General features: G+C 72.9%; 53 protein-coding genes and 1 pseudogene (2 of these 54 only partly in view). 30 read left to right on the top strand and 24 right to left on the bottom strand.

All coding sequences use genetic code 11. The features are described 5' to 3' along the window. The 7 genes from AB0I67_RS26630 to AB0I67_RS26600 form a co-directional block, all read left to right on the top strand. Window positions 1–169 carry the final stretch of an HIT family protein gene (locus AB0I67_RS26630; RefSeq protein ID WP_357928372.1) on the top strand. The gene continues 242 nt to the left of window position 1, outside the view, so only the last 169 of its 411 coding nucleotides appear in the window; the start codon falls outside the window, past its left edge; the stop codon is at window positions 167–169. Next, window positions 170–1,342, top strand: a complete 1,173-nt coding sequence (locus tag AB0I67_RS26625) for a histidine kinase (protein ID WP_357928324.1) — start codon at window positions 170–172, stop codon at window positions 1,340–1,342. 53 nt (window positions 1,343–1,395) lie between these two features. Then, a complete protein-coding gene (locus AB0I67_RS26620) occupies window positions 1,396–2,142 on the top strand; it encodes a LytTR family DNA-binding domain-containing protein (RefSeq protein ID WP_357928321.1) in 747 nt (248 codons plus the stop codon). Continuing rightward, on the top strand, window positions 2,139–2,513 hold the full coding sequence (locus tag AB0I67_RS26615; protein WP_357928319.1) for a hypothetical protein: 375 nt from the start codon (window positions 2,139–2,141) through the stop codon (window positions 2,511–2,513). Before AB0I67_RS26620 ends, AB0I67_RS26615 begins: the two co-directional genes overlap by 4 nt. Then, window positions 2,510–3,985 (top strand): cation acetate symporter, encoded by a 1,476-nt coding sequence (locus AB0I67_RS26610; protein WP_357928316.1) that lies wholly within the window; start codon window positions 2,510–2,512, stop codon window positions 3,983–3,985. The genes AB0I67_RS26615 and AB0I67_RS26610 overlap by 4 nt, the downstream gene beginning before the upstream one ends. Window positions 3,986–4,166: 181 nt before the next feature. Next, a complete protein-coding gene (locus AB0I67_RS26605) occupies window positions 4,167–4,496 on the top strand; it encodes a DUF485 domain-containing protein (protein WP_357928314.1) in 330 nt (109 codons plus the stop codon). Then, window positions 4,493–6,094: a cation acetate symporter gene (locus AB0I67_RS26600; RefSeq protein ID WP_357928311.1), complete on the top strand. Its 1,602-nt coding sequence runs from the start codon at window positions 4,493–4,495 to the stop codon at window positions 6,092–6,094. Before AB0I67_RS26605 ends, AB0I67_RS26600 begins: the two co-directional genes overlap by 4 nt. Before the next feature lie 56 nt (window positions 6,095–6,150). Here AB0I67_RS26600 and AB0I67_RS26595 read toward each other — a convergent pair whose 3' ends face one another. The 3 genes from AB0I67_RS26595 to AB0I67_RS26585 are packed head-to-tail and all read right to left on the bottom strand — an operon-like array spanning window position 6,151 to window position 9,178. Further along, a complete protein-coding gene (locus AB0I67_RS26595; RefSeq protein WP_357928308.1) occupies window positions 6,151–7,077 on the bottom strand; it encodes an aldo/keto reductase in 927 nt (308 codons plus the stop codon). A 45-nt stretch (window positions 7,078–7,122) separates the two neighbouring features. After that, a complete protein-coding gene (locus AB0I67_RS26590; protein WP_357928305.1) occupies window positions 7,123–8,613 on the bottom strand; it encodes an MFS transporter in 1,491 nt (496 codons plus the stop codon). Continuing rightward, window positions 8,603–9,178, bottom strand: coding sequence for a helix-turn-helix domain-containing protein (locus AB0I67_RS26585; RefSeq protein WP_357928302.1), 576 nt, complete (start codon window positions 9,176–9,178; stop codon window positions 8,603–8,605). Before AB0I67_RS26585 ends, AB0I67_RS26590 begins: the two co-directional genes overlap by 11 nt. A gap of 68 nt (window positions 9,179–9,246) precedes the next feature. On the opposite strand from AB0I67_RS26585, the gene AB0I67_RS26580 reads away from it, so the two are divergent. Next, the gene (locus AB0I67_RS26580; RefSeq protein WP_357928299.1) at window positions 9,247–9,792 is read left to right on the top strand and encodes a helix-turn-helix domain-containing protein; all 546 of its coding nucleotides are present in this window, start codon (window positions 9,247–9,249) and stop codon (window positions 9,790–9,792) included. On the opposite strand, the gene AB0I67_RS26575 is transcribed toward AB0I67_RS26580, so the two are convergent. Beyond that, entirely contained in the window at window positions 9,730–11,208 is a 1,479-nt protein-coding gene (locus tag AB0I67_RS26575; protein ID WP_357928296.1) for a wax ester/triacylglycerol synthase family O-acyltransferase, read from the bottom strand. The genes AB0I67_RS26580 and AB0I67_RS26575 overlap by 63 nt on opposite strands. A 131-nt stretch (window positions 11,209–11,339) precedes the next feature. Continuing rightward, on the bottom strand, window positions 11,340–12,395 hold the full coding sequence (locus AB0I67_RS26570) for a sulfite oxidase (protein ID WP_357928293.1): 1,056 nt from the start codon (window positions 12,393–12,395) through the stop codon (window positions 11,340–11,342). A gap of 150 nt (window positions 12,396–12,545) precedes the next feature. Here AB0I67_RS26570 and AB0I67_RS26565 point away from each other — a divergent pair, with 150 nt between their 5' ends. Beyond that, window positions 12,546–13,553, top strand: a complete 1,008-nt coding sequence (locus AB0I67_RS26565) for a DUF4073 domain-containing protein (protein ID WP_357928290.1) — start codon at window positions 12,546–12,548, stop codon at window positions 13,551–13,553. A gap of 16 nt (window positions 13,554–13,569) precedes the next feature. Here AB0I67_RS26565 and polX read toward each other — a convergent pair whose 3' ends face one another. Next, window positions 13,570–15,255 carry a DNA polymerase/3'-5' exonuclease PolX gene (gene polX, locus AB0I67_RS26560; protein ID WP_357928289.1) on the bottom strand — a complete coding sequence of 562 codons (1,686 nt, stop codon included), beginning with the start codon at window positions 15,253–15,255 and terminating at the stop codon, window positions 13,570–13,572. A 33-nt stretch (window positions 15,256–15,288) separates the two neighbouring features. Between polX and AB0I67_RS26555 the strand changes: the two genes are divergently transcribed. After that, the gene (locus tag AB0I67_RS26555; protein WP_357928286.1) at window positions 15,289–17,772 is read left to right on the top strand and encodes a M14 family zinc carboxypeptidase; all 2,484 of its coding nucleotides are present in this window, start codon (window positions 15,289–15,291) and stop codon (window positions 17,770–17,772) included. Here the strand turns inward: AB0I67_RS26555 and AB0I67_RS26550 are convergent. After that, the gene (locus AB0I67_RS26550) at window positions 17,769–18,389 is read right to left on the bottom strand and encodes a TetR family transcriptional regulator (protein WP_357928284.1); all 621 of its coding nucleotides are present in this window, start codon (window positions 18,387–18,389) and stop codon (window positions 17,769–17,771) included. The two genes, AB0I67_RS26555 and AB0I67_RS26550, sit on opposite strands and share 4 nt — an antisense overlap. Window positions 18,390–18,478: 89 nt before the next feature. On the opposite strand from AB0I67_RS26550, the gene AB0I67_RS26545 reads away from it, so the two are divergent. Then, window positions 18,479–19,321: an SDR family NAD(P)-dependent oxidoreductase gene (locus AB0I67_RS26545; protein WP_357928281.1), complete on the top strand. Its 843-nt coding sequence runs from the start codon at window positions 18,479–18,481 to the stop codon at window positions 19,319–19,321. 7 nt (window positions 19,322–19,328) lie between these two features. On the opposite strand, the gene AB0I67_RS26540 is transcribed toward AB0I67_RS26545, so the two are convergent. Next, on the bottom strand, window positions 19,329–19,760 hold the full coding sequence (locus tag AB0I67_RS26540) for an NUDIX domain-containing protein (protein WP_357928278.1): 432 nt from the start codon (window positions 19,758–19,760) through the stop codon (window positions 19,329–19,331). Further along, the gene (locus AB0I67_RS26535) at window positions 19,757–20,410 is read right to left on the bottom strand and encodes a TetR/AcrR family transcriptional regulator (protein WP_357928275.1); all 654 of its coding nucleotides are present in this window, start codon (window positions 20,408–20,410) and stop codon (window positions 19,757–19,759) included. Before AB0I67_RS26535 ends, AB0I67_RS26540 begins: the two co-directional genes overlap by 4 nt. A 108-nt stretch (window positions 20,411–20,518) precedes the next feature. On the opposite strand from AB0I67_RS26535, the gene AB0I67_RS26530 reads away from it, so the two are divergent. Beyond that, the gene (locus tag AB0I67_RS26530) at window positions 20,519–21,154 is read left to right on the top strand and encodes a CatB-related O-acetyltransferase (RefSeq protein WP_357928273.1); all 636 of its coding nucleotides are present in this window, start codon (window positions 20,519–20,521) and stop codon (window positions 21,152–21,154) included. Between the two features lie 3 nt (window positions 21,155–21,157). On the opposite strand, the gene AB0I67_RS26525 is transcribed toward AB0I67_RS26530, so the two are convergent. Next, complete coding sequence (locus AB0I67_RS26525; RefSeq protein ID WP_357928270.1) at window positions 21,158–21,787, bottom strand: class I SAM-dependent methyltransferase; 630 nt, start codon at window positions 21,785–21,787, stop codon at window positions 21,158–21,160. Window positions 21,788–21,835: 48 nt separating this feature from the next. Then, window positions 21,836–22,816 (bottom strand): aldo/keto reductase, encoded by a 981-nt coding sequence (locus AB0I67_RS26520; protein WP_357928268.1) that lies wholly within the window; start codon window positions 22,814–22,816, stop codon window positions 21,836–21,838. Between the two features lie 265 nt (window positions 22,817–23,081). Here AB0I67_RS26520 and AB0I67_RS26515 point away from each other — a divergent pair, with 265 nt between their 5' ends. From AB0I67_RS26515 to AB0I67_RS26490, 6 genes are all read left to right on the top strand, one after another. Next, window positions 23,082–24,188 (top strand): histidine kinase, encoded by a 1,107-nt coding sequence (locus tag AB0I67_RS26515; protein ID WP_357928265.1) that lies wholly within the window; start codon window positions 23,082–23,084, stop codon window positions 24,186–24,188. A 112-nt stretch (window positions 24,189–24,300) separates the two neighbouring features. Next, window positions 24,301–26,817, top strand: a complete 2,517-nt coding sequence (gene lanKC, locus AB0I67_RS26510; protein WP_357928263.1) for a class III lanthionine synthetase LanKC — start codon at window positions 24,301–24,303, stop codon at window positions 26,815–26,817. A gap of 4 nt (window positions 26,818–26,821) precedes the next feature. Beyond that, window positions 26,822–26,953, top strand: a complete 132-nt coding sequence (locus AB0I67_RS26505) for a SapB/AmfS family lanthipeptide (RefSeq protein WP_357928260.1) — start codon at window positions 26,822–26,824, stop codon at window positions 26,951–26,953. 120 nt (window positions 26,954–27,073) lie between these two features. Continuing rightward, entirely contained in the window at window positions 27,074–28,726 is a 1,653-nt protein-coding gene (locus tag AB0I67_RS26500; protein ID WP_357928257.1) for an ABC transporter ATP-binding protein, read from the top strand. After that, window positions 28,723–30,369: an ABC transporter ATP-binding protein gene (locus AB0I67_RS26495; protein WP_357928254.1), complete on the top strand. Its 1,647-nt coding sequence runs from the start codon at window positions 28,723–28,725 to the stop codon at window positions 30,367–30,369. The genes AB0I67_RS26500 and AB0I67_RS26495 overlap by 4 nt, the downstream gene beginning before the upstream one ends. Beyond that, a complete protein-coding gene (locus tag AB0I67_RS26490; protein WP_357928251.1) occupies window positions 30,366–32,450 on the top strand; it encodes a prolyl oligopeptidase family serine peptidase in 2,085 nt (694 codons plus the stop codon). The genes AB0I67_RS26495 and AB0I67_RS26490 overlap by 4 nt, the downstream gene beginning before the upstream one ends. Here the strand turns inward: AB0I67_RS26490 and AB0I67_RS26485 are convergent. After that, entirely contained in the window at window positions 32,334–32,939 is a 606-nt protein-coding gene (locus AB0I67_RS26485; protein ID WP_357928248.1) for a response regulator transcription factor, read from the bottom strand. The genes AB0I67_RS26490 and AB0I67_RS26485 overlap by 117 nt on opposite strands. A 202-nt stretch (window positions 32,940–33,141) precedes the next feature. On the opposite strand from AB0I67_RS26485, the gene AB0I67_RS26480 reads away from it, so the two are divergent. Then, a complete protein-coding gene (locus AB0I67_RS26480; protein WP_357928246.1) occupies window positions 33,142–34,239 on the top strand; it encodes a class I SAM-dependent methyltransferase in 1,098 nt (365 codons plus the stop codon). Here AB0I67_RS26480 and AB0I67_RS26475 read toward each other — a convergent pair. Continuing rightward, complete coding sequence (locus tag AB0I67_RS26475) at window positions 34,236–35,267, bottom strand: zinc-dependent alcohol dehydrogenase family protein (RefSeq protein ID WP_357928243.1); 1,032 nt, start codon at window positions 35,265–35,267, stop codon at window positions 34,236–34,238. The genes AB0I67_RS26480 and AB0I67_RS26475 overlap by 4 nt on opposite strands. Before the next feature lie 45 nt (window positions 35,268–35,312). After that, window positions 35,313–36,362 carry a DUF4352 domain-containing protein gene (locus AB0I67_RS26470; RefSeq protein WP_357928241.1) on the bottom strand — a complete coding sequence of 350 codons (1,050 nt, stop codon included), beginning with the start codon at window positions 36,360–36,362 and terminating at the stop codon, window positions 35,313–35,315. A gap of 102 nt (window positions 36,363–36,464) precedes the next feature. Here AB0I67_RS26470 and AB0I67_RS26465 point away from each other — a divergent pair, with 102 nt between their 5' ends. Further along, window positions 36,465–37,910 (top strand): glutamate--cysteine ligase, encoded by a 1,446-nt coding sequence (locus tag AB0I67_RS26465; protein ID WP_357928239.1) that lies wholly within the window; start codon window positions 36,465–36,467, stop codon window positions 37,908–37,910. A gap of 97 nt (window positions 37,911–38,007) precedes the next feature. Beyond that, window positions 38,008–39,051: a hypothetical protein gene (locus AB0I67_RS26460; RefSeq protein WP_357928236.1), complete on the top strand. Its 1,044-nt coding sequence runs from the start codon at window positions 38,008–38,010 to the stop codon at window positions 39,049–39,051. Between the two features lie 145 nt (window positions 39,052–39,196). On the opposite strand, the gene AB0I67_RS26455 is transcribed toward AB0I67_RS26460, so the two are convergent. From AB0I67_RS26455 to AB0I67_RS26445, 3 genes are all read right to left on the bottom strand, one after another. Continuing rightward, the gene (locus tag AB0I67_RS26455; RefSeq protein ID WP_357928234.1) at window positions 39,197–39,592 is read right to left on the bottom strand and encodes an ASCH domain-containing protein; all 396 of its coding nucleotides are present in this window, start codon (window positions 39,590–39,592) and stop codon (window positions 39,197–39,199) included. Between the two features lie 78 nt (window positions 39,593–39,670). Continuing rightward, window positions 39,671–40,330 carry an alpha/beta hydrolase gene (locus AB0I67_RS26450; RefSeq protein WP_357928232.1) on the bottom strand — a complete coding sequence of 220 codons (660 nt, stop codon included), beginning with the start codon at window positions 40,328–40,330 and terminating at the stop codon, window positions 39,671–39,673. Window positions 40,331–40,377: 47 nt separating this feature from the next. After that, window positions 40,378–41,100, bottom strand: coding sequence for a PaaX family transcriptional regulator C-terminal domain-containing protein (locus AB0I67_RS26445; RefSeq protein ID WP_357928231.1), 723 nt, complete (start codon window positions 41,098–41,100; stop codon window positions 40,378–40,380). A gap of 30 nt (window positions 41,101–41,130) precedes the next feature. Between AB0I67_RS26445 and AB0I67_RS26440 the strand changes: the two genes are divergently transcribed. From AB0I67_RS26440 to AB0I67_RS26430, 3 genes are all read left to right on the top strand, one after another. Further along, entirely contained in the window at window positions 41,131–42,828 is a 1,698-nt protein-coding gene (locus tag AB0I67_RS26440; protein ID WP_357928230.1) for an acyl-CoA dehydrogenase family protein, read from the top strand. 404 nt (window positions 42,829–43,232) lie between these two features. Then, window positions 43,233–43,793 (top strand): NADAR family protein, encoded by a 561-nt coding sequence (locus tag AB0I67_RS26435; protein ID WP_357928228.1) that lies wholly within the window; start codon window positions 43,233–43,235, stop codon window positions 43,791–43,793. Between the two features lie 92 nt (window positions 43,794–43,885). Continuing rightward, complete coding sequence (locus AB0I67_RS26430; RefSeq protein ID WP_357928226.1) at window positions 43,886–44,650, top strand: hypothetical protein; 765 nt, start codon at window positions 43,886–43,888, stop codon at window positions 44,648–44,650. 3 nt (window positions 44,651–44,653) lie between these two features. Here the strand turns inward: AB0I67_RS26430 and AB0I67_RS26425 are convergent, their stop codons facing one another. Together AB0I67_RS26425 and AB0I67_RS26420 are read right to left on the bottom strand one after the other, a co-directional pair. Further along, window positions 44,654–44,863 carry a hypothetical protein gene (locus tag AB0I67_RS26425; RefSeq protein ID WP_357928377.1) on the bottom strand — a complete coding sequence of 70 codons (210 nt, stop codon included), beginning with the start codon at window positions 44,861–44,863 and terminating at the stop codon, window positions 44,654–44,656. 19 nt (window positions 44,864–44,882) lie between these two features. Beyond that, window positions 44,883–44,981 (bottom strand): annotated as a pseudogene (locus AB0I67_RS26420) (hypothetical protein); the annotation flags it as partial. A gap of 120 nt (window positions 44,982–45,101) precedes the next feature. Between AB0I67_RS26420 and AB0I67_RS26415 the strand changes: the two are divergent. Then, on the top strand, window positions 45,102–45,488 hold the full coding sequence (locus AB0I67_RS26415) for a hypothetical protein (protein WP_357928224.1): 387 nt from the start codon (window positions 45,102–45,104) through the stop codon (window positions 45,486–45,488). Window positions 45,489–45,528: 40 nt separating this feature from the next. Further along, window positions 45,529–46,269: a crotonase/enoyl-CoA hydratase family protein gene (locus tag AB0I67_RS26410; RefSeq protein WP_357928222.1), complete on the top strand. Its 741-nt coding sequence runs from the start codon at window positions 45,529–45,531 to the stop codon at window positions 46,267–46,269. 48 nt (window positions 46,270–46,317) lie between these two features. On the opposite strand, the gene AB0I67_RS26405 is transcribed toward AB0I67_RS26410, so the two are convergent. Further along, the gene (locus AB0I67_RS26405) at window positions 46,318–47,718 is read right to left on the bottom strand and encodes a hypothetical protein (RefSeq protein ID WP_357928220.1); all 1,401 of its coding nucleotides are present in this window, start codon (window positions 47,716–47,718) and stop codon (window positions 46,318–46,320) included. A 1-nt stretch (window position 47,719) separates the two neighbouring features. Next, on the bottom strand, window positions 47,720–48,922 hold the full coding sequence (locus AB0I67_RS26400) for a cytochrome P450 (protein ID WP_357928218.1): 1,203 nt from the start codon (window positions 48,920–48,922) through the stop codon (window positions 47,720–47,722). Between the two features lie 53 nt (window positions 48,923–48,975). Between AB0I67_RS26400 and ligD the strand changes: the two genes are divergently transcribed. Further along, window positions 48,976–50,157 carry a non-homologous end-joining DNA ligase gene (gene ligD, locus AB0I67_RS26395; protein ID WP_357928217.1) on the top strand — a complete coding sequence of 394 codons (1,182 nt, stop codon included), beginning with the start codon at window positions 48,976–48,978 and terminating at the stop codon, window positions 50,155–50,157. Between the two features lie 17 nt (window positions 50,158–50,174). Beyond that, a complete protein-coding gene (locus tag AB0I67_RS26390; protein ID WP_357928215.1) occupies window positions 50,175–50,954 on the top strand; it encodes an SAM-dependent methyltransferase in 780 nt (259 codons plus the stop codon). 6 nt (window positions 50,955–50,960) lie between these two features. Here AB0I67_RS26390 and AB0I67_RS26385 read toward each other — a convergent pair whose 3' ends face one another. Together AB0I67_RS26385 and AB0I67_RS26380 are read right to left on the bottom strand one after the other, a co-directional pair. Then, complete coding sequence (locus AB0I67_RS26385; protein WP_357928214.1) at window positions 50,961–51,827, bottom strand: NAD(P)H-binding protein; 867 nt, start codon at window positions 51,825–51,827, stop codon at window positions 50,961–50,963. Window positions 51,828–51,855: 28 nt separating this feature from the next. Continuing rightward, window positions 51,856–52,347: a helix-turn-helix domain-containing protein gene (locus AB0I67_RS26380; RefSeq protein ID WP_357928212.1), complete on the bottom strand. Its 492-nt coding sequence runs from the start codon at window positions 52,345–52,347 to the stop codon at window positions 51,856–51,858. 92 nt (window positions 52,348–52,439) lie between these two features. Here AB0I67_RS26380 and AB0I67_RS26375 point away from each other — a divergent pair, with 92 nt between their 5' ends. Then, complete coding sequence (locus AB0I67_RS26375) at window positions 52,440–53,324, top strand: ABC transporter ATP-binding protein (RefSeq protein WP_357928210.1); 885 nt, start codon at window positions 52,440–52,442, stop codon at window positions 53,322–53,324. Continuing rightward, complete coding sequence (locus AB0I67_RS26370) at window positions 53,321–54,895, top strand: ABC transporter permease (RefSeq protein ID WP_357928209.1); 1,575 nt, start codon at window positions 53,321–53,323, stop codon at window positions 54,893–54,895. Before AB0I67_RS26375 ends, AB0I67_RS26370 begins: the two co-directional genes overlap by 4 nt. Window positions 54,896–54,899: 4 nt before the next feature. Here AB0I67_RS26370 and AB0I67_RS26365 read toward each other — a convergent pair whose 3' ends face one another. Next, window positions 54,900–55,251, bottom strand: partial view of an ABC transporter substrate-binding protein gene (locus AB0I67_RS26365; protein WP_357928207.1) — the final stretch only. It continues 656 nt past the right edge of the window; 352 of the gene's 1,008 nt are visible here — the last part of the coding sequence; its start codon lies off the right edge, out of view; it ends in the stop codon at window positions 54,900–54,902.

Raw genomic sequence — 55,251 nt, 5'->3', positions numbered from 1 at the left:
CTTCGTCGCCATGAACAACCGGGTCAGCCAGAGCGTGCCGCACCTGCACGTCCACATCGTGCCGCGCAACCGCAAGGACGGCCTGCGCGGCTTCTTCTGGCCGCGCACCAAGTACGACTCCGACGCCGAGGCCGAGTCCTACGCCGAGCGCATCCGCCAGGGCGGCTGAGTGGAGCCCGTCGTCGTCGCCCTGCTGCTCGCCCTGCTCATCGGCGTCCCGGGGCTGGTGCTGTGGCGGGTGCTGCGCGGCCGGCGCGAGCTGGGGGCCGGGCCGGGCGAGCGCGCCACCTTCGAGACGCTGCACACCGCCTCGCTGGCCGCGCCGCCGCTGCGGGCCGGGCTCACCCACGAGGGCGCGCTCAAGGCCTCCCGCCACCTGCGCGAGCTGCTCGGCTCCCCGGCGGTCGCGCTCACCGACCGGGAGCGGCTGCTGGTCTGGGACGGCGAGGGCGAGCACCACGCCGCCGAGGCCTTCGCGCACGCCGAGCAGACCCTGAAGGACGGCCGCATCCAGGTGCTGGCGCTCGACTGCGACCTGCTGGAGTGCCCGGTCCGGCACGTGGTCGTGGTGCCGCTCAGCACCGACGACCGGGTGGTCGGCACGCTGGCCGCCTACGGCCCGCACGCCTCGGCCGGGCTGGTGCGCGCCGCCGAGGAGGTGGCCCGCTGGGTCGACTCCCAGCTGGAGCTGGCCGAGCTCGACCGCTCCCGCACGCTGCTGATGGAGGCCGAGGTCCGGGCGCTGCGCGCGCAGATCTCCCCGCACTTCATCTACAACTCGCTGACCACCATCGCCAGCTTCGTCCGCACCGACCCCGAGCGGGCGCGCGAGCTGCTGCTGGAGTTCGCCGACTTCACCCGCTACAGCTTCCGCCGGCACGGCGACTTCACCACCCTGGCCGAGGAGCTGCGCTCGATCGACCGCTACCTGATCCTGGAACGCGCCCGGTTCGGCGACCAGCTCCAGGTCACGCTGCGCATCGCCCCCGAGGTGCTGCCGGTCGCGGTGCCCTTCCTGTGCCTGCAGCCGCTGGTGGAGAACGCCGTCCGGCACGGCCTGGAGAGCAAGAACGGCGTCGGCCGGATCACGATCATCGCCGAGGACGCCGGCGCCGAGTGCGGCATCAGCGTCGAGGACGACGGCATCGGCATGGATCCCGAGCGCCTGCGCCGCATCCTGGCCGGCGAGCCCGGCGAGGGGGTCGGCCTGGCCAACGTGGACGAGCGGCTGCGGCAGGTCTACGGCGACGAGTACGGCCTGGTCGTGGAGACCAACCGGGGCGCCGGCACCAAGGTCAGCGTGCGCCTGCCGAAGTACCACCCGGGTGTCTCCGCGCGCTGAGCTGTGACTCGGCCGTGACGGCCTTGACGTTTCCCGGCGGTTTCATCACTGTCATGGCAATGGCGAGCGGTCTGCGTGTCCTGGCGGTCGACGACGAGCTTCCCGCGCTGGAAGACCTGTCGTACCTGCTGCGTGCCGATCCGCGCATCGAGGAAGTGGTCACCGCCCGCGACGGCGCCGCCGCGTTGCGGCTGCTCGACCGGGCCATCGCCGAGGGCCGGCCGATCGAGGCGGTCTTCCTCGACATCCGGATGCGCGGGCTCGACGGCGTCGTGCTCGGCCGGCTGCTGGCGCAGTTCGCCAACCCGCCGCGGGTGGTGTTCGTGACCGCCTACGAGGAGCACGCCGTCGACGCCTTCGAGATCAAGGCCGAGGACTACCTGCTCAAGCCGGTGCGGCCGGAGCGGCTGCGCGAGGCGATCCGGCGGGTGTGCGTCTCGGCCGAGGTGCCCGCCGACCCGGCCGACGCCGACACCATCCCGGTCGAGCTCGGCGGGGTGGTGCGCTTCGTCTCCAGCGCCGACGTGCTCTACGTCGAGGCCCAGGGCGACTACGCCCGGCTGCACACCGCCGCCGGCAGCCACCTGGTGCGCATCCCGCTGGCCACGCTGGAGGAGCGCTGGGCCGCCTCCGGCTTCGTCCGCGTGCACCGCAGCCACCTGGTGGCCGTCAAGCACATCGAGGAGCTGCACCTCGACTCCGGCCGCTGCACCATCCGGGTGGGCGACACCGAGCTGCCGGTCAGCCGCCGCCACACCCGCGAGCTGCGCGACCTGCTGGTCAGGAGGGCTCGCCGATGAACCGGCCCGAGCACCGCCGGGTGAGCGTCACCAGCCCGCGCACCGCCGCCGCCCGCCGCCGCCGCTTCCCGGCCACCCGCGAGATCGACGAGCAGACCCGCGTCGGCGAGCTCTACATGCGCTCGCTGCTGCGCACCCAGTTCCGCCTGGCCATGTTCGTCTGCACGCTGCTGGCCTGCGTCGTCGGCGGCCTGCCGCTGCTGTTCCTGCTGCTGCCCGAGCTGCGGGAGCTGCGCCTGCTGGGCATCCCGCTGCCGTGGCTGCTGCTGGCCGGCCTCATCTACCCCGCGCTGGTCGGCGGGGCGTGGCTCTACGTACGGCAGGCCGAACGCAACGAGCGGCACTTCGCCGACCTGGTCGAGCGCCGGTGAACCTGGCCGCGGTCGTCATCGTGGCGCTGGCCGCGGTGCTCATCGGCGCCTTCGGCCTGCGCCTGTCCAGGACGACCTCCGACTTCTACGTCGCCTCCCGCACGGTCACCCCGCTCTGGAACGCCTCGGCGATCGGCGGCGAGTACCTGTCCGGCGCCTCCTTCCTGGGCATCGCCGGCCTGATCCTGACCCACGGCGCGGACATGTTGTGGCTCCCGGTGGGCTGGACCGGCGGCTACCTCGTGCTGCTGGTACTGGTCTCGGCCCCGCTGCGCCGCTCGGGCGCCTACACGCTGCCCGACTTCGCCGAGTCGCGCCTGGAGTCGATGGCCGTCCGGCGCACTGCCAGCGTGCTGGTGGTGCTGATCGGCTGGCTCTACCTGATGCCGCAGTTCCAGAGCGCCGGGCTGGTGCTGCAGACCATCACCGGCGCGCCGGTCTGGGTGGGCGGGCTGGTCGTGGCTCTGGTGGTGGCGGTCAACGTGCTGTCCGGCGGGATGCGCTCGATCACCTTCGTGCAGGCCTTCCAGTACTGGCTCAAGCTGACCGCGCTGGCGGTGCCGGTGCTGTTCCTGCTGCTGGCCTGGCGGCAGGACGGGGCGCCCGAGCTGCACGACCCGGCCTGGACGCAGCCGCTGACCGGGGACGGGGAGTACGGGCTGTACTCGACCTACTCGCTGATCCTGGCCACCTTCCTGGGCACGATGGGGCTGCCGCACGTGCTGGTGCGCTTCTACACCAATCCGGACGGGCGGGCGGCCCGCCGTACCACGCTGGTGGTGCTGAGCCTGCTGGGCGCCTTCTACCTGATGCCGGGGATCTACGGCTGGCTCGGCCGGCTGTACGCGCCGGGGCTGGAGCCGCCGGACACGGTCGTGCTGACGCTGCCCTCGCTGATGGTCGGCGGCACGGCCGGGGACCTGCTGACCGCGCTGGTCACCGGCGGGGCGTTCGCCGCGTTCCTGTCCACCTCCTCGGGGCTGACCGTCTCGGTGGCCGGGGTGATCGCCCAGGACCTGCTCAAGGGCGGCGTGCGGGCCTTCCGGGTGGCCACGTTGCTCGCGGTCGCGGTGCCGCTCGGGCTGGCGCTGCAGGCGCGGGCGCTGTCCATCGCGGACGTGGTCGGCCTGGCCTTCGCGGTGGCCGCCTCCAGCTTCTGCCCGCTGCTCGTGCTGGGCATCTGGTGGCGGCGGCTGACCTCGGCCGGGGCGCTGGCCGGGCTGTTCGTGGGCGGCGGGCTGGCCTGCGCCGCCGTACTGGCGCAGATCACCGGGGGACCGTACGGCGGGCTGGTGGGCGCGCTGGTCAGCCAGCCGGCCGCCTGGACGGTGCCGATCGCCTTCCTGGTCATGGTGGTCGTCTCGCTGCTGACCCCCGGGCGCATCCCGAAGGGCGTGGCGCGGACCATGGTGCGGCTGCACACGCCGGAGAACCTGGCGCTCGACCGGGGCGACTGGCGGCCCCGGGATTGAGCGCTGCTCACACTCTGTGGCCGCCCGCTGGTCGCGCAAATCCGACCATTTATCGCAACCCATGACCAACTAATCGTCTTTTGGGTGCGGCTCGGCGAAGAACGCGACTCCGCCCCTCCACGGAGGGTAGTTTGCGCTCTTACCTTGTGCGTGATCTGCATCACATAAAGCGGGAGGATTCGTGAAAACCCCGGAACACGACACGTCGGTCTATGAACGGGTCCAGGGAAGCGAGGAGTTCCAGGAGCTGAAGCGCCGCTTCCGTAGCTGGACCTTCCCGATGACGGTGGCCTTCCTGGTCTGGTACCTGCTCTACGTGGTGCTCTCCGGCTGGGCGCGCGACTTCATGGCGATCGACCTGCTCGGCGAGATCAACGTGGGCATCGTGCTCGGCCTGCTCCAGTTCGTCTCGACCTTCCTCATCGCCTGGGCCTACTCCCGGCACGCCGAGAAGAAGCTGGACCCGGTTGCCGACAAGATCCGCCACGAGGTCGAGGAGAAGGTCAAGTGAGCTCCCACACCCTGGCGGCGGTGCTGTTCCTGGCCTTCGTCGCCCTGACGCTGGTCATCACCTTCTGGGCCAGCCGCAACACCAAGACCGCCGCCGACTACTACGCCGGCGGGCGCTCCTTCAGCGGCTTCCAGAACGGCCTGGCCATCGGCGGCGACTACATGTCGGCCGCCTCCTTCCTGGGCATCGCCGGCATGATCGCGCTGTCCGGCTACGACGGCTTCCTGTACTCCATCGGCTTCCTGGTCGCCTGGCTGGTCGCGCTGCTGCTCGTCGCCGAGCTGATGCGCAACTCCGGCAAGTTCACCATGGCCGACGTGCTGGCCTTCCGGATGAGCCCCCGGCCGGTCCGCACCGCCGCGGGCGTGTCCACCATCACGGTCAGCATCTTCTACCTGGTCGCCCAGATGGTCGGCGCGGGCGCCCTGGTCGGCCTGCTGCTGGGCATCACCGACGCCACCCAGAAGATCTGGGTCATCATCGGCGTCGGCGTGCTGATGATCGTCTACGTGGTCTTCGGCGGCATGAAGGGCACCACCTGGGTCCAGATCGTCAAGGCCGTGCTGCTCATGGGCGGCGCCGGCCTGATCACCGTGCTGGTGCTGGCCAAGTACAACTTCAACCTGTCCACCCTGATCACCGAGGCCTCGGCGGCCACCGGCAAGGGCGACGCCTTCTCCGTGCCCGGCCTGAAGTACGGCACCGACGCCCAGGGCATCATGGGCAAGATCGACCTGATCAGCCTCGGCCTGGCCCTCGTCCTCGGCACGGCCGGCCTGCCGCACATCCTGATCCGCTTCTACACCGTGCCCACGGCCAAGGACGCCCGCAAGTCGGTGCTGTGGGGCATCGGCATCATCGGCGTCTTCTACCTGTTCACCCTGGTCCTGGGCTTCGGCGCGGCGGCCCTGGTGAAGATCCCGGCCTCCGACACCGGCGGCAACACCGCCGCCCCGTCACTGGCCGAGGCGATCGGCGGCGACTTCTTCGGCGAGGTCGGCGGCACCATCCTGCTCGCGCTGATCGGCGCGGTCGCCTTCGCCACCATCCTGGCGGTGGTCGCGGGGCTCACCCTCGCCTCCTCCTCCAGCTTCGCCCACGACCTGTACGCGCACGTCTTCAAGCGCGGCAACACCACCGAGCGCGAAGAGGTCATGGTCGCCCGGGTGTCGGCCTTCGTGATCGGCGCCGTCGCCATCGCCCTCGGCATCCTGGCGCAGGGCCAGAACGTCGCCTTCCTGGTGGCGCTCGCCTTCGCGGTGGCCGCCTCCGGCAACCTGCCCGCGATCCTGTACAGCCTGTTCTGGAAGCGGTTCAACACCGCGGGCGCGGTCTCGGCCATCTACGGCGGCCTGATCTCCTGCCTGATCATGGTGATCTTCTCGCCGGTCGTCTCCGGCTCCAAGACCGCCCTGTTCCCCGGCGCCGACTGGCACCTGTGGAACCTGTCCAACCCGGGCATCATCTCGATCCCGCTCGGCTTCTTCTTCGGCTGGCTCGGCACCCGGCTCAGCAAGGAGTACAACGCCGCCAAGTGGGCCGAGATGGAGGTGCGCTCGCTCACCGGCGTCGGCATGGAGAAGGCCACACCGCACTGATCAGCGGCTGCTGCGGCCCGGCCGGTTGTCCGGCCGGGCCGTACCCGTGCCGGGGCTCAGCGGGAGGCGCGGTCGAGCAGGTCGAGCTCGTCGTCGGCCAGCTCCAGCGTCGCGGCGGCCAGCAGCGGGCGGAGCTGCTCGACCGTACGGGCGCTGGCGATCGGCGCCACCACGGTGGGCTGGGCGGCCACCCAGGCCACCGCCACGCTCGCCGGCTCGACGCCGCGGCCGGCCGCGACCTTGGTCAGCGCCTCCAGCACCCGAGGCCCGCGCTCGGTCGAGAGGTACTCGGCAGCCTTCCCGGCCCGCGGGCTGTCCACCGCGACCCCGGGCGCGTACTTGCCGGTCAGGAACCCCCGGGCCAGCCCGAAGTACGGCACGCTGGCCAGCCCGGCGTCGGCCACCACGTCACGCAGCGCGCCCTCGTAGCCGCGCTCCACCAGGTTGTACTCCTGCTGCAACGCCACGTACGGCGTCAGCCCCTCGGTCCGTGCCGTCTCCAGCGCCTCGGCCAGCCGCTCCGCGCTGTAGTTGGAGGCCCCCAGGTGCCGGACCTTGCCCTCGCGCACCAGCTCGTCGAAGGCGCCCAGCGTCTCGGCGAGCGGGGTGTCCCGGTCGTCGCGGTGCGCCCAGTACAGGTCGAGGTAGTCGGTGCGCAGCCGGCGCAGCGACGCCTCCACCGCGGTCCTGATCGTGGCCGGGGCCAGGCCCTCGAGCCCGCCGAGCATGCCGACCTTGGTGGCCAGCACGATCGACTCGCGGTTGCCGCGCGAGGCCAGCCACTCGCCGATGATCAGCTCGGACGTGGACTCGCCGGTCGCCCAGGAGGGGTAGACGTCGGCGGTGTCGAGGAAGTTGCCCCCGGCGGCCACGTAGGCGTCGAGGATCTCGAAGGCCGTGTCCCGGTCGGCGGTCCAGCCGAAGACGTTGGTGCCGAGCGAGACGGGGAAGACCGACAGACCGGTGGCGGCGATGAGGTTCATGGCAGCACCCTATGCACCCGCATGGACCTCATCGCCGGGGGGTGGTCAGTGCTGGGAGGCCCCGAGGTCCAGATCGCGGGGCGTGAGGAACCAGATCACCACCGCGGCGACCAGGATGATGGCCCCGCCGTACAGGCTGGTCTGGGTGAGGGAGTCGGTGAAGGCCCGCTTGGCCTGCTCGGCCAGGGCGGCCGAGCCGCTCTCGCGGGCCACCGCCAGCGCTCCGCCGAGCGACTCGCGCACCACGGCCGGGCTGCCCGGGGGCAGTTCGCCGCGGTAGAGGGTGGCGGCGAGGCTGCCCAGGACGGCGACGCCCAGGGTGCCGCCCACCTCGTAGCTGGTCTCCTCGATGGCGGCGGCGCTGCCCGACTTGGCGGCGGGCGTGCCGGACATGATGACCGCCGAGGCGATGGCCAGCGAGCCCATGCCGGCGCCGATGAGCAGCAGCGAGCCGGCCACGGTCAGGTAGGTCAGCGGCGCGGCCCACAGCAGCGCGAAGCCGCCCGCGGCGATCACCAGGCCGCCGGAGAGCACCGTGCGCGCCCCGATGCGCGCGGCGATGGCCGGGGCCAGCGGCGACAGGATGCCCGCGCCGACCGCCATCGGCAGCAGCCGGACGCCGGTCTCCAGCGGCGAGTAGCCCTGGACGAGCTGCATCCACTGCGCCATCAGCAACATCATCGCGGCCATCGCCACCGAGGTGGTCAGCGCGGCGATGACGCCGGAGGAGAAGGCGCCGTTGCGGAAGAGCCGGATCTCCAGCAGCGGGTCGGACCGGTGCAGGCAGCGCCGGACGAACCAGGCCAGCGTCACCACCGCCAGCACGAGCGAGCCCACGGTCAGCGGGTCGACCCCGTCCTTGGCCAGGTGCTTGATCGCGTAGACCAGGGCGACCATGCCCACGATCGACAGCAGCGTGCCGAGGGCGTCCCAGCGGCCGGGGTCCGGGTTGCGCGACTCCGGCAGCAGGATCAGCCCGGCCAGCACCGCGATCGCCATCACGGGCACGTTGACCAGGAAGGCGGCGTGCCAGGTGAAGGCCTCCAGCAGCACGCCGCCGACGATCGGCCCGAGCGCGCCGCCGAGCGCGGCCATGGCCGCCCAGATGCCGAGCGCCGTGGCACGTTCCCGCGCGTCGGTGAACAGGTTACGGATCATCGACAGGGTGGACGGCATGATCATCGCACCGCCGACGCCGAGCAGGGCCCGCACCGCGATCACCTCGGCCGGGCTGTCGGCCCACAGCACCGCGACCGAGGCCAGCCCGAACACCGCGAAGCCGGTGATGAGCATGCGCTTGCGCCCCCACCGGTCGCCCAGCGCGCTCACCGTGACCAGCAGGCCGGCCACGACCAGCGAGTAGATGTCGACCATCCAGAGCAGCTCGATCGCGCCCGGCTTGAGATCGGCCGAGATGTCGGGCAGCGCGACGTTGAGGATGGTCATGTCCATCACGACCAGCAGCAGGCTGGCCGAGAGCACCGCCAGGGCCGCCCAGCGCCGCGCGTGCGGCGGAGCGGTGGTCTCAGTTTTCATGGATCCCCCGGAGAAAGGTTTCGAGCAGGAGGCGGGGCACGTCCCGCCGGGCGACGTCGCCGCGCCGCAGGCTTTCGCGCACGGTGACCAGCAGGCCGAAGAAGACGTTGCTGATCCAGCGCGCGGACATGTCCGGGCGCAGCACGCCGGCCCGCTGGCAGGCCTCGATGAGCAGCACTTCGCGCTCCTCGAGCTCGTGGGCCCGGCGCACCAGGCCCTCGTCGACCTCCATCAGGTGCTCGGTGAGCGCGAAGCCGTGCTCCTCGGCGACCTCGATGTGCTGGGTGATCAGCCGGTGGAGTGCCCGCTCCAGCGTGGCCCGGTCGGTGGCGCCGAGCGCCTCTTCCAGGCCGGCCTCGGCCTGGGCGCGTTCCCAGGCGGCATGCGCCCGCCAGCCGAGCGCGATGATCAGGTCTTCACGGGTGGCGAAGTGCCGGTGCAGGGTGGCGCGGCTGATGCCCGCGGCCTGCGCGATCTGGCCCATGGAGGCGGCCGGCGACCCGTTGAGATGGCGGATCGCCGCAGTGATGATCTGTTCCTTGCTGACGGCCATCTGATGCGACACATCCGTATAATTTGCGACAGTACTGTCTCAGTATATACGGCGGCCTTCCGCGCGGTTATCGTCGGGGGATGGCAATCGGGGACGCCCGCACGCGCATCCTCGACGCGGCCGAGGAGCTCTTCGCGGGCAGCGGGTACGAGGCGACGCCGACCTCGGTGATCGCCGAACAGGCGCGGGTGCCGAAGGGCCTGGTCTTCCACTACTTCCCGAAGAAGATCGACGTCCTGGTGGCCCTGGTCGACGAGCGCACGCTGGTGGAGGAGGGCCGCGACGTGGACGCGGTGCCCGGCGATCCGGCCGGCACGCTGTCCAGGCTGGCCCACCGGCTGCCGCTGCGCGCCTCACCGGCGATGCGGCGCATCCTGTTCCGCGAGGCCGACACGCACGTGTCGGCCAAGGAGCGCATCGGCCGGCTCAACGGCGAGCTGATCCGGCGGGCCCGTTTCGCGCTGGAGCTGGCGCTGCCCACCGCCCGGGGCGGTGCGGCCCGGCTGGAGGCGGCCGCGGCCACCTTCGCCGCGGTGCTGCTCTACCAGGAGACGCTGACCCAGCTAACCGGGCACCCCATCGACCTCGACGCGGTGGCGGAACTCATCGCCGGCGGCCTCCTCTAGCGTCACGAGTTCCTTCATCGCGCTGTGCAGGTGACCCAGCAGCCCCTCCGGCTCGGGCACCCGGGTCGGGCAGGAGACCAGCCCGAAGTCGAGCATGCCGTCGTAGGAGAAGCAGGTGATGTTGACCCCGCCGCCCAGGTCGGTCAGCACCGAGATCGGGAAGTACGACAGCACCCGCGCCCCGCACAGGTAGAGCGGGAACTGCGGCCCCGGCACGTTGCTGATCAGGATGTTGATCGGCGGGCAGGCCGAGGCGGCCAGCCGGGAGAGCGGCGCGGTGGCCACCCGGCCCAGCGCCGTCGGCAGCAGCCCGCACAGCTCGGCCAGCCAGTTGCCCTGCGCCATCGCCAGCCGCCGCTTGGCCGTGCCCGTGGCCTCCCGCACCGCGGCCAGCCGCTCGCGCGGCTCGGCCACGTCGGTGGCCAGCGGTACGGCCAGCATCGCGAGCTGGTTGCCCGCCCGGTCGAGCCCCCCGGCGGTACGGCAGGCGACCGGCACGGCGGCCACCAGCGGCTGCTCCGGCAGCGCCTCGCGCTCCTCCAGCCACGAGCGCAGCGCCCCCGCGCACACCGCCATGACCACGTCGTTGACCGTCACCCCGAAGCCCTTGGCGACCTGCTTGACCTCCTTGAGCGGGATCGAGCCGAAGGCCAGCCGCCGCCCCGCGGTGATCGGCCCGTTGAACGGGGTGCGGGGCGCGGCCAGCGGCGGCAGCTCGGGCCGCGGCCGGTCGTCGCCGAGCAGCCGCCGGGCGGCTCCGGCCAGTCGGGCGGCGCCCGGCAGGGCCGACAGCAGGGGGATGGCGTCCAGCTCGCTCGCGGCCACCGCCAGCGAGCGCGCGGTGTTCGCCGGCTGGGCCAGCGCCCCGGTCAGCGCGGCGGTGATCAGCTCGACCGGGTGCGGGCCCTCGGCCCGCCGTCCGGGTGCGGGACGGTCGACGGTGCGCGGCTCGGGGCCGAGGTCGAGGAGGGCGGCGAGGGTCTCGGCGCCGGAGACGCCGTCGATGGCGGCGTGGTGCACCTTGGTGTAGAGCGCCACCCGCCCGCCGGACAGGCCCTTGACCAGGTGCATCTCCCACAGCGGGCGGTCGCGGTCGAGGTGGCGCTCGTGCAGCCGGGCCAGCAGCTCGGCCAGGCGCAGCTCGTCGCCCGGCGCGGGCAGCGTGTGCTCGGCCAGGTGGTGGGACAGGTCGAAGTCGGGATCGGGGGCCCAGTGGGGCCGGTCGAGACCGTACGGCAGGCCGGTCAACCGCTGACTCAGCGCGGGGGACAGGTGCAGGCGCTCGGTGAGGAGCGCCGCCAGGGAGTCCACGGTGACCGCGCCGCCCTCCAGGATCGCGACCCCGGCCACGTGCGCGGCGGTGGTCGGCGACTCGAAGTGGAGAAACTGGGCGTCGAGCGCGGTCAGCTGAGGCATCGCCTCTTCCTCTCGTCGGTGTCGTTCCATCGTGCCCGCGAAGCGTTTCCGCGGCGTTTCCCGCGAGAGTCTTTCAGACGCGTGCGAGTGCTTTACCGGAAGCCGCAGGTCAGCGAAGTGGTGATAAATGCCTATCTGTGAGTCACCCAAACCGGGTGTTGAACAACGGCGTCGAAGTGATATCCGGACGGCTGCCATTCGGCGGCCAGTGGCTGCCCGGCGCCGCTCTCGTCGCGCGCGCGGGCCAGCAGGACGTGCCGGCCGGGGTGCTCGGGACGCCAGGTCACGTGCCACGGCAGCCAGGCTCCGGCCAGGTGGCGGCCCCGGTGCTCGGCCGGCCGCCAGCTCGCGCCGCCGTCCAGGCTGACCTCCACGGCGACGATGCGGCCCGTGCCCGACCACGACCGGCCGCTCAGCAGATGCGGGCGGCCGGCGGCGAATGTCGCGTCCGGGTCCACGGCGAAGGCGCTTTTCACCGGCATGGTGGTGACGTCGCGATAGAAAAGCGTGTTCCACGGAGTGAACAGCGGCCGGGGGGATACTTCGAGCTCGCCGAGCCATTTGATGGACGCGATTCCCGCCCATCCCGGGACGATCAGCCGCGCCGGGAACCCGTGGTCGGGCGGCAGCGGCCGGCCGTTCATCTCGTAGGCGATCAGCACGTCGTCGAGCGCCTTGGCCAGCGGCAGCGGGCGGCGGACGTGGCCGTGCTCCTCGAAGGGCTCGTCCAGGCCGGTGGCCAGCACCTCGCGCGCGTCGGGACGCAGTCCGGCCCGTTCGAGGACGTGCCTCAGCGGCACGCCCCGCCAGCGGGCGACCCCGATCGCGCCCAGGCCCCACTGGGTGCCGGGGGCGGGGCGGCCCTGCTGCGTGCCGTAGAAGCGGCGGCCGTTGCCCGCGCACTCCACGGCGGCGTCGATCGTGCGCGCGGGCATGGCCAGGAGCTGGCCGTAGGTCAGGTCGAGCGCGCCGGCCAGGCCGTCGCCGTGCACGCGCAGCCGCCAGGTGGAGGGCTCGATGAGCGGGGTGGCGGTGTGGTTGCGGACGAAGAAGCGGTCGACGGGCGTGTGGTAACCCTGTCCCGCCATCGCCGCCCAGCGCATCTCCGCGCCCGTCTCCCGCTCGGTGAAGAGCTCCGGGGGGAGTGGCTTGACGATCTTGGGGATGGTCGACGTCGGAGGCCTCATGCTTCTCCTAATTCCCTACCAGCAAACCATCTAATCAAAGCGTGATAGCGACGATAGGGAAAACCTATTTGTCCGGAAATTACGTTGTTTGTCGCCCTTTTGACATGAACGGATCATGGGGCGGCTATGCCGTACCTCTGGAATCTTCCCGTGAAACTCCTGCTCAAGCCCGCTCTCCTGGCGGCAGTCCTGCTCGCGCCCCTGGCCGCCCCCGCCGCCGCGGCCTCCCCGCACGCGGTCACCTTCAACGTGGTCAGCGACATCCAGGGCGACACGGCCGACTTCGGCCGCGCGCTCGACCAGATGCGCGAGATCAACCCCGGCTCCAGCGCGCTGATCGTCAACGGCGACATCACCTCGCGCGGCTACGACTTCGAGTACGACCAGGTCAAGAAGGTGCTGGCCGAGCACCCGCACCCGGCCGACACCTTCTTCACCATCGGCAACCACGAGTTCTACGTGCCAAAGTACTGCGACCCCACCAAGCTGTGCCAGGCCACCTGGCCGAACGGGACCACCGAGGCCCAGCTCTTCCAGAACTTCTACGACTTCACCGGGCTGGACAAGGTCTACTACGAGCGCGTCGTGAACGGCGTGCCCATGCTCATGCTCGGCACCGAGAAGTACATGAAGTACCACGACGCCACCAAGTGGGACGAGGTCTGGATGAGCGAGGAGCAGCTCACCTGGCTCGACCAGCGCCTGGCGTTCTGGGCCCGCCGCGGCAAGCCGGTCTTCGTCTTCTCCCACCACGTCCTGCCGGACACCGTCTCGGGCACCCGCAACAAGCTGTACTCCGCCGACTACCTCCAGGCCGACCGGCTGCTGGCCACGCTCGGCAAGCACAAGGACGCGTTCCTGTTCACCTCGCACACGCACTGGGACCTGAACCTGTCGGACTGGGCCGTGCGCAAGGTCGTGCCGGCCACCGGCAACCTCGAAGGCTTCACCGTGGTGAACACCGGAGCCATGGAGACCCAGTGGACCGACAACGGCACCGGCGGCGAGCGCGCGCTGAGCCGCGACGAGAACGCCGGGCTGCAGGTCGAGGTCACGAACAAGGAGGTCGTGATCAAGGCACGCGACTTCTACCGCGGGACCTGGCTCAAGGAGCTGCGGGTGCCGCTGCACGGCCGGTGCCGCGGCGCCTGCCACTGATCTCCGCGTAGCGTGATCAGTCCCGGCGCAGGAAGGCCAGCAGCCGCTCCAGGGGCCAGGTGTTGATCACGTCGTCCGCGGTCAGCCAGGCGCGCTGGGCGATGCCGATGCCGTAGCGCTGGTGGGCCAGGTGCGGGACGGCGTGCGAGTCGCTGTCGATGGAGAACTTCACGCCGTGGTGGCGCGCCAGCCGTACCAGCTCGGCGGGCAGGTCGGAGCGGTCGGGATAGGAGTCGATCTCCATGGCCGTGCCGGTGCGGGCGGCGGCGCGGAAGACGGCGTCCCAGTCGCAGTCGACGGCCGGGCGCTTGCCGATCTTGCGGGTGGTCGGATGGCCGATGACGTGCACGTCCGGGTTCTCGCAGGCGGCGATGAAGCGCCTGGTCATCTCCTCGCGCGACTGGCCGAAGTGCGAGTGCACCGAGGCCACGCAGACGTCGAAGCCCTGCAGCACCTCGGCCGGCCAGTCCACCGAGCCGTCCGGCGCGATGTTGAGCTCGGTGCCGTGCAGCAGCCGCATGTCCGGGTAGCTCGCCTGGAGCGCGCGCAGCCGGCCGCGCTGCTCCAGGGCCTTGTCCAGCGTCATGCGCTGCATGGTGAGGTCGGGGGCGTGGTCGGTGACCGCGTAGTAGGCGTAGCCGCGCGCGTGCCCGGCGGCGACCATGTCCTCCAGCGAGGCCACGCCGTCGGTGAGGTCGGTGTGGGTGTGCAGGTCGCCCTTGAGGTCGGCCAGCTCCACCAGCACCGGCAGCTCGCCGCGCTGCGCCGCCCGCACCTCGCCGCCGTCCTCCCGCAGGGGCGGCGGCACGTACTGCAGGCCGAGCGCGGCGTAGATGTCCTCCTCCTCGGCGGCGGCCAGCACGCGCTCGCCCTCGAAGAGCCCGTACTCCGAGAGCTTCCAGCCCTTCTTGACGGCGATCTCCCGGATCGCCACGTTGTGCTCCTTGGAGCCGGTGAAGTACTGCATCGCCGCGCCCCACGACTCGCCCGGCACCACCCGCAGGTCCACCTGGAGGCCCGAGGTGGTGCGGATCGAGGTCTTCTTCTCGCCCGCCGCGATCACCTCCGCGACGTACGGCCGGCTCCGGAAGTCCGCCATGATCTCGGGACCGGCCACGGCGAGGATGTCGATGTCGCCGATGGTGTCCTTCATCCGGCGCAACGAGCCTGCGTAGGCGATGCGCTCGGCGCTCAGCGAAGCCATCACCTGCTCGGCCAGGTTCATGGCCACGCCGATGTGCACCCGGCGGCCGGACTGCTCCAGTTGCTCGATGCCGTGCAGCAGGTTGGCCAGCGTCTTCGGGCCCAGGCCCTTGACCCCGTCGAGCCGCCCGCCGGTGATCGCCTCGGCCAGGGCGGCGGGGGAGTCGATGCCGAAGTCCTCGAACAGCATGATCGCCGTCTTCGGCCCGAGCGAGGGCACCCGCGTCAGGTTCCGCACGCCCGCCGGGACGCGCTCGCGCAGCGCGTCGAGCTGGCGGAAGCTGCCGCGCTCCAGGAACTCCTCCATCTTCAGCGCGATCGCCTCGCCGACGCCCGGCACCGTCCGCACGTTCACCGTGGCGATGTCCTCGGGGAAGCCCGCGATGGCCTTGGCCGCCTTCTGGTAGCTCCGCACCCGGAAGGCGTCGCCCCCGGTCAGCGCGAACAGCTCGGCGTACTCCTGCAGTGCCGCCGACGCCTCGTCATTTGCCCTAGCCATGGACACAGCTTAGGGCGCGTGCAACGCTCGATCATGCGTCGCATCCTCACGGCTCTCTTAGCCACCTTCCTCCTCATCCCCGCGGGAACGGCCGTAGCGGACCCCGGCAAGCCCAAGCGCGAGCACGGCAACGGCCCCGAGCGGAACGAGGAGGCCTCGCTCGTCCAGGAGCAGGTCTCGGCCTTCTCCGCCGACCGGGCCGCCCCCGCGCCGCTCCGGCGCGACCGCGGCTACCCGCGCAAGACGACCCTCCCGATCCCTCCGGAGAACCCCGGTGACGCGGCGATCAAGCTCGGCCTGACGCCCTACCACGCGGTCGCCGGCAAGCTCAACGCCATCCAGGCCCTCGGCGACCGGGTCAGCGCCGAGATCGTCGGCCGCAGCGCCGGCGGGCGCGACCTCTACCTCGTCACCGTGACCGCGCCGGAGAGCGCCGCCGAGGACTGGAAGCAGGAGCTCGGCCGCCGCCTCATCGAGGAGGGCCACAAGCCGCCGCGCGGCTACAAGGCCCCGGTCTACGTCAACTCCAGCATCCACGGCAACGAGTTCGAAGGCGTCGACGCCGCCCTGCGGGTGATCGAGGAGCTGGCCACCAGCACCGCGCCCGACGTGGTGCAGATGCTCAAGACCACCCGCCTGCACTTCAACGTCGTGGCCAACCCCGACGGGCGCATCGTCAACACCCGCGCCAACGGCAACGGCTTCGACCTCAACCGCGACATGATCACCGTCTCGCAGCCCGAGGCCCGGGTCATGCGGCAGATCATGATCGACACCCAGCCGGTGGCCATGATCGACCTGCACGGCTACGTCAACGGCACGCTGGTCGAGCCGACCACCCCGCCGCACGGGGCCAACTACGAGTACGACCTGTTCATCACCAACACCTGGGCCAACGGTCTCAACCTGGAGAGCTCCATCAACGGCCTCGGCTACAAGCCCGAGCCCGACGGCGTGCTGCCGGTCGAGATCCCCTTCCGCGACTACGTCGACGGCTGGGACGACTGGCCGCCCATCTTCACCCCGCAGTACGCCCCCTTCCACGGCGCGGTGATCGCCCAGACCATCGAGGTGCCGCTCCAGGTCAACAACGCCGCCTACACCTCGCTCCCGGTCGAGGAACTGCGCCGGCGCTCGCGCATCAACACCGACATCCACGCCGCCGCCATCCGCGGCACCTACCAGCACGTGGGCAAGAACGGCGCCAAGCTGGTCGCCGACCAGGTCGAGTGGTTCCGCCGCGGCGCGGCCGGCGAGCCGTCCAAGGTCGTGCCGCTGGGCATCGTGCCCGGCTTCGGGCCCGAGGACGTCTACAACACCACCTACCCCCGCGCCTACGTCATCCCCGCCTCCGGCCCGGCCGCGGCGCGGCTGGTCGACTTCCTGGTCGCCAACGACGTCCGCGTCGGCAAGGCGCTGCTGCCCTTCCGCTCCGGCGGCAGCACGCACCCGGCCGGCACCTACGTCGTCGACATGCGCCAGCCCAAGCGCGGCCTGGCCAACGTCATCCTGGAGCGCGGCGCCGACATCAGCCCGCGCGTGGAGGCCATGTACGACATCTCCGGCTGGAGCCACTCGCTGCTGTGGGGCGCTCCCGTGACGCCGGTCACCGAGCGGCTGCGCGTCGTCGCCGCCCCGGTCGCCGCCGCCTCGCCCACCGGTCACGTGCCCTCCGGCGGCGGTGCCCTGGCGCTCAAGGTCGCCGACGGCAAGGACGTCCAGGCCGTCAACGACCTGATCGGCCGGGGTGTCGCGGTCACCTGGGCGGGCGACGGCTCCGCCGTCGTGCCCGCCTCGGCCCGTGCCGCCGCCCGCGAGGTGGCCGACCGCTACGGCGTGCGCTTCACCCGAGCCGGTACGGCAGGCGAGGGCCCGGTCCTGACGCCGGTCCGCATCACCGCCGCCGCCTCGGCCGACGAGCTGTTCACCCTGCGTGAGCTGGGCTTCCGGGTCACCCCGGTGAACACCGCGCTGCTGAACGCGGGCTACGACTGGAGCACCACCGACGTCCTGTACGTCTCCAGCGGCCTGTCCTACGCCGCGCTCAACCCGGCCGCCCGCGCCGCGCTCGACGCCTACCTGGCCTCCGGCGGCGTCGTCACGCGCGGCAACACCGGAGCCGCCTTCAACGCCGCGGCCGGCCTGCTGGCGGCCACGCACGTCGCGGGCAACCCCGACGGCAACGGCGTGGTGCGGATGGCCTCGGGCGAGCACTCGTTCGTCTACTCGCCCCGCTGGTTCACCGACCTCGGGCCCGGCGTGAAGGCCGAGCAGTCCTACGCCACCGACGGCCCCCTGGTCTCCGGCCACTGGCGGGCCACCTCCGCCGGCGCCGGTGGCCCCGAGGCCGCCCGCGGCCAGGCCGCCGTCATCAGCGGCCGGGACGAGCGCGGCGCGGCCGTGGTCGTCTTCGGGACCGAGCCGTTGTTCCGCAACCACCCCAAGGGCCTGTTCGCCCAGGTGGCGGGGGCCCTGTACTGGACCTCGGTCACCTCGGGCCAGACCGTCACCCGCTAGGAGGCTCCCCGTCCCTCGGCCCGGTCGCGCCCGCCGCGACCGGGCCGAGGCGCGTCCACCAGCGCGTCGACGAGCCGGGCGACCAGGGCGCGGGTCTCCTCGAAGGAGGCCTCGCGCAGGGCCGGGGTGTCGAGCAGGGAGCGCATGACGCCCATGCCGAGCAGGAGCGCCCCGGCCAGTTCGGCCCGCAGGGCGGGGTTGTCGCCGCCCATCCGGGCGGCGAACTCGGGCAGGTAGCCCTCGCAGACCTGCGTGCGCACCTGCTCCCGGATGGCCGGCTGCCCGGCCGAGCGCAACATCACCAGCAGCGGGTGGTCGCCGTCGAACTGCTCCCAGCCGGCGAAGACGACCTCGTGCAGCAGCGTGCCGACGACGTCGGAGAGCGGCCGGTCAGGGTCGGCGGCGAGGCCTTCCGGGATCTCCATCCGCACGGCCTCGTCGTGGAGTTGCTCCTTGGAGCCGAAGTAGCGGAAGACCAGCGCGGGGTCGACGCCGACGTCGGCCGCGATGTCGCGGACGCCGGTGCCGTCGAAGCCGTGCCGGGCGAAGCGCAGGCGGGCGGCGTCGAGGAGTTTGGCGCGGGTGGCGGCCTTGTCGCGGCGTCGGTGGTGGTCCATGAAGTCATCATAAGTCATCGAACGTTGACTTATCCAGGCATGCGGCCTAGTCTCCATGTCACCGACCGATGACTTAGAAGGGCTGGGGCATGCGGACCTATGTGATCACTGGCGGCACGGACGGCCTGGGCAAGGGCTTGGGCCTGCACTTCCTGCGGCGCGGCGACCGGGTGATCGCCGTGGCCAGCGGCGCGGCGAAGGGCCAGGCCTTCCTCGCCGAGGCGCGGCGGGCCGGCGCGGCCGACCGGGCGGTGTTCCTCCAGGCCGACCTGAGCACCGTCGCCGGGATGCGGCAGGTGGTCGAGCGGGTGAGCGCGGCCACCGAGGCCGTGGACGGGCTGGTCTTCGGCGCCCAGCGCTTCCGCACCGCCCGCGAGGAGACGGCGGACGGGCTGGAGTTCACCTTCGCGCTCGCCTACCTGAGCCGGTTCGTGCTCGGCCACGGGCTGCTCGGTCACCTCGAACGCGCCGAGGCGCCCGTCGTGCTCAACCTCGCGGGGCCCGGCGGGCTGCCGGGCCGGATCAACTGGGACGACCTCCAGTGGCGCGACGGCTACTCCGGGATGCGCGCGTCGATGCAGGCCTCCCGCTGCAACGACCTGCTCGGCGTCGCCTTCCCGGCCCGGCACCCGGACGCCCGGACACGGTACGTCCTCTACAACCCCGGCTTCGTCGACACCGGCCTCACCGACCCCCTGCCGCAGCCCAAGCGCGCCGCGCTCAAGGTGCTCGCCCGGCTCTTCGCCAAGCCGGTCGGCAAGGCGATCGGGCCGATGCTCGCCCTGATGGACGCCCCGCCGCGGCCCGCCCTCACCGCCTACCTGCGCGGCAAGCCGCTGGAGCCGGCCGGCGAGGACTTCGACCCGGCCGCCGCGGCCCGGCTCGACCACCTGACCACCGGCCTGCTCGACCGCATCCCCGCCCCCCGCTAGCGCGCGCTCAGAACAGGCGGGACAGCAGCGCGCCCTGGCCTCCGGCCAGCACGTGACCCTGCTCCAGCGGAATCCAGAAACACTCCAGCCGGATCGCCGCGCCCCCGCCGCGCTCCTCGCTGGCCCAGCGCTCGGGCGTCTCCTGGTGCAGCGCCAGGTGGAACACGTGCAGCCGCTGGATCTCCCACCGGTACGGCGTGACGTCGTAGTCGGTGACGCCGAGCTTGCGCACGATCGACAGCTCGGTCGGCCCGGTCTCCTCCCGGGCCTCGCGCAGGGCGCCCTCCTCTGGCGTCTCGCCGGCCTCGATCCCGCCGGCGGGCACCTGCACCCCGGCCTCCTCCAGCGGGACGTCCACGTGCCGGAAGACGAGCAACCGGCCGTCGCGGACGATGTAGCAGAGGGCCTTCTCCCTGATGGGCTTGGCGCGGTCGGTCACGGGCTGCCTTTCGCCGGAGGGCCGGCCTGGGCCGGCGGCGGGGAGAAGGCTCCGGCGGCCGCGGCCAGCGCGGCGGTTCTGGCCGCCTGCTCGGGCAGGTCCGCCTCGACCGGCATCCGGAGCAGGACGAGCTGGTGGTAGACCGGCGCGGTGGCCGCGATCAGCAGCCGCCGGGCGTCGGCCCCGGCCGGGACCTCGCCGCGCTCGACCGCCCGCGTCACGATGACCTCGCACCGGGTGTAGCGATCGTCCCACAGCCGCCGTTGCGCCCGCTCGGCCTGCTCCGACCGGAACGAGGCGGCGATCAGCGCGGAGACCACGGGCGGCTCCATGGTCAGCGCCTCCTGGATCTCCCGGTTCAGCGCCGCGAGGTCGCCGGTCAGCGAGCCGGTGTCGGCCGGCTGCCAGCCGTCCTCGCCGGCCGCGTCCAGGAAGTCGGCGAGCAGGCCGCCGACGTCGCCCCACCGCCGGTACACCGTCGCCCGGTGCACGCCGGCCCGGGCGGCGACGGCGTCCATGGTCAGCCCGTCGTAGCCGTGCTCGCCGAGCTCGGCCAGGACGGCGTCGAGCACCTGGGCGCGGGTGCGGGCCGTACGCCCTCCGGGTCTGCGGCGGGCGGGCGGGGCGCTCTGCTCGTGGGGAGTGGTCACGGGGGCATCCGGTTTGCTCGGCGGGCGGCGGGCGTGGCAGGATCTTAATGTAGCACTTGTCGCATTAGCGGGTCGCCCGGCGGTCCCGCACAGGAGGGAACCATCCGTATGTCACGTGTCCCCGCGGATCCGACCGTGCTCCACCCCATGCCCGGCCAGCCGCGGGTGGTGCTGCTCAAGCCCCTGGTCACCTCGCCGCTGATCGAGGTCGGCGAGTTCTCCTACTACGACGACCCGGACGAGCCGACCGCCTTCGAGACCCGCAACGTGCTCTACCACTACGGCCCGGAGAAGCTGGTCATCGGCAAGTTCTGCGCGCTGGGGGAGGGGGTGCGGTTCATCATGAACGGCGCCAACCACCGCATGGACGGCCCCTCGACCTTCCCGTTCCCGATCATGGGCGGGTCGTGGTCGGAGCACTTCGACCTCATCGCCGGGCTGCCGGGGCGGGGGGACACCGTTGTCGGCCACGACGTCTGGTTCGGCTACCGGTCGATGGTGATGCCCGGCGTGCGCATCGGCCACGGGGCGATCATCGCCTCCGGCGCGGTCGTCGTGGACGACGTGCCCGACTACGGCATCGTCGGCGGCAACCCGGCCAAGCTCATCCGCCGCCGCTACAGCGACGCCGACGTCGACCGGCTCCTCGCCATCGCCTGGTGGGACTGGCCGCTCGACCGCATCACCGCCAATCTGCGCACGATCATGTCCGGCAGCGTGGACGCCCTGGAGCAGGCGTCCTGACGCTCAGCTCTTGCGGGCCAGCACCTGGACCGCCCGCGCCGGGTGCCCGTTCATCGTGGTGACCTCGATCCGGCGCTCGTCCACCACCTCGACCTCCGCCAGCAGCGCGCGCAGGTGGCCGAGGTCGTGGTGCCGGCAGACCGCCCCTTCACCGGTCACGAACGCCCCGTACGGCAGGCCGCCCCGCGCCGCCTGGGCGGCGTAGCGGTCCCGGTTGCGCCGGTCGTCCTGCAGCAGCAGGTCGCTCACGTACAGCAGCCCGCCCGGCGCCAGCACCCGGACCAGCTCCGCCACCATGGCCCGCTGCGCCTCGTCCTCGGGCACGCACGTCAGCACCGCGAACAACAGGACCACGTCCACGCTCCCCGCCGCATGCGGAAGGACGGGCGGCGACTCCAGCACGCTGAGCCGCAGCCCGTCCTTCCGCCCCCGAGCGACCAACGCCGGCGAGATGTCCACCCCGGAGACGTCCCGGAACCCGTGCTCGCCCAACTCGGCCACCACGCGCCCGTACCCGCACCCGTAGTCCAGGACCCGCGCCCCCCGATCCACCCCGGCTAGCCACTGGTGCTGCACCGGGTGGGTGAACGTCTTCCCCGCCCCCACCCCGTTCCAGTACGCCTTCTGGCTCACGGCACCTCACCTGACGGACCGCCCCCGACGGGCTGTGGACGGTGGAGATCAGGAGCGGACCGGGCGTGGGGTGTACGGCTCGGCGAGGAAGGCGAGTTCCTTGTCCGTGAGCCGGACCGAGGCGGCGGCCACCGCGTCGTCGACGTGCCGGTCCTTGGTGGCGCCGATGATGGGCGCGGTGACGGCCGGCTGGTGGAGGAGCCAGGCGAGGGCGATCTGGGCGGCGGGCAGGGAGCGCTCACGGGAGACCTGGGCGAGCCGGTCGAGGATGGCCGCGTCGTTCTCGGCGTCGTAGAGGTACTCGATGCGCTGCGCGTCCCTGCTGGTGGCGCGGGCCGTACCGGAGGCGGAGGAGGAGCCCGCACGGGCCAGGACGCCGCGGGCGAGCGGCGACCACGGGATGGCCCCCACGCCCTGGTCCAGGCAGAGCGGCAACATCTCGCGCTCCTCCTCGCGGTAGAGCAGGTTGTAGTGGTTCTGCATGGAGACGAAGCGCGTCCAGCCGTTGGCCGAGGCGGTGTACTGGGCCTTGGAGAACTGCCAGGCGGCCATGGAGGAGGCGCCGATGTAGCGGGCCTTGCCGGAGCGGACCACGTCGTGGAGCGCCTCCATGGTCTCCTCGATCGGCGTCTCCTCGTCGAAGCGGTGGATCTGGTAGAGGTCGACGTAGTCGGTGCCGAGCCGGTCGAGGGAGGCGTCGATGGCGGACATGATGTGCTTGCGCGACAGGCCGCCGTCGTTGGCCGCCTTGCCCATGGGGAAGTAGACCTTGGTCGCCAGGACGTACTCCTCCCGCCGGGGGAAGAGCTTGCGCAGCAGGCTGCCGGTGACGCGCTCGGACTGCCCGGCGCTGTAGACGTCGGCGGTGTCGAAGAAGGTGATCCCCGACTCCACGGCGCGACGCACGATCGGCTCGGCCTGCTCCTCGGTGAGCGACCACTCGAGCCTGGCCGGATCGCCGTAGCTCATCATGCCCAGGCAGATGGGGGAGACCTTCAGGCCGCTGTTTCCAAGTCGGATGGAGTCCATGCGCCGATGGTAGAGGGCGCCCTTCGAGAGGTTCGCGTTAGATGGGGCGGTTTGGAGGAAGAGGGAGGCGCGCGGGCCCCAGCCCCGCAGCACACGGCTCAATCCCTGCACCGCACCACTTCCAGCCAAGAGACGGTACGGCAGGCGAACCAGGCGTGCCCGGCCAGTGCCGGACACGTGGTCCGCCGCGGCGTGCCGTACCCCTGGCGAGGGAAGAGAAGCGCCAGGGCACAAGGGAACAGTGGAGTGCACGCGAAGGGAACCGATGGACGGAACCTCCGCGCCGCGTTCGGTGGGGATCGCAGCGTTGTCGCCGATCTGGTTATGCGGGCTCACCTGGGGAGCCGGGGCCTTCTGGCTCGTCGGCAGGACCTTGGTGGAGCTCGCCGGAAGCTGGGGCGAGGTGGCCGCGGGGGCGGCGGGGCTGGCGGGGGTGCTGGTCCTGCACGCCCTGATCGTGGCCAGGGTGGTCAAGCACCGCAGGGTGCCGTGGTGGACGGTGGGGGCGCAGGCGGTGCTCACGTGGGCGCCGCTGTGGGTGTGGGGCGAGGGGTGGGCGCCGGTGGGGTGCCTGCTGGCGGGCGGGCTGTTCGTGCTGGCGGACCGCACGCGGGCGTGGTGGCCGCTGGCGGCGGCGCTGGGCTGCGGCCCGGTGCTGGCGCTGGCGCCCGGGCCGCTGTCGCCGTGGGTGGCGGGGGTGCCGGTGGCGGGGCTGGCGGAGTACGCGCTGATCATCCTGGCGATGCGCACGCACTGCCTGGGCGCGGTGCGGGGGCAGCAGGTGGGGGAGGCGGTCCAGCAGGAGCGCCGCCGGCTGACCCGGGACCTGCACGATCTGGTGGGGCACCGGCTGACCGTGCTGGTGCTCAAGATCGAGCTGCTGCAGCGGCTGGTCGCCTCGGCGGGGGACGCGAAGGTGGCGGCGGCGGTGGCGGAGGCGCTGGAGCTGGTGCGCGGGGTGACCGGGGACGTCCGGTCGGTCGCGCACGGGCTGCGGCTGCCGTCCCTGGAGGCGGAGCTGAACTCGGCGCGTTCGGTGCTGGAGTCGGCGGGGGTGAGCTGCCGGGTGCGGATGAGCTGCGAGGAGGTGCCGCGCCCGGTCTCGGAGGTGCTCACGCACGTGCTGCGGGAGGGGGTGACGAACATCCTGCGGCACACCTCGGCGAAGGAATGCGCCATCTGGCTGTCGGAGCGTGAAGGAACGTTCCACCTGTCGATGGTCAACGACGGCGCCCGCTCGGCCGGCCCGGCCGGGCACGGGCTGCTCAACCTGCGCGAGAAGGTGACCGAGGCGGGCGGCCGGTTCGAGGCCACGAGGCTGCCACATGCGGTTTTCTGGATATCCACCCACATCACACACCAGCATGTGTAAAACACACAATTGGCCGGTGAATAACTAGCCGTCACCTGATGTGCCATGGCGTAGACCCGACACCTCCCCATTCGACATTCTCGTAACAAGTCGAGATTGGGAGGTGGCAAGCATGGCGCAATACGAACTTTATTGTCTGGCTGACCAGCACTTCTACGACGTGCTCGACAGCGAGGCCACGCCCGAGGCGCAATTCGCCGCCGCCAGAAAACCCCTTCCCGACGGCTGGGCGCATTACGCGAGCGACACCTGGCTCTATTACGCCCCCACCGGCCAGGACCCGCTGCCCGCCCAGGGCTGGAAGATCCACGTGTCCGCCCGCCTGGACGACGCCGAGCGGGCGGTGGAGACGGTGCGTGACTACTGCGTGGCCCGGGGCATCGCCTTCAAGTTCCTGCGCGGTCCGGCCGTGCTGGTGATGCTCAACTCCAAGGCCGCCTCCCGCGCCTCCAGCGGCAAGCTGCTCACGCTCTACCCGCGCGACGAGGCCGAGCTGGAGCTGACGCTCAAGGACCTCGACGAGGCGCTGCGCGGCGTCGAGGGCCCGTACATCCTCAGCGACCTGCGCTACGGCGAGGGCCCGCTGTTCGTCCGCTACGGCGGCTTCGCCGAGCGGCACGTGCTGTCCGGCAGCGGCGACCGCGTCCTGGCCGTGCTCGACGGCGAGGGCAAGGCGGTCCCCGACGTGCGGAACGCGGTCTTCACCGTCCCTGAGTGGGTGAGCCTGCCCGCCTTCCTGCGCCCCCACCTGGAGGCCCGCGACGCGGTGCGGGTGGACGGCCTGCCGTACCGGATCGAGTCGGTGCTGCACTTCTCCAACGGCGGCGGCGTCTACCTGGCCGAGGACACCCGCAGCGGCGAGCGCGTGGTGCTGAAGGAGGCCCGCCCGCACGCCGGCCTGGACGCGGCCGGCCGCGACGCGGTGGCCCGGCTGACCCACGAGCGGATGATCCTGGAGCGCCTGGCCGGCCTGGAGGCGGTGCCCCGGCTGCTGGACCACTTCACCCTGGGCGAGCACCACTTCCTCGTCGAGGAGTTCGTGGACGGCGTCACCCTCCAGCGCCGGCTGGTCCGCCGCTTCCCGCTGACCTGGGCCACCTGCGGCCCGGACGAGCTGGCCGAGTACACCGGCTGGGCGCTGGAGACGCTGGAGCGGGTCGAGGCGGCGGTGGCGCAACTGCACTCGCGCGGCGTCGTCTTCGGCGACCTGCACCCGGACAACATCCTGCTCACCGAGGACGGCAGGACCGTCCTGATCGACTTCGAGGTGGCGACCCTCGCCGACGAGCGCGGCCGCTCCGCGCTGGCGCATCCGGCCTTCGCGCCGCCCGCCGACCGGCACGGCACCGAGGTGGACGCCTACGCGCTGGCGGCGCTGCGGCTGGGCCTGTTCGCCCCGCAGTGCACGATCATGCTGCCGCTCGACCGCGGCAAGGCCCGCCACCTCGGCGAGGTGGTCACCGGCGCCTTCCCGCTCACGCGCGGCGCCCTGGCCCCGGCGGTCGAGACGCTGGCCGGCGACGCGGTCTGGAAGGCGCCGCCGATGCCCGGCGAGGCCGCCTGGCCCGACCTGCGCGCGGCGCTGGGCAAGGCCATCGCGGCCAGCGCCACCCCGCACCGGGACGACCGGCTCTTCCCCGGCGACATCGCCCAGTTCGAGCCGGGCCGGGCCCTCAGCCTGGCGCACGGCGCGGCGGGCGTGCTCTACGCGCTGCACGCCGCCGGGCTCGCGCCGCTGCACACCGAGTGGCTCGTCGAACGCGCCACCCGGCCCCCGGCGGCCGGCTCCGGGCTCGGGCTCTACGACGGGCTGCACGGCATCGCCTACGTCCTCGACCTGCTCGGCCACCGCGAACAGGCGCTCGACGTGCTCGGCGTCGCGCTGCGCGAGAACTGGCACGAGCTGGAGTCCGCGCTCTTCTCCGGCCTGTCCGGCATCGGGCTCACCCTCTTCCACCTGGGCTTCGACGATCTCGCGAGCCAGGCGGTGCAGCTGTGCGCGGACCGGCTCGGCGGGGTGACCGACGTGCCCGAGCTCAGCGGCGGGACCCACCCGCGCGCCGGGCTGATGCACGGCTCCAGCGGACCCGCCCTGCTCTTCCTGCACGCCTACGAGCGCACCGGCGACGCCGCCCTGCTCGACCTCGCCGGCACCGCGCTCCGCCAGGACCTGCGCCGCTGCAAGCACGCCGAGGACGGCTCGCTCCAGGTCAACCAGGGCTGGCGGCTGCTGCCCTACCTGGACGAGGGCTCGGCCGGCATCGCGCTCGTGCTCGCCCGCTACCTGGCCCACCGGCCCGACGAGGAACTCGCCGTCGCGCTGGCCGAGCTCGGGCTGGTCGCGCGCTCCGGCTACTTCGTCCAGCCCGGCCTGTTCACCGGCCGCGCCGGCATCGTCGCCGCCTTCGGCGCCCAGCCCGCCGGGCTGCGCTGGCACGCCCTGCCGTACGGCGGCGGGCTGGCCTTCCCCGGCGACCAACTGCTGCGCCTGTCCATGGATCTGGCAACCGGTACGGCGGGCGTCCTGCTCGCCCTGGCCGCCCACCAGCCGGAACGGCGGGCCTGCCTGCCGTTCCTCGAGCCGCCTGCCCGGCGGCCTGCCCGTCACGAAACCCGGAAGGAGGTGTAGACGGATGTCCCTTCTCGACCTTCAGGGTCTGGAGGCTCCCGCGAGCTCGGACGTCGCCAGCGGCGGCAGCACCCTCACGGCCCTCACGTGTCACTCTGGCAAGCCGAGCAACCTGAGCGTCGCTCTCTGCCACTGATCGGATGACCTGGCCCCGGGGTGCGCGCGCCCCGGGGCCGCATCCGTTCCGGAACCCCCCCGACCCGGCCTCTTGCCGGGTTCCGGAACCCCGTCCCGGCCTCTTCCCGGAAGGAACCCCATGGCCGACCGGCTGGTACGGCAGGCGGTCCGCGACGGCGGCCCGTGGCCCGCGCTCCTGGCCACCGGCACGATCCTGGCCACCGCCGCCCAGCTCGCCCTCCCCGCGCTCATCGGCTCGCTCGTCGACGCCTTCGCCGCCGGCCGTCCCCCGGCCGGCTCCGCACTCGTGGTCGGGGCGGCCGTGGCGCTCGCGGTGCTGGGCGAGAGCCTCGCCGTCTGGGCCCGGGGCATGAGCGGCGCACGAGCCTCCGCCCGGATCCGGCAGGCGCTCGTGCGGCACGTGCTCGGCGCCGGGCCCGCGCTGACCCGGCGGCTGCCCCCCGGCGAGATCGTCACCAGGGCCGGCCTGAACGCCGAGGAACTCGGCCGCGCGCCGGAGGCCGTGGTCTCGGCGCTCTCGCTGCTCGTGCCCACCGCCGGCGCGATCGTCGCGCTGGCCCTGATCCATCCGCTGCTCGCGCTGGCGCTGCTCGGCGGGGTCGGGCTGATCGTGCTCGTGCTGCGGGCCTTCGCCCGGGTCAGCGGGGTGCTGTCCGGCGCCTACCAGGAGGCCCAGGGGGAGATCGCCGCGCGGCTGGCCGACGCGCTGGCCGGGGCCCGCACCATCGCCGCCGCCCGATCCGGCGACAGGGAGACGCGGCGCATCCTCCAGCCCCTGCCGCGGCTGCGCGCGCACGGCCTGGCCCTGTGGCGCGCGGGCGCCTCCGCCGGGGTGCGAGCCGGGCTCATGGTGCCGCTCGTGGAGGTCGCCGTCCTGGTGGCGGCCGGGTTCCTGCTGGCCTCCGGCCGGCTGACCGTCGGCGAGGTCTACGCGGCGGCCCGCTACGCCGTCCTCGGCGCCGCGCTCAGCGGAGCCCTCGGCTTCGCCGGGCAGCTCGCCCGCGCCCGCGCCGCCGCCGCCCGCGTCGAGGCCCTGCTCGCCGTGCCCGCCGTGCCGTACGGCACCGCCTCGCTGCCCGCTCCGGCCCGGGGCACGCTCACCTTCCGCGGGGTGCGGGCGGCCGGGCTGGAGATCCCGGCGCTGACCCTGCCAGGCGGCTCCCTGACCGCGGTCGTCGGGCGCTCGGGCGCGGGCAAGTCCCTGGTCGCCGCGCTCGCCGGCCGCCTGGCCGACCCGGACGAGGGCCAGGTGCTCCTCGACGGCACGCCCCTGCCCGAGCTGTCACGCGCGGAGCTGCGCCGGGCGGTCGGCTACGCCTTCGAGCGCCCCGTGCTGGTCGGCGCGAGCGTGGCCGCCGCGATCGAGCTCGGCGGCGGCCGGGCCGAGCCCGCCGCGCGCGCCGCCCGGGCCGACGCCTTCGTCCGCAGGCTGCCCCACGGGTACGGCACGCCGCTCGCCCAGGCCCCGATGTCCGGCGGCGAACGGCAACGGCTGGGCCTGGCCCGGGCCTTCGCCCACGCCGAGCGGCTGCTGATCCTCGACGACGCCACCTCCAGCCTCGACTCGGCCACCGAGGCGCTGGTCAACGAGGCCCTCACCGGCGAGCTCGGCGGACGCACCCGGCTGGTGGTCACCCATCGCCCCGACGTCGCCGCCCGCGCCGACCTCGTCGTCTGGCTGGACGGCGGCCGGGTGCGGCGGCTCGGCCCGCACCGCGAGCTGTGGCACGACCCCGGCTACCGCGCCGCCTTCGACGAGGAGCCCCGATGACGCGCCCGCGCGAGGTGCTGTGGGCGGCGCTGCGGCGGCGGCCCGCCGTGCTGGCCAAGATCGCCGCCTGGTCGGTGCTGGAGGTGACGCCGGCCTTCCTGATCGGCCACGCCGTGGCCCGCGCGATCGAGGACGGCTTCGCGGCCGGCCGCCTGCTGACCGGCCTGGCCTGGCTGGCGCTGCTGGGCGGCGCGTGGCTGGTGGCGGCGGTCGCCGCCCGCCAGGTGATCCTGGGCGTCGCCGCCCTGGCCGAGCCGTTCCGCGACGACCTGCTGCACCACGTGGTGCGCGGCCTGCTGCACGAGGCCACCGCCTCCTTCCGCGCCCCGCCGCCCGGCGGCGCGGCGCTCACCCGCGCGACGCTCCAGGTCGAGCTGGCCAGGGACGCCTTCGCCGCCCTGGTGACCGTGCTGCGCGGCTTCGTGTTCACGCTGGTCAGCGCCGCGCTCGGGCTGCTGACGCTGGTCCCGGCGCTGGCCCTGCCGGTGCTGGTCCCCTTCGCGCTGGGCACCGCGCTGTTCCTGGCCTCGCTCCCAGCCCTGATCCGCGCTCAGCGCGCCCACCTGGAGGCCGACGAGGCCACCGGCGCCGAGTTGACCACGGTCGCCGGCGCGCTGCGCGACCTCACCGCCTGCGGCGCCGAGCAAAGCGCCGGTGACCGGCTCGGCGCGCTCGTCGAGGCCCAGGCCGCCACCGCCGCCAGGCTGGCCCGCCTCACCGCGTTGCGCACCACCGCGCTGACCGTGGGCGGCTGGCTGCCGGTGCTGCTCGTGCTGGCCTGGACCCCGGCTCTGCTGGCCCAGGGCGTGGCCATCGCCACCGTGGTGGGCGCGCTCGCCTACGTCACCCAGTCCCTCGCCCCGGCACTCGGCGGCCTGGTCGAAGGCGTCGGCGTCAGCGGGGTGCGCCTCCTGGCCGCGCTCGGCCGCATCCTCGCCGGCACCCCGGCCGCCATCCCGCCCCCGCCGGCGGCCCGGCCCGCCGACGTCACGCTCACCCTGCGCCAGGTCACCTTCGCCTACGGCCCGCAGGCCGAACCGGTGCTCGACCGCCTCGACCTGGAGGTCGCCGACGGCGAGCACCTGGCGATCACCGGGCCGAGCGGCGCGGGCAAGTCCACCCTGGCCGCGCTGCTGGCCGGCGCCCTGCGCCCCGACGCCGGGCAGGTGCTGATCGGCGGCCTCCCGGCCGACCGGGTCGACCCCGCCGCCCGCCTGCTGATCCCGCAGGAGGCCTACGTCTTCCGCGGCACCGTGCTGGAGAACCTCGCCTATCCCGGCGAGGCGTCCGAGCACGAGGCCGAGGCCGCGGTGGCCGAGCTGGGCCTGGCCGAGCTCGTCGCCCGCTGCGGCGGCTACCAGGGCCTGCTCGACCCGGCCGCGCTGTCGGCGGGGGAGCGGCAGCTCCTGGCCCTGACCCGGGCCCTGCTCAGCCCCGCCCGGCTGATCGTGCTGGACGAGGCCACCTGCCACCTGGACCCGGTGGCCGAGGCCCGCGCCGAGGAGGCGCTCGCCCGCCGGCCGGGGACGCTCGTCGTGATCGCCCACCGCGCCGCCTCCGCGCGCCGCGCCCGCCGGGTGCTGACGCTCGGCGACGGGGCCCCTCGTGATCGCCGTTTCGCCAGAGAGGAACTGATCCCATGAGCTACCCGCCCGCGGTACGCCTGCCGTACGTGGAGAGCCTGCACGGCCACGAGATCGCCGACCCCTACCGATGGCTGGAGGACGCCGGGGACCCGGCGACGAAGACGTGGCAGGCCGAGCAGGACACGCTCTGGCTCGAGCACGCCGGGCGGCTGCCCTGGCGCGAACGGCTGCGGGCGAGACTGGCCGAGCTGGGGCAGGCGGGCCAGGTGACGCCGCCGGTGTGGCGCGGCGAGCGGTGCTTCGAGCTCCGCCGCGACCCCGGCCAGGAACACCCCGTGGTGCGGTCGGGGGAGCGGGTGGTGCTCGACCCGATGCGGCTCGACCCGACCGGGCTGACCACGGTGGACGGCTGGGAGCCGAGCCCGGACGGCGAGCTGCTGGCCTACCAGGTCTCCAGGCGCGGCGAGGAACGCGCGGAGCTGCACGTCCTGGAGACCGGCACCGGCCGGGCGGTGGACGGGCCGATCCACGGCTGCCGGTACTCACCGGTGGCCTGGACGAGCCGGGGCGACGGCTTCTTCTACATCCGCTTCGGCCAGGGCGTCTACCGGCACCTGCTCGGCGAGCCGCCGGAGCGCGACGCGCTGGTCTTCACCGCGGGGGAGGGCGCCTCCTACGGGCTGGCGATGAGCGGGTGCGGGCGGTGGCTGACGGTGTCGGCGGCGCCGGGCGCCTCCGCGCCGAACGAGCTGTGGCTGGCCGACCTCACCGGCCGCGAGCTGCGCCGCGTGCAGCCGGCCGGGCAGGCGCACAGCGTCGCCGCCGTCGCCCCGGACGGCCTGCTGTACGTGCTGACCGACCGGGACGCGCCCAGGGGGCGGATCTGCGTGGCCGACCCCGCCCTGCCAGGCCGCTGGACCGAGCTCGTGCCCGAGGACCCCGAAGCGGTCACCACCTCCTTCACCGTCCTGGAGGGCGGCACCCTGCTGGTGGCCCGCGTGCGGCACGGGCTGTCCGAGCTCGACCTGCACGACCAGGTCAGCGGGCGGCGCACCGGCGGCATCCCGCTGCCCGGCAGCGGCACCGCCGGCTCGCTCACCACCCGGCCCGAGGGCGGCCACGAGGCCTGGTTCACCTACACCGACGCCGTCACCCCGCCGGCCGTCTGGCGCTACGACGCCCGCACCGGCGCGGCCACGCGGTGGCCGGCCGCGCCGGGCCCGAGCGCCCCGCCGGACGTGGAGAGCCGCCAGCTCACCTGCCGCTCCAAGGACGGCACGCCGGTGCGGGTCGTGGTGGTCGCGCGGCGCTCGTGGCCCGGCGGCCCGCGCCCGGCCATCCTGACCGGCTACGGCGGCTTCGGGCGCTCGCTGACCCCGGCCTACGCCGCCGACTCCCTGGCCTGGGTCGAGGCGGGCGGCGTGCTGGCGATCGCCGGGCTGCGCGGCGGCGGCGAGGAGGGCGAGGCCTGGCACCGCGCCGGCATGCGCGAGCACAAGCAGAACGTCTTCGACGACTTCGCCGCCGTGGCCCGGCTGCTGGTCGCCGAGGGCTGGACCACGCCTTCGCAGCTCGGCCTCTGGGGGGAGTCCAACGGCGGGCTGCTCGTCGGCGCGATGCTCACCCAGCACCCCGACCTGTTCGGGGCGGCCGTGTGCGCCGCGCCGCTGCTGGACATGGTCCGCTACGAGCACTCCGGCCTGGGCCGGGCCTGGCGCCAGGAGTACGGCTCGGCCGAGGTGCCGGAGGAGCTCGCCTGGCTGCTGGCCTACTCGCCCTACCACCACGTCGAGCCCGGGACCGCCTACCCGGCGACGTTGTTCACCACCGCGGCGGGCGACACCCGGGTCGACCCGATGCACGCGCGCAAGATGTGCGCCGCCCTGCAGTGGGCCTCCTCCGGCGGGCGGCCCGTGCTGCTGCGGCACGAGAGCGGCGTCGGGCACGGCGCCCGCGCGGTCAGCCGCTCGATCGCCTTCGCCGCCGACGCCCTCGCCTTCCTGGCCGCCTGGACCGGCCTGTCAGATCCACCCCGACTCGCGGGCGATGCGGATCGCGTCGATGCCGCTGCGGGCGCCCAGCTTGGTGCGGGTGCGCCCCAGGTAGTTACGGACGGTGCCCTCCGCCAGGAAGAGTGAGGCGGCGATCTCCGGGATGGACGAGCCTTCCGCGGCCGCGCCGAGCACGTCCAGCTCGCGCGCGGTCAGCGGCGTCTCCGGCGAGGTCATCGCCGCGATGGCCAGCGTCGAGTCGACCACCGTGCCGCCCCCGGCGATCTTGCGGATGGTGTCAGCCAGCTCGCTCGGCGGCGCGTCCTTGGCCAGGAAGCCGCGCACCTGGGCGTCGAGCGCGCGCTTCAGCGAGCCGGGCGTGCCGATGCCGGTCAGGATCAGCACCTTGCACCCCGGCAGCTCCTCGTGCAGTTCCTTGGCCGCCGACAGGCCGTCCATGCCCGGCATCGCCAGGTCGAGCACGGCGACGTCCGGCTTGCAGGCCCGCGCTGCGGCCAGGACCTCGTCACCGCGATCCACTTCCGCCACCACCTCGATGTCCGGTTCGGTGGCCAGCAGGGCGACGATCGCCCCGCGGATCAGATCCATGTCCTCGGCGAGCAATGTCCGGATCACTGGGTCCTCGCGGTCCTCGGGAAAACGGTGTCGCCCTCATCCTGACCAATGAGTCAGATTCTGAAAAGTCATCTCATCAAGCTGGTTGGTCCCCAATATGGTGAAAATGGGAATTCATGAACGCGAGCGGAATTCTGCTGGCATAGTCTCCGCGAAACGGGGCAAAACTCGGGGGCCCCCTGACCTGTGTGAGGTGCCGCCCATGGTCTCTGCCCGCCGAAAGCTCTACAAGCTGGTGTACGGCACGCGATACGACAAGGTGCCGTGGGGCCAGCGCGTCTACGTGCGGCCCGGCGAACGCCAGATCCGCGAGGCCCAGTGGCGCCTGCGGATCGCCCGCACGCCGGTGATCTCCCTCGACGAATACCGCGAGCGGGTGCCGCTCGGCGAGATCGAGGAATACCTGAGCTGCATGCTGTGCGGCGAATCCCGCCAGCAGAAACTCTTCGAGCCCACCGGCGGCAAGGGCTGGCGCTACCACGTCGTCCGCTGCCCCTCCTGCGGCTTCCTCTACCGCAACCCCAACGTCCGCCCCGAACGCCTGGGCGACCTGTACGCCAACAGCTACAGCAAGTTCCTGACCGGCGACTACGCCGAGAACCGGCAGCGCCGCTACCGGCTGGTCATGAAGAGCTTCGGGCCGGTCTTCGAGGAGGGACGCGGCCGGCGGCTGCTCGACTTCGGCTGCGGCGCCGGGCTGTTCCTGGAGCTCGCCCAGGAACGCGGCTTCGACGCCAGCGGCGTGGACCTGTCGCCCGACTCGGTCGAGCAGGCCAACGCGCGGCTGCAGGCCCTGCCCGTGCCCGAGGGCGGCACCCGCGCCCGGGCGCACTTCGGCGCGCCCGCCGACATCCCGGAGATCGCCGCCGGCGGCTTCGACGTGATCACCCTGTGGTCGGTGCTGGCCCACCTGCCGCGCCCGCTCGACGACTTCACCGGCTTCCGCGAGCTGCTCGCGCCGGGCGGCGTGCTGATGATCCTCACCGTCAACGCGCGCTCGCTGCTGCTGAAGGCCTACGGCTCCAAGTGGAGCGGCTTCACCAAGAACCACCTGATGTTCTACTCCAGCCAGACCCTGCCCACGCTGCTGCGCAAGACCGGCTTCAAGGGCGTGGCCTTCGCCTCGCACTACGGCGACACCGTCGAGGCGGGCACCACCCGGCTCGCCCCCGAGCTCCGCCGCCGCCTGGAGGCGAACGTCCGGCGCAGCGACGGCGGCAACATGATGCGCGCCCTGGCCTTCGCCGACGAGGAGGCGATCGCCCGCTGGCGCGACCACCTCAAGATCCACCGCCTCTAGGGGTTCGGCACGATCATCGTCACCCCCGGCACCGAACCCATCGAGGCCAGGGCCTTGCCCGCCTCCTCCAGCCCGATCGTCCGGGTGAGGAGGAGGTCCGGGTGGAGCGTGCCGCTCCGGATCAGCTCCAGCATCGGCGGATAGGCGTGCGCGGCCATGCCGTGACTGCCCAGCAGCTCCAGCTCCCAGCCGATCACCCGGCCCATCGGCAGCGGCGTCGGGCCGCCCGGCAGCAGGCCGACCTGCACGTGCCGGCCGCGCCTGCGCAGCCCCTCGATCGAGGCGGCGCAGGTCTGGGCGCTGCCCAGCGCGTCCAGCGACACGTGCGCGCCGCCCCTGGTCAGCTCCATGACCTGGGCGGCGGCGTCGCCGTAGGAGGCGTTGACGAAGTGCGTGGCGCCGGCCCGCTCGGCCAGGTGCAGCGCGTCGGCGCTGACGTCCACCGCCACCACGCGCGCCCCGGCCGCCGCCGCGATCATCACCGCGGACAGGCCGACGCCGCCGCAGCCGTGCACCGCCACCCACTCGCCCGGCCGTACCCGGCCCACCTGGGCGACGGCACGGAAGGCGGTGGCGAAGCGGCAGCCCAGCGCGGCGGCGGTCGCGTACGGCAGGTCCTCCGGGATGGCGACCAGGTTGACGTCGGCGTGGTCGATGGCCACGAAGTCGGCGAACGAGCCCCAGTGCGTGAAACCCGGCTGCGTCTGCCGCTCGCACACCTGCTGGTCGCCGGTGGCGCAGGCCGTACACGAGCCGCAGGCGCAGACGAACGGGACGGTCACCCGGGCTCCCGGGCGCCAGCCCCGCACGTCGGAGCCGACCGCCTCCACCACCCCGGCCAGCTCGTGGCCGGGGACGTGCGGCAGCACCGAGATGTCCGGGTCGTGGCCCTGCCAGCCGTGCCAGTCGCTGCGGCACAGGCCGGTGGCGGCCACCCGGATCACCACGCCGTGCGGCGCGGGGACGGGGTCGGCGACCTGGCACAGGTCGAGGTCGCCGCCGAAGCGGTCGAAAAGCACGGCTCGCACGCGTTGAGCTTAGGCTTTGACCTGCGGGTACGGTCAACCCCCAGGTCAGGGCAGGTCGACCGTGACGCCCTTCGAGCCGCGCTCGGCGTGTAGCGTCATGCTGACCGGGGTGACGTCGTCCGGCAGGTCGAACATCTGCCGCCCCGAGGCCGAGGCGCCCGGCGCGAGCGGCTCGTAGAGCCGGCTCGAGTCCGGCAGGTAGCGCAGGATGGACACGTCGGGCAGGTAGGTCTGGCCGTCGGAGCCGGTCACGCTCTGGATGGCGCCGGAGAAGACGGCCTCCTCCGAGCCGACGTTCTCGGCGGTGACCGGGATCACCGCGAAGTGGCCCTCCGCCTCCTTGGTCGTCGGGGCGGTGCCGACCGACTCCATCAGCTCGGGCTTGCCGACGGTGAAGCGCAGCGGCTCCTCGGTCGCGGCGACCGTCCCGGCGGCGCCCGCCCCGGCCCCGGTCTCGGTGCCGGTGGGCGAGGCGGCCGGCGAGCTCGCCGCGGTGTCGGTGGGCGAGGGTACGGCCTGGCCGGCGCCCTGGCCGTCGGTGGCCTGCCCGGCGGTGGGCGCGGGGCCCGCCTCCGGGGTGGTGTTGCGCGAGCCGCCCCACCACAGCAGGCCGATCACGGCCGCGGCGGCCACGGCCAGCCACCACCACTTGGCGTTGCCGCCCTTGCGGCCGGTCTCGGTCCGCCCGACGCGATGCGCCCCGTTGCCGGCCGCCGCCTCCGCCCGGCCGGTCGTGCGTTCCGTCCGGCCGGTCACGTCCTCCGTCCTGCCGGTCATGCCCTCGGCCCGGCCGGACGCGCTCTCTGTCCGGCCGGTCGTGCCTTCTGTCCGGCCCGTCGTGCTCTCTGCGCGGCTCGTCCGGCCGAGCAGCGGGTCGTCGGTGGCGGGGCGGTCCGGGTCGAACCGGTCCCGGCCCTCGGCGAACTCGCCGGTGCGTCCCGGCGTGCCCGGGACGGTGCCGCCTTCGGCGGTGGGCTCCCGGAAGCCGCCCGGCTCACCGGCCCGGCCGCCGGTCCCGGCGATCTCCTCCCGGGCGCGCTCGGCGGCCCTGGCCGCGGCGTCGTCGGGCTCGCCGGTGCGATCGTGCTCATTCATCGTGAATCCCCCTGAGTAGTGCACCTACTACAAAGAGTAATCGCCGCTGATATTTCGCCCTGAGCGAGGTGTCAGGTTCGCGCGTCCGGTCAGAAGGAGGGCATGGGAGAGGAACTGGACAAGGAGCGTTTCACCGAGCAGGAATTCGCCGTCTTCGGTGAGCGCCTGGTCGAGCAGCTCGCCGCCTTCCGCGAGCTGCTCGACCGGCCCGGCTTCGGTCAGGGCGACACCACCATCGGCGGTGAGCTGGAGCTGTTCCTCATCGACAAGATGGGCGATCCGCTGCCGCGCAACGAGGAACTCCTCGAGGCGATCGGCGACCCGCGGCTCACGCTGGAGCTGGGCCGCTTCAACCTGGAAGGCAATTTGACCCCCGTGCCGCTGGCCGGGTCGCCGTTCCGCGCGATGGGCGACGAGCTGCAGGAGATCACCGCGCTCGTCGACCGCGCGGCGGGTGAGCTCGACGTCGACGGTGACGACGGCGGCGGAGGCGGCGGGGCGATCCCGATCGGCATCCTGCCCACCCTCGGCACCGGCGACTTCACCCCGCACGCCATGAGCGACGAGGCCCGCTACCGCGCCCTCAGCCGCGGCGTGCGCCGCGTCCGGCTCGAACCGTTCGTGGTGCGCGTCGACGACCTCGAACTCGTCGTCGAGGACGTGCTGCTCGAAGCGGCCAACACCTCCTGGCAGATCCACCTCCGCACCCCGCCGGAGCGCTTCGCCCCGCTGTTCAACGCCGCCCAGCTCGCCATCGGCCCCGTGCTCGCCGCCGCCGGCAACTCGCCCCTCTTCCTCGGCCGGCGGCTCTGGGAGGAGACCCGCATCGTGCTCATGGAGGAGGCCGCCGACGACCGCGACGTCGGCCGCCTCTACCGCCGCGACGGGCGCGTCACCTTCGGCTCCGACTGGGTGCGCGAGGGCGCCTACGAGCTCTTCGAGCGCTGCGTCCAGGACTACGAGCCGGTCCTGCCCGCGCTCACCGACGCCCCCGACCCGCTGGAGACCGTACGGCAGGGCGGCATCCCCGACCTGGCCGAGCTCCGGCTGCAGATGGGCACCGTCTGGATGTGGAACCGGCCCGTCTACGACCCCGCCGACGGCGGCCACCTGCGGATCGAGATGCGCGCCCTGCCCGCCGGGCCGACCTGCGCGGACATGACGGCCAACGCCGCCTTCCTGCTGGGACTGACCCTGTCGGAGTCGCACCGCGACCTGACCGGCTACAAGTTCGGCGAGGTCTACCAGAACTTCTACCGCGCCGCCCGCCAGGGCCTGTCCGCCAAGCTGTCCTGGCCCGGGCACGAGGGCGAGCTCGACGCCTCCGAGCTCATCCTCAGCCTGCTGCCGCAGGCCAGGGCCGGGCTCCTCGAAGCCGGCGTCGTCCCCGACGAGGCCGACACCGCCCTGGAGATCATCGCCCAGCGGGTGCGGACCGGGCGGACCGGCGCGGTGTGGCAGCGGGAGTTCCCCGGCGACGCCCGGGCCCTGGTCACCGCCTACCGCAAGCTCGCGCTGAGCGGGGTGCCCGTGCACCTGTGGCGCTGACCTTCCGCGGCCCATCGGAAGAGGTGCCGGAGAAACGCAACTAATGTCCAGCCTCGCCCGTCAAACTGACCACAACGGACGGCAAAGCGAGGATGACATGACCGCCATGGGGATGACCGAGGCCGACCCGACCCCCTTCACCCTCCAGCGGAGCACCGGCACCTACGCCGAAGGCGCGGCCAAGCTCGCCGGCGAGATCGGCGCCACCGCCGTCGAAGGCGTGCTGGCCACCGGCAACCGTACGGGGGTGCGCCGCGGCGCGAGCGGGTTCATCGGCACGATGACCCCCAAGCCGGTCGACTGGTACGCCTTCGACGCCAAGGACGAGGACACCGCCGACTGGTACCCGCAGGGTCTCAGCGGCAGCGCCGACTCCGGCGGCGTCGGCGTCCCGGCCTTCGCGGTGACCTGGTACTACAAGCCGGAGACCAAGACCGGCGAGCGTGGCTGCCGGGTCACCTTCCTCAACCCGCGCACCCTCCGGTACCAGCACTGCCTGCTCGTCGAGGCCCGCCCCGACGGGAGTTACGGCCCCATCGACATCCACGCCGGCGGCTGCGGCTGGGTCGGCGACCGCCTCTACGTCGCCGACACCTTCCGCGGCCTGCGCGTCTTCGACCTCAACAACCTGCTCGACCTGCGGACCGCCCAGTCCGACCTCGGCGACGCCGACCGCGTCGGCCGGCACGAGGGCCGCTTCCACGCCTTCGGCTACCGCTACGTGATCCCGCAGAGCGACTCCTGGCGGCTGGTCAAGCGCGGCGCGGTCTTCTCCTTCGTCGGCGTCGACCACACCAGCGGCACGCTGGCCTCCGGCGAGTACAAGGAGGGCACGCCGCTCGGCCGCGTCGCCCGCTGGGACCTCGCCTCCGGCGGCGACCTGGCCTCCGGCGTCCCGCGCGACGCCTTCACCCTCGGCGCGGAGATGATCCAGGGCGCCGTGTCCGTGAAGGGCACCTGGTACCTCAGCCAGGCCTTCCGCAACCAGCGCAACGGCCGCCTCCTCGTCGCCGCCCCGGGCCGCCCGTCGATCTCCCGCCCCTGGTGCATCGGGCCGGAGGACCTCACCTTCCAGGACGGCAAGATCTGGAGCGTCAGCGAGTTCCGCAACCGCCGCGCCGTCTTCGCCGTCTCACCGTGACCGGCTGGTGCGCTTGGTCCAGAGACCGAGTTCGATGCCGTGCAGCCCGGGGCCGGGTGAGCTCGGTGTGCCCCAGAACGCCCCGTCCCGCCGCAGGCCAAGGCGGCTGCCGGCCTCCGTCACGAACCCGTGACCCGCGGGTCGGCTAGCCGGCCAGCCGGAAGTTCACACAGACGATCTCGGTGTGCTCGTCGATCTCGTAGCCCGCGGCGGTCCAGAAGGCGCGGTGCGCCTCGCCCCAGTGCTCGACCGAGCGGAACCCCTCGCCCTCGGACTCGGCGAACTCCCACGTCACCGCCGCGAACGGCACGACCTCGGCCGCCGTCACCTCGACCTCCGCCAACCGGCCGCCGTCGTCGTCGACCAGGACGAGCCGCTCACCCACGTGCTCGACCGCCTCGCCCTCCGCTCGGTAGTCGTGCTCCAGCACGCTCGACGTGCCGGTCTTCACCCCGGCCAGCACCAGGCCGTTCAGGTGCGTGCGCATCTCGCCCGGCGTGCCGAGGTCCAACGTCCTGAGCCCATCGATCCGTCCCCACATGTCCCGCACCCTACCGAGGCCTGAACCTGATCGACGTCCAGGGCCGGATGGGCCTGCCGTACCGGTGATGGAGGCTGGTCAGGAGGCCGTGACGCCGGCCAGGTAGGCGGCGAGCTCGGCCGGGTGCGACAGCATCGCCATGTGGCTGCCGGGCACTTCGTCCGGGGTGATGCCGAGGCGGTCGCGCACGTGGCGGCGGGCGAACTCCGGGGTGAAGAAGCGGTCGTCGCGGCAGAGGACGTACCGGGTGGGGACGTCCGGCCAGGCGGGCAGCGGCCAGGGCTCCGCGCAGGCCCGCTCCATGGCGGCCTTCTCGTTCAGGGCGGCGTCGTGGGCCAGCACCCGCTCGCCCAGCTCGCGGGGGACGTCGTGCAGGTAGAGCTCGTACTCGTCGTCGACGTCGGAGTCGGGCCGGCCGCTGCGCTCCCACCACTCGTCCGGCGCCTCGCCCGGGCTGGGGATCATCGCGGTCACCAGGACGAGCGCGGCGGCGTCGAGGCGGGCGCAGACCAGCGGGCCGACGAAGCCGCCCCAGGAGTGGGCCACCACCACGACCGGGCCGCGCTCGCCGACCGCCCGCACGACGGCGTCGGCGTACTCCCAGAGGCCTGCGTCCGGGTCGGACACCGGCAGGTTCACGGCGACGGTGTCGTGCCCGCGGCGGTGCAGCTCGGCCTCGACCAGGTGCCAGTCGTAGGCGCTGCCGCCGCCGCCGTGAATGAGCGCGAAAGTTGTCATGCGGGTATGGACTCCTGGGCTCGGAAGAAGTCATCGGTGCCGTGGGGCTACATCCCGATGTGCTCCAGCAGGACCCGGCGGAAACCCCGGTCGAAGTCGTCGTAGCGGGCGCGTAGCCGCTCGCCGGGCCAGTCGGCGGGCAGGAGCTCGGGCGGGAGCAGCGGGTCTTTCAGCAGGTGGCGCAACACCGCGGCGGAGACCAGGAACCCCTCGGCCAGCCCGGTAGCCCGTCCGAGGGCCCCCTCGAGTCGCCGGGCCTCGGCTGCCCAGCCGTCCAGGTCCCACAACCACGGTGTCGGATCCGTCGCGCGGGGCCGCCCGTCGATCAGGGTGCACTGCGCGGTGACGATGTCCGGCCACTCCCGCACCAGGTTCGCCGGCCGCATCCACGTGCCCTCCCGCAGCTCGCCGAGCCGCAGCCGGGACATCGTGTCCCGCAGCGCCGCCCGGTCGGCCTGAGCGCGGCGCTCCGCCGTGACGACGGCGATCTCCCACGTGCCGCCCCAGGCCCGGACGTGCGGATCGCGACTCTCGTCCTGGCGCGCCTGCCGTTCGAGCAGCCGCTCCGACAGCGTGTACCGCCCGTCGGCCTGCACCAGGTCCCCCGCCGCCACCATCCGCGACAGCGCCACCCGGACCGTGCCCTCCGCGATCCCGAACAGCTCCCCGATCCGCACCAGGTGCCGGGCGGCCAAGCTGGGCGGGTGGCAGCCGAGCAGGGCGCTGAGCACGGCCGACCGGGCACTGAGTCCACTATTACGCTCTTCCATCGCGTGTCGATTATATGTAACACTCGCGCTATGAGCCGGTACCTCATCGAGCCGTTCGACGCCAGCGACCGCTACGCCACCGAGCACTACCAGGGCGCCACCGGGCGCAACTGGTGGCGCGGCGACCCCGCGCTCCGCCTGCTCATGCGCCGCCACCTCGGCGAGGGGTACGGCTGGGCCGAGCCGTACCTCGACCAGCTCGGCGAGCTGACCGGCGGCCTGATCGCCCGCTGCGCGGAGGAGACCGACCGCAACCCGCCCAGGCTGGAGAAGTACGACAAGTGGGGACGGGACGTGAGCGAGGTGGTCATGCCGCCCTCGTTCGAGACCGCCCGCACGGCGCTGATGAGCAACAACTTCACCTCGCCCGCCTTCGCCGCCGAGGCCGTCGCGAACGGGGCGGATCCCCGCGCTCTCGGTGCGGCCTGGACGTACCTGCTCGACCAGGCCGACATCGGGATGGGCTGCGCGCTCGGCACCGGCGGTGACATGGTGGTCGGCCTGGCCGAGAAGTACGCGCCGGCCGACGTCCTCGAACGAGTCCGCACGATCTTCGCCAACGGCTTCTACTCCGGCGAAGCCGCTCAGATGTTCACCGAACGCACCGGCGGCTCCGACCTCGCCGCCCTGGAATCCGCCGCCGTCCCGGACGGCGACGCCTGGAGCCTGACCGGCTTCAAGTGGTTCGCCTCGAACGCCAACGGCTCGGCCTTCGTGGTGCTCGCCAAGCTCCCGACCGGTGACATCAAGCCCTTCCTCGTGCTCTGGGAGCGCCGCGACGGCACCCGCAACGCGGTGCGCATCCGCCGGCTCAAGGACAAGCTCGGCACCCGCTCCGTCGCCTCCGCCGAGGTCGAGTTCACCGGCGCCGAGGCCTTCCTGCTGGCAGGGGAGGGCTCCGGCTCCGGGCTCGGCACCATGATGCAGCTCACCAACGCCTCGCGGCTCGGCGTCGCCATGATGGGCGCCGGCGCCGCCCGCCGAGCTTTTGTCGAATCCCTCTGCTACGCCTCGGCCCGTGAGGCCTTCGGCCGCCGCCTCATCGACCAGCCGCTCATGCGCCGTAAGCTCGCCGAGCTCATCGTCGAGACCGAGGCCGTCCAGGCGCTCGTCTTCGACGGCCTCTGCGGCCCCCGTCTGCGCCTGGCCCCTGCCCTGATCAAGCTTCGCGCCGCCCGCCTGGGCGTCACCGCCGCCAGCGACGCCATCGAGATCCACGGCGGCAACGGCTACATCGAGCAGTGGCCCGTCGCCCGCCTCCTGCGCGACGCCCAGGTCAACCCGATCTGGGAGGGCGGGGACAACATCCTCTGCCTGGACGTACGGCGCGCCATGCTCCGCGAGGCCGCCCACGAGCCCTTCCTCGACCGCGTCGCCGCCGCCCTCGACCAGGCCCCCGCCGCCGAAGCCGCGACCACCGACCTCGTGCGCAACCGCCTCGACGACCTCCGCAAGGCCATCACCGCCTGGTCCGCGCTCGCCCCCGACGTCGCCGAGGCCCGGCTCTTCCCACTCGCCCAGTTCATGGCCGACGTCTACGGCGCCGCCCTGCTGCTGGAGCAGGCCGGCTGGGAGGAACGCGCCGGCCACGGCCCCCGCAAGGGGCTGGTGGCCCGCCTCTACGCCGACACCCACCTCGCCGACCACGGCCCCCTCCGCGGCATCGACCGCCCGGCGGAGGAGCTGGAGCACTTCGACGAGCTGCTCTCCGGAGCCTTCGCGGACTGAAGCCGGAGCATCGGCGATTCACGGGCGCACCTGCGGCGGAGGGCGCGAAGTCACGGGATGGTCGAAGGACCGCCGCTGTTCCCACCACGGCAGATCGGGGGAGGCGAGCGGGTCGGCCAGCGTCCTGGCCCGGAACCTCGCGTGGATCGGGCGGACCAGACCGTAGAGGTACGGCGAGGCCCACGCCGGAAGGCGGCGCAGGGCGAACTCCAGCCGACCGCGAGGACCTTCGCCGGAGCAGTCGGGGAGGGCAGATGGGCGGCGGGACGGTGGCTCGTGCAGCGGGTGTCGCAGGTCCGTACCCGCGACGGGGGCCTACGCGGCATGGGCCTTTCTCGTCGTCATGGCTGCGATCATGCCATAACCATTGGCCCGGGTTCAGGCCGCTGTGGCACGGTGGCGGGGTGAACGAGCAGCTCCCTCGCACGGTGGAAGAGGCGATCGCCGCCGAACGGGCGGGACGGCGCCTGCGCTACCTGTACTTCTGGGGCCACCGCCCCAGCCGCGACGGCACCGTCGCAGCGGGGTGCCTGTCGCAGTGGTGGCCGGTCGAGTTCCAGGAGGACGGGCACGTCTTCGCCTCGGCCGAGCACTACATGATGGCGCACAAGGCGTGGCTGTTCGGCGACCAGGAAGCCGCCTCCGAGATCCTCGCGGCGAGACACCCGGGCGAGGCGAAGGCCGTCGGGCGGACGGTGCGCGGCTTCGACGAGCAGACCTGGAATGCACACCGCTTCGACATCGTGGTCCGCGGCAGCCTCGCCAAGTTCGGCCAGCACCCGGACCTGCGGCGGTTCCTGCTGTCAAGCGGCAACCGGGTCCTGGTCGAAGCCAGCCCCGTGGACCGGATCTGGGGGATCGGCCTGACCGCCGACGACGAACGGGCCGCCTCTCCGGAGCGGTGGCGGGGGCTGAACCTGCTGGGCTTCGCGTTGATGACCGCCCGCGAACGACTGGCATCCTGAGCACCCCCAGCGGTCGGAATGCCGGTGCCTCGTTGGGGGCGGCGGGAGTCAGGGCGCCCTGGTTTGATCTCCGCCTACCGTTGGGAGCCGATATGCCGATCATGGAACTGGGAGCGCGCGATTCGGTGATCGACTTCGCGCAGGGGACGGCCGACGACCCCTGGCTGGAGCGGTTTCTGACGATCAACGGCGTCGCCGGGTACGCCCTGACCTACTCATGCGGCACGTGCGGTCTGGTTCTGCGGCGCCAGCCGGGCGCGCCCCCGCTCCCGATCGCCGCGGAAGGTGTACGGGACCGTCTCAACAGCGGGCTGTCCGGGCTCGACGCCGATGTGATCAGCGCGTTCGGCGGGCAACTGCCGCGAGGCGAGTACCTGGTCGTGCTGCTGCGGGTGGAGCCGGTCCTCACGCAGCCGGGGAGCCGCTCGGACTACTTCGCCGTGGAGCAGCCTCGCCTGTGGACTCAGGAGGACGTCGAAGAGCCCGACGCCACGGATCCGGCCAACATCCCGTACTACCGGCTCGGCGACCAGCCGGTCGGTGAGCGGCACCACCTGTTCCAGTTCGCCGTCCCGATGCGCCCTCTGGACTCGACGGACGAGGCCACCGTCTCCCGGTACGCGGAGGCCGACACCTTCGGTACCGCTGTCTCCCTCGGGGTCCTTGACGTCAGCGGCCCGTACTTCTCCGACCGGCAGCATTGGGGCCTGTTCCACTTCTTGCTCGACGGGCACCACAAACTGCTCGCCGCCGCCCGGGCCGGACGGCCGCTGCGGCTGCTCTCCTTCGTCTCCGTCGGCCGCTCTCTTGCGAGCCGGGACGACTTCGCGCAGTTCCGTCCGCTGGTGGAGCGGTGACCGTCAGCGCGGCGGGAAGTGGAAGGTCCAGCCGGGTTGCCAGGTGAAGGGGGCGTTCACCAGGTCCTCTAGAGGGATGCCGTTCAGCAGGTGTTGCAGGGCCCAGCGGTTGGCGGAGTGGGCGATCACCAGGAGGGGGCCGGGGCCGGTGGCGTGGTCGTCGAGGAAGGAGCGGGTGGGCCGCGAAGGCGAGCTCGGCGGTCTGTACGGCACGCCGCAGGTCGGAGGAGTAGACGGCGGTCAGGCCGTCGTGGCGGCGGCGGTCGCCGAGCTCGGCGGCGAGGCGGCGGCCCGAGGGGGAGAGGTCGCCGGGGAGCCAGCCGGTGGCCATGCCGGCTTCGTTGTCCGTGGTGATGGAGTGGGTCTCGTAGATGAGGGTGGGCATGCTGTGGATCTTCCCTGCCTGCTGCCGCCGTGCACAGAGGGCCGGTGGACCGGTATGAATGGACCCATGAAGGTACGAAGTGTCCTCCTGGCTGTCGCGCTCGGGCTCACCCTGCTGGCTCCTCCGGCGCAAGCCGCCACGACGGCGACCAAGGTGTTCGGGTTCCTGCACGCCGCGGGCGGTGGGGAGTTGTGGTTCGCCAAGGGCAAGATCTGGCCGCACCCCGAGTTCGAGGCCTGGCAGTGGAAGCGCACCGGCAAGTGGCGCAAGCACGAGGTGGCCCCCGGCGCCAAGCTGTACGTGAACATCCTGGCCGGGCAGTCGCAGTCCAAGAAGGTGTCCTACTCCTGGCTCAACACCAAGCTGCGGCCGAAGGCGACCAAGCAGATGGGCTTCCACGTCTGGTTCTCCGGCAAGAAGATCGTCCGGGTCCAGCAGGTCTACACGCCGTAGCGGCCTTGCGTCCGGCGGGGCGGGCGGGGATGCTCGCCCCATGAGCGTGCGGATGGAACGGGACGGATCGGTCAGCACGGTCGTGCTCTCCCGGCCGGAGGTCCGCAACGCCGTCGACCGCAAGACGGCCGACGCGCTGAGCGACGCCTTCGCCGAGTTCGAGCGGTCGGACGCGGCGGTCGCGGTGCTGTGGGGCGAGGGTGGCACCTTCTGCGCCGGGGCCGACCTCAAGGCGCTGGACAACCACGTCGGCGAGGAGGGCGACGGGCCGATGGGCCCGACCCGGATGCGGCTCACCAAGCCGGTGATCGCCGCGGTCGCCGGGCACGCGGTGGCGGGCGGGCTGGAGCTGGCGCTCTGGTGCGACCTGCGGGTGGCCGAGGAGGACGCGGTGTTCGGGGTCTTCTGCCGCCGCTGGGGCGTGCCTCTGATCGACGGGGGGACGGTACGGCTGCCGCGGTTGATCGGGTTGTCGCGGGCGATGGACCTGATCCTCACCGGGCGGCCGGTGGGGGCGGCGGAGGCGCTGGCCATGGGGCTGGCCAACCGGGTCGTGCCGACCGGCTCCTCTCGCGAGCATGCCGAGGAGCTGGCCCGGCAGCTCGCCCGGTTCCCGCAGACGTGCCTGCGCGGTGACAGGCTGTCGGCGCTGGAGCAGGAGGGGCTGCCGGAGGGGGAGGCGATCGTCAACGAGCTGCGGCACGGGATGACCGCGCTCGGGGACGCGGTGGGCGGCGCGGCCCGCTTCGCCGCCGGAGAGGGCCGCCACGGCGCCTTCTGAACCCGCGACCCGAAAGAACCGGAAGGACACCGCGCCCCCAAGAGCCCGTCAGCCCTGGGTCTGGGCGTTGAACTCGGTCAGCCGCTGCCCCTCCTGCCGCACCCCGGTCAGTTTTAGCACGTCCAGCCCCGAGTAGAGGTCGCTGGAGTAGATGTACCCGTTGTAGTAGTAAGCCGACCAGGACCCCCCACTCCCACCCATGGACACCGGCGCGTGCCCCCGCTGGAAGTACCCGATCTCCCGGGCATGAGCCGGGTCGGTGAAGTCGATGACGCTGACCCCGCCCTCGTACCACCCCTGGACCATGACGTCCCGTCCGGGCACCGGCACCAGAGACCCGTTGTGCGCGCTACACGTCCCCCGAGCCACCCGCGGAATCATGAAATATCCCTGCAAGGTGAGCTTGGTCCCTTTCAGGGTGTAGACCCCGTTGGCCCCCCAGGTCCCACCCCTCGCCGGAGGGCACACACTGGACCGCCCCCCGCCGAACTCGTCGGAGAACACCACCTTGCTCCCGTCCTGGCTGAACACCGCCGAGTGCCAGTAGCCGAAGTGCTTGGGGTCACGCACCCGGTCGAGCACCTTGGGCCGCAAGGGGTCGGACACGTCCAGCAGCAGCCCGTCCCCGATGCAGGAGGCCGCCGCCAGCCGCTTGGGCGCGTAGACGGTGACGTCGTGGCACCCGCCGACCAGGATGTGGTCGGTCCCCGCCGGGCTGCCGCCGTCCTCCAGGAGCTCCGGCTGCGCCGCCACCGTGGCCCGGGCGGGATCGGCGACCGGCACCTTGACCACGGTGATGCTGCCCTTGGCCGCATGGCACGCGCTCCCGGAGGTCCGCGACGGGGCCGAGGTGGCGAACAGGTAGACCGACGCCGGGTCGTCGCTCGGGATGAGCGTCGCGGTGTGCGAGCCGCACGGCGTGCGGACCGCGCCCACGTACCGGGGCGCCCGCTTGTCGGCGATGTCGAAGATGCGCAGCCCCTCCCAGTCGCCGGTGCCGGGCGCGTCGCAGCGTTCGCCGCCCATGCCCAGGTCCACCGAGAGGAACAGCAGGTTCCCGCTGACCGTCACGTCGTTCTGCGGCCCCGGGCAGTACACCTGGCTGACCACCTGGGGCTGCTCGGGCCGCGAGATGTCGTAGACGGTGAAGCCGAGGTAGTTCCCGGCGATGGCGTAGCCGCCGGTGAAGGCGAGGTCGGAGCCGACCGCCTCCTCGACGTCCATGGGCGGCCGGCGCGGCACGTTCGCCACCGGGACCAGGGCGGTGTCGTGCTCGGCCGAGTCGAGGTAGCCGGCCAGGTCGCCGGGCCGGATCGTGGTCCCGTCCCCGAGCGGGCTCTGGGTCCGGCTCGCCGCCGGGGCCTTGGCGGGCTGCCGGGACGGCTCCGCCGTACAGGCAGCGAGGAGCAGGGAGAGCGCGGCGGCCAGCGCCGGCAGGGCGCCTCGCACGTCAGCGGCCGTCCTTGACGACCGGCAGCCGGGCGGGGCGGTGGGCCATGGTGCCGGTGGTCCAGTCGAGCTCGTCCGCGGGTACGGCGAGCCGTAGCTCGGGCAAGCCGGTGACCAGGGCGGACAGCGCCTCCTGCAGTTCCATCCGCGCCAGGTTGGCGCCCAGGCAGTAGTGGATGCCGCGGCTGAAGCCGAGGTGCGGCGAGGGCATGGGCCGGTCCAGGCGGAAGGCGGCCGGGTCGGGGAAGACGGCGGGGTCGTGGTTGGCGCCGATGAAGGAGGCGATGACGCCCTGGCCCTTGGCGATCACCGCGCCGGAGGGCAGTTCGACGTCCTCCAGCGCGACCCGGATGGGCGTGGTGTCGCCGGGGAACTCCAGCCGCAGCAGCTCCTCAACCGCCGCGGGCACCAGCGACGGGTCGGCGGCCAGCCGGCCGTACCCCTCCGGCCTGGGGTCGAGCAGCCGCTGCGCGGACCGGGACAGCACCGAGCCGGTGGTCTCGTAGCCGCCCAGTAAGAGCCCCATGGTCTGCACGACCAGCTCCTCCTCGGTGAGCCGGTCCTCCTCGTCGCGGGCGTGCACGAGGACGGCGAGCATGCCGTCACCGGGGTCGGCGCGGTGTTCCTCGATGAGCCCGGCGACGTAGGCGTGGAAGCCGGCGCCGGCGGTGAGCTTCTCCTCAAGGGGCAGCCCGGAGGTGGAGAGCATCGCCTCCGCCCAGCTCGCCACCCGCTCGGTGTCGATCCCGGGCACGCCCATGACCTCGCAGATGACCTGCACGGGCAGCGGGAAGGCGAAGCCGGAGACGAAGTCGAACTCGCCGGGCAGCCCGGCCAGCAGCTCGTCGGCGACGGCGCGCACGCGGGGCCGCCACTGCTCGATCCGGCGCGGGGTGAAGGCGCCGGCCAGCAGCCGGCGCAGCCGGGTGTGCCGGGGCGGGTCGGTGCTGATCAGCAGGCCGGGGATGTCGCTGAAGCTGAAGCCCTCGTACAGCCGGGGCGCGCCCTCGTAGAACAGCTCGCGGGTGAAGCGCGCGTCACTGAGCACGGCGAGGGTGTCGTCGTGCCGCATGGTCAGCACGACCTCGTCGCCGCTGGGCAGGCGGACCCGGCCGGCGGGTTCGTGTGCCAGGCGGCGGGCGTAGGCGTCGGCGGGACGCCCGCGCGGGCAAGGCGGGAAGGGGAAGCTCTCAAGATCCGGCATAATCGCACGCTAGCCAGGCGAACCCCGCGTGGGAAGAACGTATGTTGGGCCTTATGCCGGACATCGAGGTCGCCGGGCGACAGGTGCAGATCACCAACCCGGACAAGGTCGTCTTCCCCGACAGCGGGCACACCAAGCTCGACCTGGTGCGCTACTACCTGGCCGTCGGCGAGGCGGCCCTGCGCGGCGTGGACGGCCGGCCGATGATCCTCAAGCGGTACGTGCACGGCATCGCCGAGGAGGCCTTCTTCCAGAAGCGCGCGCCGAAGAAGCGGCCCGACTGGATCGAGGTCGCCGAGCTGCGCTACCGCTCGGGACTGTCGGCCGAGGAGGTCGTGGTCACCGACCTGGCCCAGCTCGTCTGGGTGGTCAACCTCGGCTGCGTCGACCTCAACCCGCACCCGGTGCGCGCCGGCGACCTGGCCCACCCGGACGAGCTGCGCATCGACCTCGATCCGGTGCCCGGCGTGCCGTGGGCCGACATCCTGACCACCGCGCAGGTCGTGCGCGAGGTGCTGGGCGACCACGGGCTGGGCGCCTGGCCGAAGACCTCCGGCTCGCGCGGCTTCCACGTCTACACCCGGATCACCCCCGACTGGACCTTCGCCCAGGTGCGCAAGGCCGCCGAGGCGGTCGCCCGCGAGGTCGAGCGGCGCATCCCCGACGTCGCCACCGCCCGCTGGTGGAAGGAGGAGCGGCACGGCGTCTTCGTGGACTTCAACCAGAACGCCTACGACCGCACCGTCGTCAGCGCCTACTCCGTGCGCGCCGTGCCCGACGCCCGGGTCTCGACCCCGCTGACCTGGGACGAGGTGCCCGGCTGCCGGCCCGAGGAGTTCACCCTCGACACCGTGCCCAAGCGCCTGGCCGAGCGCGGCGACCCCTGGGAGGACCTCGGCCTGGAGCCCGGCTCGCTGGCCGGGCTGCTGGAGCTGGCCGAGTCGCTCGGGCCCGCGCCGAAGCCGCCCAAGGGTGAGGGCCGCCGCGTGCAGCAGATGCCGGTGATCGAGATCGCCAAGGCGCAGCACAAGGAGGAGGCGCTGGCCGGGCTCGACCGCTGGAAGGCCCGCCATCCGGAGGTCGCCGCCCTGCTCGAGCCCGCCGACGTGCTCGTGGACGGCATGCGCGGGCGCAGCAGCGTGTGGTACCGGATCCGGGTGAACCTCCAGCATGTGCCGGAAAACCTCCGCCCGCCGCAGGAAGCTCTCGAATCGGACTACAACCCCTGGGCGTGATCGCCTAGGCTCCTCGCATGGAGCTGGAGATCGACACGACCAAGCCCAGCGTGGCGCGGATCTACGACTACTGGCTCGGCGGGAAGGACAACTTCGAGGTCGACCGCCTCGCCGCCGAGCAGTTGCTCAAGCTGGTCCCCGACGCGGTGGAGATGTGCAGGGAGAACCGCGACTTCCTGCGCCGCACCGTCACGCTGCTGGCCGGTGCGGGCATCCGCCAGTTCCTCGACATCGGCAGCGGCCTGCCGACCCAGGACAACGTGCACGAGGTGGCCCTGCGCGCCGCCCCCGACGCGGTCACCGTCTACGTGGACAACGACCCGATCGTGCTCGTCCACGGCCGGGCGCTGCTGGCCGCCGGGGGTAACGCGCACGTGATCGGCGCCGACCTGCGCGAGCCCGGCGACATCTTCGCGCAGGCCGCCGAGCACCTCGACCTCGACCGGCCGGTCGCGGTCCTGCTGCTGTCCATCGCGCACTTCGTCACCGACGACGCCGAGCTCGCCCGGGTCATGGACGAGATCCGCGCGCGGCTGGCCCCGGGCAGCTACATCGTGATGTCGCACGCCTCGGCGGGGGAGACCACCTCCGACGCCACGGTCGCCGCGGCCCAGGAGGTGTACGCGCGTTCCGCGCCCGGCGGCATCACCCCTCGCACCCGGCCCCAGCTCGCCGCCCTCTTCGACGGGCTGGAGCTGCTGGAGCCGGAGCTGGTGCCGGTCCGGTCCTGGCGGACGGGGCTGCGGCCCGACTACTCCAAGCCCAACGTCATCGGCATCGTCGCCCGCGTGCCCTGACCGCGCTCACACCCGGGTGGGCGGCTCGTAGCCGTCGTCCTCGCCGTAGACCCGCCCGCTCTGCTGCCCGCGGGTCTCGATGACCGGCCCGCCGTACTCGCCGGCCAGATCCGGCTCCTCCTCGGGTACGGCAGGCGTCAGGTACCGCGCCCACGTGGTGCGCCCCCGGGCCGGCCCGTTGAGCAGCCCCCGGCGTTGCGCGGCGGCCACCCGCCCGGGCCACGGCATCCTCGGCAGCAGCAACCGCCGCCCCCGGGCCGCCCGCCACTGCCGGGCCAGCACGTCGGTGCCCAGCACCTCGGGCCCGCCGTACTCCTCGATGCCCTTGCGCGGTCCCTCGTCCAGCAGCTCGGCCAGCCGCCCGGCCACCTCGCGGGCGTCCACCGGCTGCCAGGCCACGCCGGGATCCACCGGCAGCACCGGCCCGGCCTTGCCGAGCAGCCCGTCGAGCCACTGGTGGAAGGGCGTGGCCCGCAGGACGGTCCAGCCGAGCCCGCTCTGCGCGATCAGCCGTTCGGCGCGCAGCTTGTGCCGGAAGTAGCCGACCGGCGCGTGCTGGACGCCGGTGATGGACACGTACAGCAGGTGCGCGACCCCGGCCGAGGCCTCGATCAGCCGCCGGGTGCCGGCCACGTCGACCGAGGCGGTGCGCCGGCCGCGGTGGGGGAGCGAGGCCAGGTGGACGACCGCCTCGACGCCGTCGGCCGCCTGCCGTACCCCCTGGCCGGTGGCCAGGTCGGCGACCAGCCAGCGCACGCCCGGCTCCTGACGCGGGCGGCGGCTGATCGCCCGCACCTCGTGGCCCGCGGCGGCCAGCCGCGGCACCGTCTCCCGTCCGAGGATCCCCGTCGCTCCGGTCACCAGCACGCGCATCGCCCGCTCCTTCCCGTCGCCGGGCCCCTTACCCCGGACTGGACGGGCCAGGCTCGTCCGATGTGACGCTCTCGCGCCACTTGTCGAACAGCAGCGGGATCTCGCGGTGCATGAACAGGTAGAAGTCCCGCAGGTCGGTCATGGTCTTCCCGGCGTGCGTCTCGGGCCCGCCGAGCGCGTCGATGCCCTCGCCCACCATGTCGGCGAGCGTCTTGTACAGGGAGACCTTGGTGAGCGCGGCCTCCCACCAGTTGTTGGTGAGCAGCCGGTAGTGGTCGCGCCGGGAGCCCGGGATGGGCTCGCGGGCGACCATGCCGAGCTGGATGAGGTAGCGCACCGCGCCGGAGATCGCCGCCGGGCTCACGCCGAGCCGTTCGCTCAGGTCGGCCGCGCTGAGCGTCTCCTCCTCGGCCACCGACAGCGAGATCAGCACCCGCGCCGCCATGGGCGGGAACCCCCAGTCGGTCAGCGTGCGGCTCAGTCGTTCGACGAACCGCCGAACGCTCTCCTCGTCCCTCATCCCGCTCCTCTCGTGCCGCCGGCGTCAAGAATCCGTAGTTTACCGTATTCACGACTTTCACAAGTTTGTGAAAGCTGTGTACAGTCTAAAGCATGAGCAACGTCATCTCCCTGTCCGGCGTGACCAAGCGGTTCGGCCGGACGACCGCGCTGGACGGGCTCGACCTGACCGTCCGTACCGGCGAGGTGCACGGCTTCCTCGGTCCCAACGGCGCCGGGAAGTCCACCACCATCCGGGTCCTGCTGGGCCTGCTGCGCGCCGACTCCGGCAGCGCGAGCCTGCTCGGCGGCGACCCGTGGAAGGACGCGGTCGCGCTCCACCGCCGCCTGGCCTACGTGCCCGGCGACGTCACGCTCTGGCCCGGCCTGTCCGGCGGCGAGGTCATCGACCTTCTCGGCCGGCTGCGCGGCGGGCTCGACCCGCGCCGCCGCGCCGACCTGGTCGAGCGCTTCGAGCTCGACCCGCGCAAGAAGGGCCGCGCCTACTCCAAGGGCAACCGGCAGAAGGTCGCCCTCATCGCCGCGCTGGCCTCCGACGTCGAGCTCTTCCTCCTGGACGAGCCCACCTCCGGGCTCGACCCGCTGATGGAGGCGGTCTTCACCGACTGCGTCGCCGAGCTGCGCGCCCAGGGCCGCACCGTCCTGCTCTCCAGCCACATCCTGGCCGAGGTGGAGAAGCTGTGCGACCGGGTGAGCATCATCCGCGAGGGCCGCATCGTCGAGTCCGGCACCATGGCCGAGCTGCGCCACCTGACCCGCACCACGATCAGCGCCGAGCTGGCCGGCTCCCCGAACGGCCTGCGCGACGTGCACGACCTGCGCGTCGAGGGCAACCGCGTCACCTTCCAGGTCGACACCGACCACCTCGACGAGGCGCTCCGGCAGCTCACCGCCTCGGGCGTGCGCGCCCTGACCAGCCAGCCGCCCACCCTGGAAGAGCTTTTCATGCGCCACTACCAGCGCGAGGCCGTGCGATGACCGGCACCGGCGCCCTGATCCGCCTCATCCTGCGGCGCGACCGGCTGATCATCCCGCTCTGGGTGCTGCTGCTGGCGATCATGCCGATCACCCAGACCTCCGCCCTCGGCGGCCTCTACGACACCGACGCCGAGCTGCAGGCCTTCGCCGCCTCCATGCGGAGCACCCCCGCCTTCACCGCCCTGTACGGCCCGCTCCTCGACTGGCACGCCCCCGCGCTGGGCGTGTGGCGAGCCGGCTTCGTCCCGGTCATCCTCGGCATGGCCTGCCTGCTCACCGTGATCCGGCACACCCGGGTCGAGGAGGAGAGCGGCCGGCGCGAGCTGATCGGCTCCACCGTGATCGGCCGCAACGCCGGTCTGACCGCCGCGCTGGTGGTGACCTCGATCGCCGCCGTGCTCACCGGCGTGATCGTCTTCGCCACGCTGGCCGGTTCCCACCCGGTCGCCGGCGCGCTGGCCGCCGGGCTCGGCTACATGCTGGTCGGCCTCGCCTTCGCCGTCGTCGGCGCGGTCGCCGCCCAGCTCACCGAGAGCGCCGGCGGCGCGCGGGCCATCGGCCTGGCCGCGCTCGGCGTGGCCTACCTCGCCCGGATGGCGGGGGACACCTCCGACGCCTCCTGGCTGTCGTGGCTGTCCCCGATCGCCTGGGGGCAGAAGCTGCGGCCGTTCGCCTCGGAGGACTGGTCGCCGCTGCTGGTCTTCGCCGTCTTCCTCGCGCTCGCCGGCTACGCCGCCTACGTGCTGTCCGCCCGCCGCGACGTCGGCGCCGGGCTGCTGCCCCCGAGCCTCGGACCGGCGAGCGCTCCCACCAGCCTGGCCAGCCCGTTCGCCCTGGCCTGGCGGCTGCACCGCGGGCCGCTGCTGGCCTGGAGCATCGCCTTCGCGATCTTCGGCATGGTCATCGGCAGCGCCGCCAAGGCGGCCACCGACGCGCTCGGCCAGAACGCGGAGATCAGGGAGATGCTCGCCCGCCTCGGCGGCAGCGCCGATCTCGGCGACCTGTTCATCGCCGCGCTGATCAGCATCTTCGGCCTGGCCGTCTCCGGCTACGCCATCCAGGCGGCGCTGCGCATGCGCACCGAGGAGACCCTCACCCGGGCCGAACCCCTGCTGGCCACCGGCGTCGGGCGGCTCGAATGGGCCGCCGGCCACCTCGCCTTCGCCCTCCTCGGACCGGCGGTCGTCCTCGCGGTCTCCGGCGCGGGCGTCGGCCTGGCCTACGGCGGAGCCACCGGCGACCTGGCCGGCCAGCTCCCGCGCACCGTCGGCGCCGCCCTCGCGCAGCTCCCCGCGGTCTGGACCCTCGCCGGGCTGGCCGTGGCGCTGTTCGGGCTGCTGCCGCGCGCGGTCTCGGCGGCCTGGGTGGCGCTGGCCGCCTTCCTCCTGCTCGGACAGGTCGGCGCGTTGCTCGACCTGCCCGAGGCGCTGCTGGAGGTGTCGCCGTTCAGCCACCTGCCCATGCTGCCCGGCGGCCCGGCCGACCTGACCCCGCTGGCTGCGATGACCGCGGTCGCCGCCGTCCTGACCGCCGCCGGCCTGTACGGCTGGCGCCGCCGCGACGTCGGCTAGAGCCCTACTTCTTGATCAGGGGCACGACCTGGTCGATCGCGTAGGGGATGCTCAGCACGGTGTTGAAGGAGAGCGCGGCCCCGATCGGCGGGTCCTGGTAGGTCAGGAACAGGTCGCGCCCCTCCTTAGCCACCTTCAGCTCCTTGTACACGCTGTCGGACTTGATCCGCTCCCAGGGCTCCTTGCCGGTGGTCAGCCAGACCAGCCGGTCGACCTCCAGGAGGTTGAGCCCCTCCGACCCGAACTCCGCCACGTTCGACTTGCCCGCCCGCTTGGTGATCTCCTCCGGCACGGTGAACCCGAGCTCGGCCAGGAAGGCGGACTTCGGGTCGCCCTTCTGGAAGGCCGAGTAGGTG

This window comes from Nonomuraea sp. NPDC050310, assembly GCF_040655795.1.
GTDB lineage: Bacteria > Actinomycetota > Actinomycetes > Streptosporangiales > Streptosporangiaceae > Nonomuraea.
Note: the sequence above shows the minus strand (reverse complement) of the source record. Positions and strands in the feature narration are given on the sequence as shown.

What these genes read in the sequence shown, in the direction of transcription:
- AB0I67_RS26520 (WP_357928268.1), bottom strand. Translation starts at nt 22,816, where the DNA reads ATGGACTCCATCCGACTTGGAAACAGCGGCCTGAAGGTCTCCCCCATC.
- AB0I67_RS26460 (WP_357928236.1), top strand. Translation starts at nt 38,008, where the DNA reads ATGACCGCCATGGGGATGACCGAGGCCGACCCGACCCCCTTCACCCTC.
- AB0I67_RS26620 (WP_357928321.1), top strand. Translation starts at nt 1,396, where the DNA reads ATGGCAATGGCGAGCGGTCTGCGTGTCCTGGCGGTCGACGACGAGCTT.
- AB0I67_RS26575 (WP_357928296.1), bottom strand. Translation starts at nt 11,208, where the DNA reads ATGCCTCAGCTGACCGCGCTCGACGCCCAGTTTCTCCACTTCGAGTCG.
- ligD (WP_357928217.1), top strand. Translation starts at nt 48,976, where the DNA reads ATGCCGGACATCGAGGTCGCCGGGCGACAGGTGCAGATCACCAACCCG.
- polX (WP_357928289.1), bottom strand. Translation starts at nt 15,255, where the DNA reads ATGGCTAGGGCAAATGACGAGGCGTCGGCGGCACTGCAGGAGTACGCC.
- AB0I67_RS26370 (WP_357928209.1), top strand. Translation starts at nt 53,321, where the DNA reads ATGACCGGCACCGGCGCCCTGATCCGCCTCATCCTGCGGCGCGACCGG.
- AB0I67_RS26595 (WP_357928308.1), bottom strand. Translation starts at nt 7,077, where the DNA reads ATGAACCTCATCGCCGCCACCGGTCTGTCGGTCTTCCCCGTCTCGCTC.
- AB0I67_RS26580 (WP_357928299.1), top strand. Translation starts at nt 9,247, where the DNA reads ATGGCAATCGGGGACGCCCGCACGCGCATCCTCGACGCGGCCGAGGAG.
- AB0I67_RS26555 (WP_357928286.1), top strand. Translation starts at nt 15,289, where the DNA reads ATGCGTCGCATCCTCACGGCTCTCTTAGCCACCTTCCTCCTCATCCCC.
- AB0I67_RS26615 (WP_357928319.1), top strand. Translation starts at nt 2,139, where the DNA reads ATGAACCGGCCCGAGCACCGCCGGGTGAGCGTCACCAGCCCGCGCACC.
- AB0I67_RS26515 (WP_357928265.1), top strand. Translation starts at nt 23,082, where the DNA reads ATGGACGGAACCTCCGCGCCGCGTTCGGTGGGGATCGCAGCGTTGTCG.
- AB0I67_RS26465 (WP_357928239.1), top strand. Translation starts at nt 36,465, where the DNA reads ATGGGAGAGGAACTGGACAAGGAGCGTTTCACCGAGCAGGAATTCGCC.
- AB0I67_RS26495 (WP_357928254.1), top strand. Translation starts at nt 28,723, where the DNA reads ATGACGCGCCCGCGCGAGGTGCTGTGGGCGGCGCTGCGGCGGCGGCCC.
- AB0I67_RS26390 (WP_357928215.1), top strand. Translation starts at nt 50,175, where the DNA reads ATGGAGCTGGAGATCGACACGACCAAGCCCAGCGTGGCGCGGATCTAC.
- AB0I67_RS26450 (WP_357928232.1), bottom strand. Translation starts at nt 40,330, where the DNA reads ATGACAACTTTCGCGCTCATTCACGGCGGCGGCGGCAGCGCCTACGAC.
- AB0I67_RS26410 (WP_357928222.1), top strand. Translation starts at nt 45,529, where the DNA reads ATGAGCGTGCGGATGGAACGGGACGGATCGGTCAGCACGGTCGTGCTC.
- AB0I67_RS26380 (WP_357928212.1), bottom strand. Translation starts at nt 52,347, where the DNA reads ATGAGGGACGAGGAGAGCGTTCGGCGGTTCGTCGAACGACTGAGCCGC.
- AB0I67_RS26400 (WP_357928218.1), bottom strand. Translation starts at nt 48,922, where the DNA reads ATGCCGGATCTTGAGAGCTTCCCCTTCCCGCCTTGCCCGCGCGGGCGT.
- AB0I67_RS26470 (WP_357928241.1), bottom strand. Translation starts at nt 36,362, where the DNA reads ATGAATGAGCACGATCGCACCGGCGAGCCCGACGACGCCGCGGCCAGG.
- AB0I67_RS26490 (WP_357928251.1), top strand. Translation starts at nt 30,366, where the DNA reads ATGAGCTACCCGCCCGCGGTACGCCTGCCGTACGTGGAGAGCCTGCAC.
- AB0I67_RS26545 (WP_357928281.1), top strand. Translation starts at nt 18,479, where the DNA reads ATGCGGACCTATGTGATCACTGGCGGCACGGACGGCCTGGGCAAGGGC.
- AB0I67_RS26455 (WP_357928234.1), bottom strand. Translation starts at nt 39,592, where the DNA reads ATGTGGGGACGGATCGATGGGCTCAGGACGTTGGACCTCGGCACGCCG.
- AB0I67_RS26505 (WP_357928260.1), top strand. Translation starts at nt 26,822, where the DNA reads ATGTCCCTTCTCGACCTTCAGGGTCTGGAGGCTCCCGCGAGCTCGGAC.
- AB0I67_RS26440 (WP_357928230.1), top strand. Translation starts at nt 41,131, where the DNA reads ATGAGCCGGTACCTCATCGAGCCGTTCGACGCCAGCGACCGCTACGCC.
- AB0I67_RS26570 (WP_357928293.1), bottom strand. Translation starts at nt 12,395, where the DNA reads ATGAGGCCTCCGACGTCGACCATCCCCAAGATCGTCAAGCCACTCCCC.
- lanKC (WP_357928263.1), top strand. Translation starts at nt 24,301, where the DNA reads ATGGCGCAATACGAACTTTATTGTCTGGCTGACCAGCACTTCTACGAC.
- AB0I67_RS26375 (WP_357928210.1), top strand. Translation starts at nt 52,440, where the DNA reads ATGAGCAACGTCATCTCCCTGTCCGGCGTGACCAAGCGGTTCGGCCGG.
- AB0I67_RS26445 (WP_357928231.1), bottom strand. Translation starts at nt 41,100, where the DNA reads ATGGAAGAGCGTAATAGTGGACTCAGTGCCCGGTCGGCCGTGCTCAGC.
- AB0I67_RS26385 (WP_357928214.1), bottom strand. Translation starts at nt 51,827, where the DNA reads ATGCGCGTGCTGGTGACCGGAGCGACGGGGATCCTCGGACGGGAGACG.
- AB0I67_RS26430 (WP_357928226.1), top strand. Translation starts at nt 43,886, where the DNA reads ATGCCGATCATGGAACTGGGAGCGCGCGATTCGGTGATCGACTTCGCG.
- AB0I67_RS26500 (WP_357928257.1), top strand. Translation starts at nt 27,074, where the DNA reads ATGGCCGACCGGCTGGTACGGCAGGCGGTCCGCGACGGCGGCCCGTGG.
- AB0I67_RS26550 (WP_357928284.1), bottom strand. Translation starts at nt 18,389, where the DNA reads ATGGACCACCACCGACGCCGCGACAAGGCCGCCACCCGCGCCAAACTC.
- AB0I67_RS26480 (WP_357928246.1), top strand. Translation starts at nt 33,142, where the DNA reads ATGGTCTCTGCCCGCCGAAAGCTCTACAAGCTGGTGTACGGCACGCGA.
- AB0I67_RS26415 (WP_357928224.1), top strand. Translation starts at nt 45,102, where the DNA reads ATGAAGGTACGAAGTGTCCTCCTGGCTGTCGCGCTCGGGCTCACCCTG.
- AB0I67_RS26590 (WP_357928305.1), bottom strand. Translation starts at nt 8,613, where the DNA reads ATGAAAACTGAGACCACCGCTCCGCCGCACGCGCGGCGCTGGGCGGCC.
- AB0I67_RS26530 (WP_357928273.1), top strand. Translation starts at nt 20,519, where the DNA reads ATGTCACGTGTCCCCGCGGATCCGACCGTGCTCCACCCCATGCCCGGC.